The sequence below is a fragment of the Flavobacterium sp. ST-158 genome (genome assembly GCF_058309975.1).
In genome coordinates this window covers 1-57,671 of record NZ_JBZEEN010000014.1, presented here as the reverse complement: position 1 = coordinate 57,671, position 57,671 = coordinate 1, and the positions used below count along the sequence as shown (strand labels likewise).

Annotated in this window: 60 protein-coding genes (1 of these 60 running past the window's edge); 41 read left to right on the top strand and 19 right to left on the bottom strand. The window is 34.0% G+C overall.

Translation table 11 applies throughout. The annotated features are described in order from the left end of the window. Both AC4FRF_RS16465 and AC4FRF_RS16460 read left to right on the top strand, forming a co-directional pair. On the top strand, positions 1 to 301 hold the 3' portion of the coding sequence (locus AC4FRF_RS16465) for a retropepsin-like aspartic protease (RefSeq protein WP_491161210.1). 137 nt of this gene lie to the left of the window's left edge; the window shows 301 of its 438 coding nt (coding positions 138-438); the start codon falls outside the window, past its left edge; it ends in the stop codon at positions 299 to 301. Between the two features lie 15 nt (positions 302 to 316). Then, entirely contained in the window at positions 317 to 1,087 is a 771-nt protein-coding gene (locus AC4FRF_RS16460; RefSeq protein WP_491161209.1) for a LamG domain-containing protein, read from the top strand. Between the two features lie 44 nt (positions 1,088 to 1,131). Here AC4FRF_RS16460 and AC4FRF_RS16455 read toward each other — a convergent pair whose 3' ends face one another. From AC4FRF_RS16455 to ureA, 8 genes are read right to left on the bottom strand one after another with little or no spacing between them, the layout of a single operon-like run. Beyond that, on the bottom strand, positions 1,132 to 1,827 hold the full coding sequence (locus AC4FRF_RS16455) for a hypothetical protein (RefSeq protein ID WP_491161207.1): 696 nt from the start codon (positions 1,825 to 1,827) through the stop codon (positions 1,132 to 1,134). Next, positions 1,817 to 2,596 (bottom strand): urease accessory protein UreD, encoded by a 780-nt coding sequence (locus tag AC4FRF_RS16450; RefSeq protein WP_491161205.1) that lies wholly within the window; start codon positions 2,594 to 2,596, stop codon positions 1,817 to 1,819. Before AC4FRF_RS16450 ends, AC4FRF_RS16455 begins: the two co-directional genes overlap by 11 nt. Beyond that, entirely contained in the window at positions 2,593 to 3,228 is a 636-nt protein-coding gene (gene ureG, locus AC4FRF_RS16445; RefSeq protein ID WP_491161203.1) for an urease accessory protein UreG, read from the bottom strand. Before ureG ends, AC4FRF_RS16450 begins: the two co-directional genes overlap by 4 nt. A gap of 9 nt (positions 3,229 to 3,237) precedes the next feature. Continuing rightward, a complete protein-coding gene (locus tag AC4FRF_RS16440) occupies positions 3,238 to 3,924 on the bottom strand; it encodes an urease accessory protein UreF (RefSeq protein WP_491161201.1) in 687 nt (228 codons plus the stop codon). Further along, positions 3,924 to 4,415: an urease accessory protein UreE gene (locus tag AC4FRF_RS16435; RefSeq protein ID WP_491161199.1), complete on the bottom strand. Its 492-nt coding sequence runs from the start codon at positions 4,413 to 4,415 to the stop codon at positions 3,924 to 3,926. Before AC4FRF_RS16435 ends, AC4FRF_RS16440 begins: the two co-directional genes overlap by 1 nt. Continuing rightward, a complete protein-coding gene (gene ureC / locus AC4FRF_RS16430) occupies positions 4,416 to 6,137 on the bottom strand; it encodes an urease subunit alpha (protein ID WP_491161197.1) in 1,722 nt (573 codons plus the stop codon). 6 nt (positions 6,138 to 6,143) lie between these two features. Beyond that, entirely contained in the window at positions 6,144 to 6,503 is a 360-nt protein-coding gene (gene ureB, locus AC4FRF_RS16425) for an urease subunit beta (protein ID WP_491161195.1), read from the bottom strand. Then, the gene (ureA, locus tag AC4FRF_RS16420) at positions 6,500 to 6,802 is read right to left on the bottom strand and encodes an urease subunit gamma (protein WP_491161193.1); all 303 of its coding nucleotides are present in this window, start codon (positions 6,800 to 6,802) and stop codon (positions 6,500 to 6,502) included. The genes ureB and ureA overlap by 4 nt, the downstream gene beginning before the upstream one ends. A 260-nt stretch (positions 6,803 to 7,062) precedes the next feature. Between ureA and urtA the strand changes: the two genes are divergently transcribed. From urtA to AC4FRF_RS16390, 6 genes are all read left to right on the top strand, one after another. Next, complete coding sequence (urtA, locus tag AC4FRF_RS16415; protein WP_491161191.1) at positions 7,063 to 8,277, top strand: urea ABC transporter substrate-binding protein; 1,215 nt, start codon at positions 7,063 to 7,065, stop codon at positions 8,275 to 8,277. A 39-nt stretch (positions 8,278 to 8,316) separates the two neighbouring features. Then, positions 8,317 to 9,090, top strand: a complete 774-nt coding sequence (locus tag AC4FRF_RS16410; RefSeq protein WP_491161189.1) for a hypothetical protein — start codon at positions 8,317 to 8,319, stop codon at positions 9,088 to 9,090. A 78-nt stretch (positions 9,091 to 9,168) separates the two neighbouring features. Continuing rightward, on the top strand, positions 9,169 to 10,062 hold the full coding sequence (urtB, locus tag AC4FRF_RS16405; RefSeq protein ID WP_491161187.1) for an urea ABC transporter permease subunit UrtB: 894 nt from the start codon (positions 9,169 to 9,171) through the stop codon (positions 10,060 to 10,062). Positions 10,063 to 10,080: 18 nt separating this feature from the next. Further along, positions 10,081 to 11,112 carry an urea ABC transporter permease subunit UrtC gene (gene urtC, locus AC4FRF_RS16400; RefSeq protein WP_491161184.1) on the top strand — a complete coding sequence of 344 codons (1,032 nt, stop codon included), beginning with the start codon at positions 10,081 to 10,083 and terminating at the stop codon, positions 11,110 to 11,112. Beyond that, the gene (locus AC4FRF_RS16395) at positions 11,105 to 11,875 is read left to right on the top strand and encodes an ATP-binding cassette domain-containing protein (RefSeq protein ID WP_491161182.1); all 771 of its coding nucleotides are present in this window, start codon (positions 11,105 to 11,107) and stop codon (positions 11,873 to 11,875) included. Before urtC ends, AC4FRF_RS16395 begins: the two co-directional genes overlap by 8 nt. Positions 11,876 to 11,924: 49 nt before the next feature. Beyond that, positions 11,925 to 12,623 carry an ATP-binding cassette domain-containing protein gene (locus AC4FRF_RS16390; protein WP_491161179.1) on the top strand — a complete coding sequence of 233 codons (699 nt, stop codon included), beginning with the start codon at positions 11,925 to 11,927 and terminating at the stop codon, positions 12,621 to 12,623. Positions 12,624 to 12,696: 73 nt separating this feature from the next. On the opposite strand, the gene AC4FRF_RS16385 is transcribed toward AC4FRF_RS16390, so the two are convergent. The 3 genes from AC4FRF_RS16385 to AC4FRF_RS16375 form a co-directional block, all read right to left on the bottom strand. Further along, positions 12,697 to 13,476, bottom strand: coding sequence for a ThuA domain-containing protein (locus AC4FRF_RS16385; protein WP_491161177.1), 780 nt, complete (start codon positions 13,474 to 13,476; stop codon positions 12,697 to 12,699). Positions 13,477 to 13,598: 122 nt separating this feature from the next. Further along, positions 13,599 to 14,822: a 2-oxoglutarate dehydrogenase complex dihydrolipoyllysine-residue succinyltransferase gene (gene odhB / locus AC4FRF_RS16380; RefSeq protein ID WP_491161175.1), complete on the bottom strand. Its 1,224-nt coding sequence runs from the start codon at positions 14,820 to 14,822 to the stop codon at positions 13,599 to 13,601. 190 nt (positions 14,823 to 15,012) lie between these two features. Continuing rightward, positions 15,013 to 17,808 carry a 2-oxoglutarate dehydrogenase E1 component gene (locus tag AC4FRF_RS16375; protein ID WP_491161173.1) on the bottom strand — a complete coding sequence of 932 codons (2,796 nt, stop codon included), beginning with the start codon at positions 17,806 to 17,808 and terminating at the stop codon, positions 15,013 to 15,015. Between the two features lie 116 nt (positions 17,809 to 17,924). Here AC4FRF_RS16375 and AC4FRF_RS16370 point away from each other — a divergent pair, with 116 nt between their 5' ends. After that, positions 17,925 to 18,470: a hypothetical protein gene (locus AC4FRF_RS16370; protein WP_491161171.1), complete on the top strand. Its 546-nt coding sequence runs from the start codon at positions 17,925 to 17,927 to the stop codon at positions 18,468 to 18,470. Positions 18,471 to 18,537: 67 nt separating this feature from the next. Continuing rightward, a complete protein-coding gene (locus tag AC4FRF_RS16365; protein WP_491161168.1) occupies positions 18,538 to 19,164 on the top strand; it encodes a hypothetical protein in 627 nt (208 codons plus the stop codon). A 13-nt stretch (positions 19,165 to 19,177) separates the two neighbouring features. Here AC4FRF_RS16365 and AC4FRF_RS16360 read toward each other — a convergent pair whose 3' ends face one another. Continuing rightward, positions 19,178 to 19,531: a hypothetical protein gene (locus AC4FRF_RS16360; protein ID WP_491161166.1), complete on the bottom strand. Its 354-nt coding sequence runs from the start codon at positions 19,529 to 19,531 to the stop codon at positions 19,178 to 19,180. A 100-nt stretch (positions 19,532 to 19,631) separates the two neighbouring features. Further along, entirely contained in the window at positions 19,632 to 20,606 is a 975-nt protein-coding gene (locus AC4FRF_RS16355; RefSeq protein WP_491161164.1) for a polyprenyl synthetase family protein, read from the bottom strand. A 175-nt stretch (positions 20,607 to 20,781) separates the two neighbouring features. Between AC4FRF_RS16355 and AC4FRF_RS16350 the strand changes: the two genes are divergently transcribed. The 9 genes from AC4FRF_RS16350 (at position 20,782) to AC4FRF_RS16310 (ending at position 32,490) form a co-directional block, all read left to right on the top strand. Further along, the gene (locus AC4FRF_RS16350; protein ID WP_491161162.1) at positions 20,782 to 21,303 is read left to right on the top strand and encodes a YceI family protein; all 522 of its coding nucleotides are present in this window, start codon (positions 20,782 to 20,784) and stop codon (positions 21,301 to 21,303) included. A 32-nt stretch (positions 21,304 to 21,335) separates the two neighbouring features. Continuing rightward, entirely contained in the window at positions 21,336 to 21,935 is a 600-nt protein-coding gene (locus AC4FRF_RS16345; protein WP_491161160.1) for a TetR/AcrR family transcriptional regulator, read from the top strand. Beyond that, a complete protein-coding gene (locus AC4FRF_RS16340; protein ID WP_491161157.1) occupies positions 21,935 to 23,275 on the top strand; it encodes a TolC family protein in 1,341 nt (446 codons plus the stop codon). The genes AC4FRF_RS16345 and AC4FRF_RS16340 overlap by 1 nt, the downstream gene beginning before the upstream one ends. Before the next feature lies 1 nt (position 23,276). Further along, positions 23,277 to 24,344, top strand: a complete 1,068-nt coding sequence (locus tag AC4FRF_RS16335) for an efflux RND transporter periplasmic adaptor subunit (RefSeq protein ID WP_491161155.1) — start codon at positions 23,277 to 23,279, stop codon at positions 24,342 to 24,344. Between the two features lie 98 nt (positions 24,345 to 24,442). Beyond that, on the top strand, positions 24,443 to 27,619 hold the full coding sequence (locus AC4FRF_RS16330; protein ID WP_491161153.1) for an efflux RND transporter permease subunit: 3,177 nt from the start codon (positions 24,443 to 24,445) through the stop codon (positions 27,617 to 27,619). Positions 27,620 to 27,783: 164 nt separating this feature from the next. Next, entirely contained in the window at positions 27,784 to 30,222 is a 2,439-nt protein-coding gene (locus AC4FRF_RS16325; RefSeq protein ID WP_491161151.1) for a TonB-dependent siderophore receptor, read from the top strand. Positions 30,223 to 30,280: 58 nt separating this feature from the next. Further along, positions 30,281 to 30,610 carry a hypothetical protein gene (locus AC4FRF_RS16320; RefSeq protein ID WP_491161149.1) on the top strand — a complete coding sequence of 110 codons (330 nt, stop codon included), beginning with the start codon at positions 30,281 to 30,283 and terminating at the stop codon, positions 30,608 to 30,610. A gap of 12 nt (positions 30,611 to 30,622) precedes the next feature. Further along, positions 30,623 to 30,925, top strand: coding sequence for a hypothetical protein (locus AC4FRF_RS16315; RefSeq protein ID WP_491161147.1), 303 nt, complete (start codon positions 30,623 to 30,625; stop codon positions 30,923 to 30,925). 2 nt (positions 30,926 to 30,927) lie between these two features. Beyond that, on the top strand, positions 30,928 to 32,490 hold the full coding sequence (locus AC4FRF_RS16310) for a PepSY-associated TM helix domain-containing protein (RefSeq protein ID WP_491161145.1): 1,563 nt from the start codon (positions 30,928 to 30,930) through the stop codon (positions 32,488 to 32,490). 61 nt (positions 32,491 to 32,551) lie between these two features. On the opposite strand, the gene AC4FRF_RS16305 is transcribed toward AC4FRF_RS16310, so the two are convergent. After that, entirely contained in the window at positions 32,552 to 32,899 is a 348-nt protein-coding gene (locus tag AC4FRF_RS16305) for a toxin-antitoxin system YwqK family antitoxin (RefSeq protein WP_491161143.1), read from the bottom strand. A 236-nt stretch (positions 32,900 to 33,135) separates the two neighbouring features. Between AC4FRF_RS16305 and aspS the strand changes: the two genes are divergently transcribed. The 16 genes from aspS to AC4FRF_RS16225 all read left to right on the top strand — a co-directional run bounded on the left by aspS (position 33,136) and on the right by AC4FRF_RS16225 (position 48,614). Further along, entirely contained in the window at positions 33,136 to 34,884 is a 1,749-nt protein-coding gene (gene aspS / locus AC4FRF_RS16300; protein ID WP_491161141.1) for an aspartate--tRNA ligase, read from the top strand. 128 nt (positions 34,885 to 35,012) lie between these two features. Continuing rightward, the gene (locus tag AC4FRF_RS16295; RefSeq protein WP_007137066.1) at positions 35,013 to 35,207 is read left to right on the top strand and encodes a cold-shock protein; all 195 of its coding nucleotides are present in this window, start codon (positions 35,013 to 35,015) and stop codon (positions 35,205 to 35,207) included. A gap of 236 nt (positions 35,208 to 35,443) precedes the next feature. After that, positions 35,444 to 35,809 carry an NADH-quinone oxidoreductase subunit A gene (locus tag AC4FRF_RS16290; RefSeq protein WP_491161134.1) on the top strand — a complete coding sequence of 122 codons (366 nt, stop codon included), beginning with the start codon at positions 35,444 to 35,446 and terminating at the stop codon, positions 35,807 to 35,809. A gap of 98 nt (positions 35,810 to 35,907) precedes the next feature. After that, positions 35,908 to 36,456, top strand: a complete 549-nt coding sequence (locus AC4FRF_RS16285; protein WP_491161132.1) for an NADH-quinone oxidoreductase subunit B — start codon at positions 35,908 to 35,910, stop codon at positions 36,454 to 36,456. A 1-nt stretch (position 36,457) separates the two neighbouring features. Next, positions 36,458 to 36,979, top strand: coding sequence for an NADH-quinone oxidoreductase subunit C (locus AC4FRF_RS16280; RefSeq protein WP_491161130.1), 522 nt, complete (start codon positions 36,458 to 36,460; stop codon positions 36,977 to 36,979). 32 nt (positions 36,980 to 37,011) lie between these two features. Further along, entirely contained in the window at positions 37,012 to 38,250 is a 1,239-nt protein-coding gene (locus AC4FRF_RS16275) for an NADH-quinone oxidoreductase subunit D (RefSeq protein WP_491161128.1), read from the top strand. A 3-nt stretch (positions 38,251 to 38,253) separates the two neighbouring features. Further along, positions 38,254 to 38,784, top strand: coding sequence for a complex I 24 kDa subunit family protein (locus AC4FRF_RS16270; RefSeq protein ID WP_491161126.1), 531 nt, complete (start codon positions 38,254 to 38,256; stop codon positions 38,782 to 38,784). A gap of 1 nt (position 38,785) precedes the next feature. Further along, on the top strand, positions 38,786 to 40,153 hold the full coding sequence (nuoF, locus tag AC4FRF_RS16265) for an NADH-quinone oxidoreductase subunit NuoF (RefSeq protein WP_491161124.1): 1,368 nt from the start codon (positions 38,786 to 38,788) through the stop codon (positions 40,151 to 40,153). A gap of 66 nt (positions 40,154 to 40,219) precedes the next feature. Beyond that, on the top strand, positions 40,220 to 41,269 hold the full coding sequence (locus AC4FRF_RS16260; RefSeq protein WP_491161122.1) for an NADH-quinone oxidoreductase subunit G: 1,050 nt from the start codon (positions 40,220 to 40,222) through the stop codon (positions 41,267 to 41,269). 3 nt (positions 41,270 to 41,272) lie between these two features. Further along, a complete protein-coding gene (nuoH, locus tag AC4FRF_RS16255; RefSeq protein ID WP_491161120.1) occupies positions 41,273 to 42,325 on the top strand; it encodes an NADH-quinone oxidoreductase subunit NuoH in 1,053 nt (350 codons plus the stop codon). Positions 42,326 to 42,441: 116 nt separating this feature from the next. Then, complete coding sequence (locus tag AC4FRF_RS16250; RefSeq protein ID WP_491161118.1) at positions 42,442 to 42,987, top strand: NuoI/complex I 23 kDa subunit family protein; 546 nt, start codon at positions 42,442 to 42,444, stop codon at positions 42,985 to 42,987. Beyond that, a complete protein-coding gene (locus AC4FRF_RS16245) occupies positions 42,988 to 43,527 on the top strand; it encodes an NADH-quinone oxidoreductase subunit J family protein (RefSeq protein ID WP_491161116.1) in 540 nt (179 codons plus the stop codon). 1 nt (position 43,528) lies between these two features. After that, a complete protein-coding gene (nuoK, locus tag AC4FRF_RS16240; protein ID WP_026712543.1) occupies positions 43,529 to 43,849 on the top strand; it encodes an NADH-quinone oxidoreductase subunit NuoK in 321 nt (106 codons plus the stop codon). Between the two features lie 6 nt (positions 43,850 to 43,855). Beyond that, complete coding sequence (gene nuoL / locus AC4FRF_RS16235; RefSeq protein WP_491161114.1) at positions 43,856 to 45,739, top strand: NADH-quinone oxidoreductase subunit L; 1,884 nt, start codon at positions 43,856 to 43,858, stop codon at positions 45,737 to 45,739. Between the two features lie 9 nt (positions 45,740 to 45,748). After that, the gene (locus AC4FRF_RS16230; RefSeq protein WP_491161112.1) at positions 45,749 to 47,191 is read left to right on the top strand and encodes a complex I subunit 4 family protein; all 1,443 of its coding nucleotides are present in this window, start codon (positions 45,749 to 45,751) and stop codon (positions 47,189 to 47,191) included. A 52-nt stretch (positions 47,192 to 47,243) separates the two neighbouring features. Then, positions 47,244 to 48,614, top strand: coding sequence for an NADH-quinone oxidoreductase subunit N (locus AC4FRF_RS16225; RefSeq protein ID WP_491161110.1), 1,371 nt, complete (start codon positions 47,244 to 47,246; stop codon positions 48,612 to 48,614). Between the two features lie 172 nt (positions 48,615 to 48,786). Here AC4FRF_RS16225 and AC4FRF_RS16220 read toward each other — a convergent pair whose 3' ends face one another. After that, positions 48,787 to 49,851: a hypothetical protein gene (locus AC4FRF_RS16220; RefSeq protein ID WP_491161108.1), complete on the bottom strand. Its 1,065-nt coding sequence runs from the start codon at positions 49,849 to 49,851 to the stop codon at positions 48,787 to 48,789. A 159-nt stretch (positions 49,852 to 50,010) separates the two neighbouring features. Here AC4FRF_RS16220 and AC4FRF_RS16215 point away from each other — a divergent pair, with 159 nt between their 5' ends. From AC4FRF_RS16215 to AC4FRF_RS16205, 3 genes are all read left to right on the top strand, one after another. Next, positions 50,011 to 50,139, top strand: coding sequence for a hypothetical protein (locus AC4FRF_RS16215; RefSeq protein WP_491161106.1), 129 nt, complete (start codon positions 50,011 to 50,013; stop codon positions 50,137 to 50,139). Between the two features lie 154 nt (positions 50,140 to 50,293). Next, the gene (locus tag AC4FRF_RS16210; RefSeq protein ID WP_491161104.1) at positions 50,294 to 51,010 is read left to right on the top strand and encodes a DsbA family oxidoreductase; all 717 of its coding nucleotides are present in this window, start codon (positions 50,294 to 50,296) and stop codon (positions 51,008 to 51,010) included. Positions 51,011 to 51,018: 8 nt separating this feature from the next. Continuing rightward, the gene (locus AC4FRF_RS16205) at positions 51,019 to 52,008 is read left to right on the top strand and encodes a Gfo/Idh/MocA family protein (RefSeq protein WP_491161102.1); all 990 of its coding nucleotides are present in this window, start codon (positions 51,019 to 51,021) and stop codon (positions 52,006 to 52,008) included. Positions 52,009 to 52,165: 157 nt separating this feature from the next. Here the strand turns inward: AC4FRF_RS16205 and AC4FRF_RS16200 are convergent, their stop codons facing one another. Then, positions 52,166 to 52,537, bottom strand: a complete 372-nt coding sequence (locus tag AC4FRF_RS16200) for a T9SS type A sorting domain-containing protein (RefSeq protein WP_491161100.1) — start codon at positions 52,535 to 52,537, stop codon at positions 52,166 to 52,168. 186 nt (positions 52,538 to 52,723) lie between these two features. Here AC4FRF_RS16200 and AC4FRF_RS16195 point away from each other — a divergent pair, with 186 nt between their 5' ends. Continuing rightward, positions 52,724 to 53,593: an AraC family transcriptional regulator gene (locus AC4FRF_RS16195; RefSeq protein WP_491161098.1), complete on the top strand. Its 870-nt coding sequence runs from the start codon at positions 52,724 to 52,726 to the stop codon at positions 53,591 to 53,593. 59 nt (positions 53,594 to 53,652) lie between these two features. Here AC4FRF_RS16195 and AC4FRF_RS16190 read toward each other — a convergent pair whose 3' ends face one another. After that, entirely contained in the window at positions 53,653 to 54,054 is a 402-nt protein-coding gene (locus AC4FRF_RS16190; RefSeq protein ID WP_491161096.1) for a hypothetical protein, read from the bottom strand. A gap of 284 nt (positions 54,055 to 54,338) precedes the next feature. Here AC4FRF_RS16190 and AC4FRF_RS16185 point away from each other — a divergent pair, with 284 nt between their 5' ends. Further along, entirely contained in the window at positions 54,339 to 55,613 is a 1,275-nt protein-coding gene (locus tag AC4FRF_RS16185) for a Y-family DNA polymerase (protein ID WP_491161094.1), read from the top strand. Then, positions 55,604 to 56,044, top strand: coding sequence for a LexA family protein (locus AC4FRF_RS16180; RefSeq protein ID WP_491161092.1), 441 nt, complete (start codon positions 55,604 to 55,606; stop codon positions 56,042 to 56,044). Before AC4FRF_RS16185 ends, AC4FRF_RS16180 begins: the two co-directional genes overlap by 10 nt. A gap of 33 nt (positions 56,045 to 56,077) precedes the next feature. Here the strand turns inward: AC4FRF_RS16180 and AC4FRF_RS16175 are convergent, their stop codons facing one another. Next, positions 56,078 to 56,959, bottom strand: a complete 882-nt coding sequence (locus AC4FRF_RS16175; protein ID WP_491161090.1) for a pirin family protein — start codon at positions 56,957 to 56,959, stop codon at positions 56,078 to 56,080. 19 nt (positions 56,960 to 56,978) lie between these two features. After that, positions 56,979 to 57,296 (bottom strand): GNAT family N-acetyltransferase, encoded by a 318-nt coding sequence (locus AC4FRF_RS16170; RefSeq protein ID WP_491161088.1) that lies wholly within the window; start codon positions 57,294 to 57,296, stop codon positions 56,979 to 56,981. Between the last annotated feature and the right edge of the window lie 375 nt (positions 57,297 to 57,671).

Sequence of the window (57,671 nt, the reverse complement as noted above, 5' to 3'; positions counted from 1 at the left end):
TAACAGCTGTGTAGGTTTTGAACATATTGCTTTATTTAATTTAAATGCCGAAGACTCAATAACCAAAGCCTCGGGTGCAGGAGCAACAGGAATGCTTACTCAGACCGCTTCAGAAAACAAATTACAGTTAGGTTCCTGGAAAAATCACAGTTTTGATTTGGTTATTTTTGATTTATCTCATGTCAATGAAGCCTTGACAGCCTACAAATCAAAAACTGTTGACGGTATCATTGGTGCTGATGTATTATTGAAGGGAAAAGCAATCATCGATTATTATAATAATTATTTATATTTACGCTAAGCAAACCAAAACATTATGACCAAAAACTACTATAAAGCAGCCTGCGTAGCACTGGGATTTCTTTTATTTTCTTGTTCCAATGAAGATACTACTAACGAAATCCAATCAGGGACAACTACAGAAGAATCCGGCTCCAGCACAATTGATATGTCAAAACCACCTACATCAAAGACACCTACAAGCAGTATAACAACTTGGGACTTTAATGATTTAAACGAATGGGATGATGCCACTCAGGTAGGTGTTCCTAATTACTATCTTGACAATGGAAGTTTACGCATGTTTACCAATGCAAACACCTGGGACAGAACTAAGGTAAAATCGGCAGCCACTTATACTTCAGGAACTTATTCTTGGCGTGTTTATGTACCCACAATGGGAGTTGGCGATTGCGCTAGCATCGGTGCTTTTTTGTATACTGATGATACGCACGAACTTGATTTTGAAATAGGTTATGGGAAAGAAAGCGCTCGTCAAGAATTAAATGCAGCGGCTGACGATCTTATTGTTTATTTCACTTCGCAAGCGAATCCCTATCATTCATTTCAAACTAAAATTAAAAGAGATAATTGGTACACACTTACCATCAATTTAGCTTTAAACGCTAAGAAAAAATATGTAGCTACTTGGAAAATTAACGATGTAGTGATGACTTCTAAAACGCTAAATTATGGAACACAATCTAAATTTAAGATTTTTTGTAGTGTCGAAAACCTCAGTTTCATAGGCGATCATATTCCTACGATTCAAAATTACGCCTTATTTGATTGGGTCACATTTAAATAAAATAAACAAGCTTTCTTTTTGTTCTAAAGAGAAGGCTTTTTCATTTACCATCCGAGCCAAATCATTCCAATTCCGCACACTAAGATTATAGAACCGCTAATTAACTCAATAAATTTTTCAAATCCTTTATAGTTGATGGAATTAGCACCAAAAAAACCAATTAAAACCATGGATAGCATGGTTAAAACAGTTGCTAACGTGTAGACTATAATCAGCATTCCAACCTCAGTTAAGGAATAATCAATAGCGGGATAAATAATAAGTGGAATCATGGGTTCACTTGGACCAGATGCAAAAATGAAGAACATTACCCAAGGCGTTACTTTAAAACGTTGGTTTGGTGCTACCGTTTGTCCATGTTGGTGTTCAAAAACATAAATCTCTCCTTCTTCCGAAGTATCAAAATGTTTGTGAATTTTATTTTTATTCATATTATAAAGGGCGTACAATACATAGCCTAATCCAAAAAGAAACAACATCCAGGAAGCAAATCCACCACGAATAGATTCTATGTTAAAAGTTTTGGCTAAGGTCCAGCCTAAAACTATTCCCACAACCCCTAATAATACGGAACTTAGAACATGAGCCAGCCCACATAAGGAAGTCCAAAGTATTGTTTTCTTTAAGCTCCATTTTTTAGAACGCGATAAAACAATAAACGGTAAATAATGATCCGGCCCACTAAAAGTATGCAAGGCACTTATAGAAATTACCGTTAAGCAAAGTATATTAAAATCCATTTTGTTTGATTATTTTAGTCATTTCTCTCATCCAGGACAATAGTTTTTCGGCTCTGTCATGCAAAATTTTAACAACCAAGCCATTTGTTGGCGTTTCTGAAATTCCGAACACACAATTTTTATCCTCTAAATAAGTGTCTAATTGCTTCTTTAAGTTCTTTACATCGCAAGATTCGTTCAAAAAAACCAAACTCAACTGATGTGTAAAACCTTCATATTGTCCTAAATTCATCGGATTAGATTCCGATGGTTTTAAATATAAATTTTCAAAAAACACCAACTTATTGTCCTGATAAATTTTTGTCACCGATTGAAACTGCTTGAATTCAAAAACTTCTTCTTTTAGTTTTCTTCCACAAGTAAAAATTTCACCCCAAAGTACCGAAGCATTTTTTTCTAAATAAATCGTATTGCTACTCTTAAAACTAGAACCTTTATGAGGTACACAAGGATGTGGCAAATAGCATAAAAAAGAGTTGGTTTTCAAGGTCACATTTGTTTCTTGAAAAGCGCTCTTTTCCATGGTAAACAAGCGTTGAAAAGATTGAGTAGTAAACTCCATTTGACTATTTTCATGCAAAGTAAAATCAAAATACAATTCATCCTCGTCCAAAACTCCAGGTGAAGAACTCATCAAAATAAGTTCCAACAAGGGATTTTTTTTGTCTTCACGAATGTCAACTACTTTAAACGGGGTATTAAAAAAAGCCGATTTCAATTGGGTTAAGCCATTTTTTACTTCAGCTTCTATGCTTACTTTTGAAATCATCTAACTAAATTAGGTTCGTTTACAGCTTCTAACAAGGCGTATTTTTGAATCCAACCAATCACATCATACAAGCCTTCTTTTTTCATTAAATTGGTAAAAACAAAAGGTTTTCCTGTTCTCATTTTTCGGGCATCGCGTTCCATTACACCTAAATCTGCATTAACATAAGGAGCTAAATCAATCTTATTAATCATCAACAAATCGCTACGTGTGATTCCTGGACCACCTTTTCTTGGGATTTTATCTCCTTCGGCAACATCAATTACAAAGATGGTTAAGTCCGCTAAATCAGGACTAAAAGTCGCCGATAGATTATCGCCTCCACTTTCGATAAAAACCAATTCGATATCTGGAAATCGTTCTATCAATTCATCCACTGCTTCAAGGTTCATACTGGCGTCTTCGCGAATAGCAGTATGAGGACAACCTCCTGTTTCCACGCCTATAATTCTATCCGCTGGCAATAAACTGTTTTTTGTTAAAAAGTCGGCATCTTCCTGTGTATAAATATCATTGGTAATTACACCTAGTGAATATTTAGAGGCTAATTCGCGCGTTAAAGCTTCAATCAAAGCTGTTTTTCCTGAACCTACTGGTCCAGCAATTCCTATTTTTATATAATTTCTTTCCATTTTTTATTTTTAAGACATATACAATCTGGAGTATAAATTTTCATGTTCCATAGCCCGAATGTCAAATGCAGTAGCACTCATCCCTAATACTTCAAGATTGGGCTGTAGTGCTTTTTGAGTCAATTTTTCTAAAACAGGTAATAATTCAAACAGCATTATTTGTCCGGAATCCTGACTCAAAGGGATTAATTTGACAGCATTGGTGATGTAACCAATGGTTGTATTATAAAAGAATCCTTCTAAAGCTTCTTGTTTTTCTATTTTTAATTCGTGTGCATATATAGCATATAAAATACAATAATGTCCATAAATACTTTTGTTTTTTAGTGCCAATTTTAATTCTTGGGTTAATTCGGTTTCAATTAAAGGATTGAAAATTTTCGTTAACCGAATTCCAAGTTTCTGACTAGCGGTTCTAATTTCTTTGGGTAATTTTGACGCATGACACAAACCATCAAGTTCTATAATTTTGTCCCAATCTTGTTGCTCGCAAGCATCGTAAACCAAACTAATAAAAGAAGCTTCATTAGGCAAAATACTATGAGTCAATATTTCGGTCAAAAAAACTCGTACACTTTCTACCGATTTTACTATTTCTTTTTGAGTATAGGTTTCCAATCCATAAGAATGTGAAAATCCCCCAATAGGCAAAGTAGGATCAGAAAGATGCAATAAATGCAGCAATGAACTTTTCATTATTTTTGGGTTAGATTCATAATTTTCGAAAACAAAGTACCACTTTCTCCATGTGGCGCCACTGAAGTTCTTAAAGGAGTTAACAACTGTCTTGTTTGCTCATAGACTTCAAATCCCATAGCAGAAAGCTGCCTGAAAAGTGGTTTTTCCAAAGGTACTAATAGGGCTTCTTCTTCATAAAACAACGGCAAATGTTTGTTTCCTATTTCATAACAAATAGAGGCCGTTTCAAAATTATTTTTGGGAATAATAACCAAGCAATCACAAGGAAGAATATTCACTACGTAATTCTTATCTCCTTCCTGACTTAAGATTTCTCCTTGTTCTAAATTAGGATTTTCGTTTAAAAATTTCAATCGGAAATCTTTACCATCTCTTGCTGTTTTATGTTGGATACGCTTATTGGTTTCAAACCATTCAAAATCAATTAAGATTTCAGTTCTCGGTTTAAGACAAAGCGATTCGGCTTGAATTTTAGTGGTAATAATCATTTAAAATAAAAAATATCTTTGCGCCATTGGTACTTCTTTCAAAGGTTCGCAAGTTATGTGCTCTCCATCTACTCTTACTTGATAATTCTCTGGATTGACTTCTATATTTGGGGTTTTATCATTGTGAATTAAATCTTTCTTTCCAATGTTTCGGCAATTTTCTACCGGAAGGATAATTTTGTTTAATTCGTATTTTTCAATCGTTTTGTTTTCAATCGAAATTTTGGAAACAAAAGTAACACAGGTTTTATGCAAAGCTTTTCCATAAGCCCCAAACATAGGACGGTACATTACAGGTTGCGGGGTAGGAATAGAAGCATTAGGATCTCCCATTCGTCCTGCGATAATCATTCCACCTTTGATAATCAATTCGGGTTTTACGCCAAACATAGCTGGTTTCCACAACACTAAATCGGCTAGTTTTCCAGGTTCAATAGAACCTACATGTTTTGAAATTCCGTGAGAAATAGCAGGATTTATCGTGTATTTGGCAATATATCTTTTTACTCTAAAGTTGTCATTTTTATTGGCTTCATCTTCGGGTAAAAAGCCTCTTTGGATTTTCATTTTATGAGCGGTTTGCCAAGTTCTGATTACAACTTCACTCACCCTTCCCATGGCTTGTGAATCACTACTCATCATACTAAAGATACCTAAATCGTGTAAAATATCTTCGGCAGCAATAGTTTCTGGACGAATTCTAGAATCAGCAAAAGATACATCCTCAGGCACGGATTTGTCCAAGTGATGACAAACCATCAACATATCTAAATGTTCGTCAATAGTATTAATAGTAAAAGGACGCGTTGGATTAGTACTGGATGGCAAAACATTTGGATACATGGCTGCCTTAATAATATCAGGTGCATGACCTCCTCCTGCTCCTTCGGTATGGAAAGTATGAATTACTCTGCCATCAATTGCTTTCACAGTATCTTCCAGAAAACCACTTTCGTTAAGTGTATCCGTATGGATAGCAACCTGAATATCGTATTTATCAGCAATAGTTAAGGAAGCATCAATAGTAGCCGGAGTAGCTCCCCAGTCTTCGTGAATTTTTAATCCTAAAGCTCCTGCTTCAATTTGTTCTACAAGTGGATCCAATGTAGAACAGTTTCCTTTTCCAAAAAAGCCTAAGTTCATTGGAAAAGCTTCTGCACTTTCGAGCATTTTTTGAATATTCCAAGCTCCCGGAGTTACCGTTGTAGCATTGGTTCCATCAGCTGGACCTGTTCCGCCACCAATCATAGTGGTCACTCCACTATATAAAGCGTGGTCTATTTGTTGCGGACAAATAAAATGAATATGCGTATCAATTCCTCCAGCGGTAACAATTAATCCTGCTCCCGAATGCACTTCGGTTGAGGCACCAATAATCATATTTTCGGTAATGCCATCCATAGTGTCTGGATTTCCTGCTTTTCCAACGGCAACAATTTTTCCGTCTTTAATACCAATGTCACCTTTCACAATTCCCCAATGGTCAATAATCATGGCATTGGTAATTACAAAATCAAGCACTCCTTCATCTCTGGTGGCTCTAGCGGATTGTGCCATTCCATCGCGAATGGTTTTTCCTCCACCAAATTTAGCTTCTTCCCCATAAACCGAAAAATCTTTTTCAATCTCGATAAACAATTCTGTATCAGCCAATCGTATTTTGTCACCAACTGTTGGCCCAAACATATTGGCATATTTTATTCTATTTATTTCTATACTCATCGCATATTATGGTTTTAGAAATTCGTTTAATTTTTCCTGAATGCTTTCTTTGTCTAAAATATTGACATTTGAATCTATCAAATTATTGAATCCATAAATAGTTTTATCACCACTTATTTCAACTAACTCCACTTCTTTTTCTTCTCCTGGCTCAAAACGCACCGCAGTTCCTGATGCAATATTCAATCGCATTCCAAGAGTTTTCATTCGATCAAAATCCATTTTTTTATTGACTTCAAAAAAATGAAAATGAGAACCAATTTGAATCGGACGATCTCCAGTATTGGTTACTTCAATAGCAACGGTTCGCTTACCAACATTAATTTGAATAGGTTCCTCTTTTAAAATATATTCTCCTGGTATCATTTGATTGGATTATGAACGGTTACTAATTTAGTTCCATCTGGAAAGGTAGCCTCAATTTGGATATCGTGTATCATTTCAGGAACTCCTTCCATTACATCTTCTCTACTCAGAATTGTTGTTCCATAATGCATGAGTTCGGCAACCGTTTTTCCATCTCTAACTGCTTCTAAAAGTTCCGAACTAATTAGAGCAATTGCTTCTGGGTAATTTAACTTAAGACCTCTTTTTCTTCTTTTATGGGCGACTTCTCCAGCAGTATGCAAGAGTAATTTTTCTATTTCCTTAGGAGTTAGGTGCATGGTATCTTATTTGAACTTATTATTACAAAAATATCATTATTTTTTATTGAAATCCGAATCTATAACGGAACATTTTAAATAAAACACCCTAAAATGCCTATTTCTTAAAAAATCAATTTTAAAAAGAAAATACAAAAAAAATAGGGGTATTAAATCTAAAATATAATAATTCTTACATGATACCCCCTATTTTTTAGGGGGTCTTACAAAAATAATCATAATTTTGTCTCAGTAGAAACCAAAAATAAAAATAAAGCATTATGAAAAAAATCATCTTAGCACTTACAACTTTAGCATTATTTGCATCATGCAAAAAAACAACCTCTACTGAAGGTAAAGAAGACGGCGAAACAGTAAAAGTAGGAGTTTTACATTCTTTATCAGGCACAATGGCTATCTCCGAAACAGATTGCAAAAATGCTACTCTTTTAGCTATTGAAGAAATAAATGCCGCTGGTGGGGTTTTAGGTAAAAAAATCGAACCTATTGTAGAAGATGGCGCATCTGACTGGCCAACATTTACTGAAAAAGCAACTAAATTAATTGACCAAGATAATGTAAAAGCAGTTTTTGGATGTTGGACTTCCTCAAGTAGAAAAGCGGTTTTACCTGTTTTTGAATCTAAAAACAACTTATTATTCTACCCAGTACAATATGAAGGAATGGAAGCTTCCAAAAACGTAATTTATACTGGAGCAGCACCTAACCAACAAATCCTTCCAGCTGTTGACTACTTAATTAAAGAAGGAAAGAAAAAATTCTTCTTGGTCGGTTCTGATTACGTTTTCCCAAGAACAGCCAATAAAATCATCAAAGCCAAATTAAAATTAGAAGGTTACGAAGTGGTAGGTGAAGAATATGCTCCACTAGGCCATACTGATTTCACATCTATTGTTCAAAAAATAAAAAGTTCTGGTGCTGATGCCGTATTAAATACCATAAACGGAGACAGCAACATTGGTTTCTTTAAACAAATGAAATCTAACGGATTAGTTGCTCCAGCAGTAACTTGTATGTCATTCTCTATTGCAGAAGTAGAATTGAAAGGAATTGGAATTGACATTATGAAAGATCAATTGACTGCCTGGAATTACTTTATGAGCATGAAAGGTGAAGCTAACGAAAAATTCATCAAAGCATACCAAGCAAAATACGGTGCTGACAAAGTTACTGATGATCCAATTGAGGCAGCATATTTTGGAGTATATATTTGGGCCGAAGCAGTTAAAAAAGCAAATTCATTTGAACCAGCAGATGTACAAAAAGCAATTGGAGGTGTTAGTTTTGACGCTCCAGAAGGAAAAGTTTCAATTGACCCAGTAACAAATCACACTATTAAAAACTTTATGATTGGTAAAGCCAATGATAAAGGACAATTTGATATCATGTACCAATCTCCAGAAATGATTAAAGCCGATCCATTCCCGAGTATTGCTACCAACAAAAAAGTAATTGCTCCAGGAAACATCCAATAACCAAAACCATTTTATAACAATCCCAAATAATAGCCATTTATGAAAAAAATTTTATTGACACTCGTTGCTCTTTTATGCACATCCGTTTTTTTTGCCCAAGATAAAGGAGAATTTGACTTCACAGCTTCCCTACACAATCAATGGTATTGGAGAGGTTATGCAGTAGGACCAGACCCAATAATTGCTGCTCAGGCTAGTTTTAAATACAAAGGACTTGAAGTAGGTACCTGGAACGGATATGGCTTAGCAGGAATTTGGAAAGACGTTGATACCTATATTTCTTATAGTAAAGGCGGGTTTACAATTTCCTTATGGGATGTGTTTAATTACAGTGACTATACAGCCTCCCCAGGTTATGCTGCATACGGAAATCATACACAAGCCAATTATTTTCACTTAGGAAAAGGAACAAGACACTTTTTAGACTTATCTATTGGATATGCAGTTCCAAAAACAAATCTGAAATTATTCCTTGCTACTATAGTTGGAGGAAGAGATAGAAATAGCGATGGATCTCAAACCTATTCTACTTATTTTAAAACCTCTTACGACTTTAGCATGGACAACAACGTAACTGTTACTCCTTATATCTCTTATGGTTTTGCACTAAACAGTGATAATGGCGCCACTTTTTGGCAATGGACAGACAAAGCCGTTGCAGATGCTAAAGACGCAGGATTCAATGAAATTGGAATTAGCATTAGCAAACCAATTAAAATTACCGACAGCTATAGCATCAAAGCAAGCGCAGGTGCAGTTGCCAGCCCAATAAACCATACAATGACAGGTTTACTAGGCGTTACCTTATTTTAAAAATTAATTTTCAGCTTATAGATTACATGAGTGTTAATTAATTCATGTAATCTATTTGCATTTTATACAAAAAAAGTCATGGGAGAATTTCTACCATTTTTATTTAACGGATTAAGTATAAGTTCCATACTTCTACTTACAGCAATTGGATTGAGTATTGTTTTTGGAATGATGGGAGTCATCAATTTCGCACATGGCGAATTTATAATGATAGGCTGTTACAGCACTTACATTGTAAGCTTAGTAATGGGTGGCGAAGGTACATGGCTCACCTTAATAATAGCATTTTTCCTTTCGTTTATACTTTCATTTGGAATCGGATTTCTGGTCGAAAAATTCATTATAAAACGATTATATACCCGACCCTTAGACAGCATTCTCGCTACTTGGGGTGTTAGTTTAATTTTACAACAAGTTGCACGAAACATTTTTGGTTCCAATAATGTGAATGCTCCTATGCCTAAAATTCTCAATAACGGATGGAAAATTTCAGAAGACATTACTTTACCCTACAATAGAATTTTAATTATTTTGATTTCTATTTTGGTTTGTCTTTTTGTCTATTATTTCATGTATAAAACTCCAAAAGGAAGGATTCTACAATCGGTAATGCAAAACCGCCCTATGGCTGCCTGCATTGGTATCAATACAAAAAAAGCAGATTCATTTACTTTTTCATTTGGTTGTGGTCTGGCTGGAATTGCTGGAATTTGCATTTCAATGTTAGGGTCAATTGGCCCATCAACAGGTCAAAATTACATTATCGATACCTTTTTGGTAGTTATTTTAGGAGGAATTGGAGGTTTAAGAGGTTCTATTTTGGGAGCCTTATTAATTGGAATTAGCAGTCCATTTATAGAAAGTTTCACTACATCAAGTATGGCAAAAGTGATTATTTTATGTTTGGTTCTTGTTACCTTACAATACAAACCTCAAGGCTTATCCCCTATGAAGGACAGAACTATTGATTAATCTTTTGAATTATAAAAAATGAAACAAAAAATAATATATATAATATTAATTGCAATACTCATAATTGTTCCCATTTTTGTACTATCGGATTTCCGTCTTTCATTACTTAGTAAATTTTTAGTTTTTTCTATTGTAGCCATCTCTATCAATTTACTATGGGGATACACTGGAATTCTAAGTTTAGGGCATGGCGTTTATTTTGCCCTTGGTGGTTATTCCATGGCTATGTACTTAAAGCTTCAATCCCAACCACTTCCTGATTTCATGGAATGGTCCGGCATAGAAACATTACCTTGGTTTTGGAAACCATTCCAGCATTTACCCTTTGCATTAGCAATGGTAGTAATACTACCCGTAACATTAGCTTTATTAGTAGGTATTCCACTTTTTAAATCAGGAACTAAGGGCGTTTATTTCACAATTATTAGCCAGGCTATAACATTAATTATGTCTATCCTTTTTGTGGGACAACAAGGATTTACAGGTGGTTCAAATGGTATTACCGGTTTTGACGGACTATTTGGCTATTCTTTGAGCGATCCCGATTTAATTAAAATATTATATATCATTGCCGTTTTAATTTTAATTGCCATTTATTTTATTGTCAAATTCATGTTGAATACACATGGTGGAATCATTATTCGAGCAATTAGAGACAGGGAAACAAGACTTCGCTTTTTAGGCTATAAAACAGATTCTTTCAAAATACTTACTCTTGCTACCTCGGCAGCAATTGCAGGAGTTGCAGGTGCTTTATTTGTACCAATTGTCGGCATCATATCTCCATCAATAATGAGTATTTTAATGTCAACTGAATTTGTGATTTGGGTAGCTATTGGCGGTAGAGCCACGTTATTAGGCCCCATCATTGGAGCTTTGGTCATCAATTATGCTAAAACCAGTTTTTCAGAATCTATGCCAGAATACTGGTGGTATTTTTATGGTTTCTTATTTATAGCTGCCACTATAATTGTTCCTAAAGGAATTGTTGGAAGTTTATTAGAAAAAAAATGGTTCAACAACGCATTAAACAAAATTAAAAATGAGTAAATTATATCAGTTAGTACCAAATCCCATTATTAGTTTACGTGATGTTGAAGTAGATTTTGACGGGTACAAAGCATTAAATAAGATAACAATTGATTTTCCGCACAAAGGAGTTCAATTTATAATTGGGCCTAATGGAGCGGGAAAAACTACAATTTTAGATGCCATTTGCGGACGTGTAAAAACCTCAAAAGGAAGTATTACTTATAAATTCGACACTGAAATCCAAAATAAGAAACCCGAAAAAATTGTGCATTTAGGAATTAGTCGAAAGTTTCAAAACCCAACTATTTTCAATACACAAACGGTTTACGAAAACATGAAATTGGCTTTAATTTCAGGAAAACCAACAATTTGGTATCTTTTCAATTATAAAATTACTGGAGAGCAAGAAGCCATTATTGATGAAACTCTAGAAAAATTAAACTTATTAGCATTCAAATATGCCATAAGCGGTTCTTTATCTCACGGACAAAAACAATGGCTAGAAATTGCCATGTCTATCATCAACCAACCCGAATTATTACTGGTAGATGAACCAATTGCTGGAATGTCGCCAAACGAACGCGATAAAACTGGCGAATTATTGACTCAAATTGCCGAAGAAAGAACTGTTTTCGTGGTAGAACACGACATGAAATTCGTGAGTAATTTTTCGACTTCCGTTCTTGTTATGCACGAAGGAATGATTATAGATCGAGGTACTTTTGATCAAATTGTAAACAACCAACAGGTGATTGAAATTTATCTGGGAAGACAAAAATAGATTACATCTAGTATCTTTCCTTAATTTACACCATTATAATTAAATAGCAATGTTAGAAATAAAAAATTTGACCGCAGGATATTCAGATGAAACCGCTGCCATCCACGACATCAATATTAAAGTACCCAAAAATGAAGTTTGTTCTATTATTGGAAGTAATGGAGCTGGAAAAACAACGCTGTTAAAATCCATCATGGGCTTACTACCTTCTTCTAATGGTGAAATTATTTTTGACGAACAAGAAATCTCTAAATTAGATTCAGAAACCATATCCCAAATGGGAATTGGTTATGTTCCTCAAGGACGAATGATCTTCCCGTATTTATCAGTAGAAGAAAATCTATTGTTAGGTTGCGAAGTTCGAAAGATGAATTTAAAAAAAGCGCTTGAAGTAGGCTATGATTATTTTCCTGATTTAAAAGGAATAAGCAAACGAAAAGGTGGAATGCTAAGCGGTGGACAACAACAACAATTAGCCATTGCCAGAATGCTCGTTATAGACCCAAAATTGATTATACTAGACGAACCTGCCGAAGGAATCCAACCTAACGTAGTTCAAGAAATAGGTCGAATATTAACCAAAATTACCACAGAGCTTAATGTAACAGTTCTTTTAGTAGAACAATTTGTAGGCTTTGCACTCGAATTGTCTAACTCTTATTATTTCCTTCAAGGAGGTCAAATAACTAAAGGCGGTGTCATTACTAATGAAAATAAAACGTCAATTATAGAGAGTATCAAACTATAATTGAACGTTAAAACATAAAAGCAAAGCCTTCTTTCAGTTTAAAAAGAAGGCTTTTTTGTATGCTCTATTTATTTTATTTTTTCTTCAAATGAGACTCTTTTGAATTCTTACCCAAAGCCCACAGAAGTCCACCTTCAAGATGTTTTAAAAACACGGGATCAACATAATCTTTACTATCGTGACCTAAAGCGGTATAAAACACTCTGCCTCCCTCAAACTCATGACACCAGGCCAAAGGTAAATAATCCCCAAAAGTACGTCCTGGATAAGCTTCTTTCTCGTTGTCTTTTACGGTTCGCATATCGGCAGCTAAAAGAACATGGTTGTTAGGATTGAATTCGTTCATATAATAACACTCATCTTCTTTTGTCCATTTTTCTCCTAACATTGAAGTAGCTGGATGATTTTTATCAATCACTTTTATTTCAAATTCTTGAAAAGCCGGATGTCTTTTAAACTTCCCTCCCACCATTTGAGCATACCAAGACCAGTCTTTTTCAGAATCTGATGCACTGTGAATTCCCACATAAGCACCACCAGCATGAATATAATCTACTAATGCTTGTTTTTGCTCTTCTGTATCAAAGATGTCATTACAGGTATTAGAGAAAACCAGACAGCTGTATCTAGCCAGATTTTCGGTATTCATCACCTCCGGATTATCAGAAACATCAACAATTAAATTATTTGCTTCGCCAATTTTTTTCCAGGCTTCCACACTTGAGGCAATGTTTTTATGCACATAGCCTTTTCCGTTTTTGGTATACACCAAAATGCGTTTTTTAGCAGGTGGATTAGCAAATACAGAACCTAAGCCAAAAATAATAGTAAGCAGCAGTAATTTGATTTTCATAATTCCTCAATTTATTTCCCGAATATAAAAAGAAAATCCCAAACTCCAATCCCGAAGTATCGGGAGGAATTTGGGATTTTATAAATAAATTCTTTGCTTTCGCTCAGAATGACATTTTCGAATTACAATTCAAATGCTTTTTTAGGATTTCCACCGCAAAGCAATTCTACCGGGTTTTCTAAAGCTTCTTTTACAGCAACTAAAAAGCCAACAGACTCACGTCCATCAATAATTCTGTGGTCATAAGATAAAGCCACATACATCATTGGGTGAATTTCAACCTTACCGTTTACCGCAATTGGACGCTCAATAATGTTGTGCATTCCTAAAATTCCTGATTGCGGAGGGTTGATAATTGGAGTAGACAACATAGAACCAAATACACCACCGTTAGTGATTGTAAAAGTACCACCAGTCATATCGTCAACAGTAATTTGACCGTCACGTGCTTTGATAGCTAATCTTTTGATTTCAGCCTCAATTCCACGGAATGTCAAGTTTTCAGCATTACGAACTACAGGAACCATTAATCCTTTAGGACCGGAAACTGCGATAGAGATATCAGCAAAATCATAAGCTACCTTATAATCACCGTCCATCATTGAGTTTACATCAGGGAACAACTCTAAAGCTCTTGTAACCGCTTTTGTAAAGAATGACATATATCCTAAACCAACACCACCGTGTTTTGCTTTAAAAGCATCTTTGTATTCATTACGCAATTGATTAATTGGTGTCATGTTTACTTCGTTGAAAGTAGTCAACATAGCTGTTTCGTTTTTAGCAGCCACTAATCTTTCGGCTACTTTACGACGCAACATGGATAATTTTGTACGCTCAGCACCACGGTTTCCTCCTGTAGGAGTTCCCATTGACGGTACTGCATTTACGGCATCATCTTTAGTTATTCTTCCTCCTTTTCCAGTTCCGGTAACTGAAGCAGGCTCGATATTTTTTTCGTCTAATATTTTTTTAGCTGCCGGAGATGGAGTTCCGGTTGCATAAGTAGCTGCTGGTGCTGCCGGAGCCGCTGGTGCAGGTGCAGGTGCTGCTTTTGGTGCTTCGGCTACTGGAGCCGCTGCTGCCGGTGCTGATCCTTCTGGTTTAGCCGCTGCAGTATCAATATGGCAAACTACTGCTCCTACTGCTACTGCATCACCTTCTTCTGCTTTTAAGGTAATAATACCACTCGCTTCAGCTGGTAATTCTAATGTAGCTTTGTCTGAATCTACTTCAGCAATTGCTTGATCTTTTTCAACATAATCCCCATCTTTTACTAACCAAGTGGCGATTTCAACTTCTTTAATAGATTCCCCTGGTGATGGAACTTTCATTTCTAAAATCATGTCCTAATATTTTAAATTATGAATTTTATTTTTTAATTATGAATCGTTATTCTTTTGTGTTTGTTTCTAGCCCTGATGGTAGCGGCATCCTTTTTCTTTTTTTCTATAAAAAGAAAAAGATACAGCGGACAGCAGGAAATAGCTTCTGAAAAAAAATATTTTAATGAGATTGCTTCATTCTTCGCAATGACTATCTAAATAAATTTTTATCAAATACCATTCTGATAGCATCCGCATGACGGCGTTTTGCTCTCGTATAACTTCCTGCAGCTGGTGCCGAGTATGCTTTTAACGAAGCTAATCTCCATTTAACCAAATCAAAGTTAGCCAACATATACGTGTAAGCTCCCATGTTTTTAGGTTCTTCCTGTGCCCAAACATAATCATCCGCATTTGGATATTGAGCAATAATTGCTTTTAATTGCTCTACTGGCAATGGGAACAATTGCTCGATACGTACCACCGCTACATCATTACGTCCGTTATTTTCTCTTTCGGCAACAATATCATAATAGAATTTACCCGTACAGAAAACTAATGTTTTCACATCGGCTTTGTTTACAGTAGTATCGTCAATAGTTTCCTGGAACTGCCCATTAGCTAATTCTTCCACTGTAGAAACACATCTTGGGTCACGCAATAAACTTTTTGGAGAGAAAACAACTAATGGCTTACGGAATTTAGTTTTCATTTGTCTTCTCAACAAATGGAAGAAGTTAGCTGGCGTAGTACAGTCTGCTACATACATATTGTGACGGGCACATAATTGTAAATAACGCTCCATACGTGCAGAAGAGTGTTCAGCTCCCTGCCCTTCGTATCCGTGAGGCAATAACATTACTAGTCCGTTTTGATTGTTCCATTTGTCTTCTCCACAAGAAATGTATTGGTCAATCATGATTTGAGCTCCGTTAGAGAAATCCCCAAATTGTGCTTCCCAAATAGTCAATGAGTTTGGATTAGCCAAAGCATATCCATAATCAAATCCTAAAACTCCGTATTCAGACAAGAAAGAGTTGAAGATGCGGAAGTTTCCTTTTTTGTTTTCGATGTGGTCTAATAAAACTACTTCTTCTTCAGAATCTTCTACTTTTACTACTGCATGACGGTGAGAGAAAGTCCCACGCTCTACATCCTGACCTGAGATACGAATATCAAAACCTTCAGTCAACAAAGTACCATAAGCCAAGGTTTCGGCCGTACCCCAATCGATAGTATTATTATCGTATCCTGTTTTTCTATCCGTAACAATTTTTCTAATTTTGTTAATGAACTTTTTATCAGAAGGCAAACTAGATACAGTATCGATGATTGAATCTAAAGTAGATTTGTCAACAGCGGTAGTCACTTTTTGCAACATTACATCATCAGAAACCTGTTCAAATCCTTTCCATTCGTTTTGCATAAATGGAGTGATGATAGTTAGATCTTTTTTGCGAGACGCCTCTAAATTATGATCCAAATCGTCTTTGTATTCTTTTTCTAAAGTTTTAACCAAATTAGTATCGATTACTCCTTCAGACAATAATTTCTCAGCATAAATATCCCTTGGATTTCTGTGCTTAGCAATAATTTTATATAATAATGGCTGTGTAAAACGAGGCTCATCTCCTTCGTTATGACCGTATTTTCTATATCCTAATAAATCAATAAATACATCACGTCCAAACTGCATACGGAAATCCAATGCAAATTGCATAGCATGAACTACAGATTCTGCATCATCAGCATTTACATGTAATACTGGAGACAAAGTTACTTTAGCCACATCTGTACAATAAGTAGAAGAACGAGCATCTAAGTAGTTGGTCGTAAATCCAACCTGGTTATTGATTACAATGTGGATTGTTCCTCCTGTTTTATAACCATCTAATTGTGCCATTTGGATGATTTCATAAAGAATACCTTGTCCTGCAATAGCAGCATCACCGTGAACAGCGATAGGCAATACTTTAGAGAAATTATCTGCAAAATATTTATCCTGTTTTGCTCTAGTAATTCCTTCAATAACTGCTCCTACCGTTTCAAGATGCGAAGGGTTTGGAGCTAAATTGATGTTGATTTTTTTGCCCGATTTAGTGATTTTATCAGCCGTAAGACCTAAGTGGTATTTTACGTCACCGTCAAAATACTCTTGATCGTAGTCTTTTCCGTCAAATTCGCTAAAGATATCTTGAGTAGATTTGCCAAAAATATTAGCCAAAACGTTCAAACGACCACGGTGAGCCATTCCCATTACGAATTGCTCTACTCCTTTTTCGGCAGCTCTTTCGATTAAAGCATCTAAAGCCGGAATGATAGTTTCTCCTCCTTCAAGTGAGAAACGTTTTTGACCTACATATTTAGTATGCAAGAAGTTCTCGAAAGAAACCGCTTGGTTTAATTTATTCAAAATCCCTTTTTTCTCATCTGATGAAAAAGTAGGACGATTTTCATTCACGTTCAGTCTATCTTGAATCCATTCTACAATTTCTGGTCTACGAATATACATGTATTCGATACCAATATGTTGACAATAAACTGTATTTAAATGATTGATGATTTGAGTTAAAGTAGAAGGTTGTAAACCTAATATTTTAGCCGCATCAAAAGTTGTATTTAAATCAGCTGAAGAAAGACCAAAATTCTCAATATCTAAACTTGGAGAAAAAGTTCTACGCTCTCTAACTGGGTTTGTTTTCGTAAACAAATGCCCTCTGGAGCGGTATCCGTCAATCAATTTTACAACTTTAAATTCTTTGTGAAGTTGCTCAGACAACTTACTAGTATCTGCAGAAACTGAAGATACAGAAGAAACCGGAGTAGAAGTTACTTCTTTAGTGTATTGAATTGGATTTTCCTCATTGTAAGTTTCCATTCCAAAATCGAAACCTTGAAAAAAACTTCTCCAGCTAGGCTCTACGCTATCTGGATTTTCTAAATATTGATCGTATAATTGAGCGAAAAATTCGGTATGCGCTGCATTTAAAAATGAAAACCTATCCATAATATTAGTGAATATACTTTTTGTTAAAATAGTTTGGCAAAAGTACAATAATCAACTAAATTTACTTGAAAATTAAAACACTTTTAAGTGTTAAAATGTTAAATACCTAAATACTTATGACAAAAAAACCTGAGTTGGCAGTTGCAAAATGGATTTTGACCGCCTTAATAGTATTTATCTCGGCACATTTATCGGCTCAATATCAAAATTCAAACTTTAAATCAAACAGTGATTTCTGGCAAAAAGTACAATTTGGAGGCGGATTAGGACTAAGTTTTGGCAACAGATATACTGACATTTCAGTTGCTCCAAGTGCTATATACAATGTCAATGAATATTTTGCCGTAGGTCTTGGTGCTCAATATACTTATGTAAAACAAAAAGATGCCTACAATTCTAATTTATACGGAGGAAGCTTAATTACACTTTTCAATCCATTACCTGAAATCCAACTTTCAGCCGAATTAGAACAACTAAGAGTTAACGTAAAAGGAGTAGGCACTAATAATTTTAGTAATAATTTTTGGAATACAGGTCTTTTTTTAGGAGCTGGTTACCGAAATGGTAATGTAACTATTGGCGCTCGCTATAATGTTTTATACAAAGAAGACCAAGGCGCTTACAGCGATGCCTTTATGCCTTTTGTGCGGTTTTACTTTTGATCAAAGTTGCTGAGACACTGAGTTTCTAAGTTAAAACTTATTTTAAAGATAACGATCTAGCAAAATCATGAATAAATTTGCCATTTTCAAAAAATCTAAAAATTTTTATTGGAGTACAAACAAAATATATTATTGCACTTTGTTTTCACTTTTAGGAGCAGGCTTTGTTGCAAAAAAGATTTACGAACCAATTAGTCCTTTATTTTTATGGACCGGATTTATCGCAATAGGAATAGGTTTTTTTTTGAAAATTAAAGGTTTTACAGAAATAGAACCTCTAAGAGGAACTTTAGAAGGAGATTTAATTTTCGAAAAAGATTCAATAATCATAGAAAACAAACATTACCTATTAGATGAAATTAACAAAATCAAGATTTCAAATGATGATTACATTGGGAAATCAATTAATTATTTTAAAGAAAATGTTGGCCCGGCTCTATCCAACGGAACCAACAATTATCTAGTTATTTTTCTCAAATCAAAAGAACCTATAAAAGTCTTTTTCGAACTAATAAACTCTAATGATTTTCAAAAAATAAAACCCATACTAATCGAATATTATTTAAAGAAGAAAATTGATTTTGATGAAATGACTTATGTTCTTGGAGAAAAAAGCAGTTCTGATCTTCAGGAATTAAAAGAAGAAATAAACAAAATTAGAAACCAAAAAAAACTTAGTAACTTAGAAGCTTAGTCACTCAAAAACCTTACTTAAACTTATTCCTAAACCACACTTTTTGCCATTCTCTTTTTAAAATTAAAAAAGCAACTTGTTCCGCCAAAACAACCAAATCAGAACCATCCAATTTTTTAACTTCCTCTTCCGAAACATCAATTACATAAAGAAGATTCAAGTATTCAGCAAATTTATACTGAATCAATCGGTAGATTTTTTCATGCAATTGAATCTTTAATTCATCAGAAGAAATACTCATCGGAAAATCAACTCCTTCGTTAGCCAAATTAAAATCTTTGTTTAATTGCTCTACTAACTTAAGATACAAATTTTCTTTTTCTGCTTCTACAAACAACACCTCGGAATTCACTGGAGCTACAAACATAGTTTTCAATTTTAATACCAATATCAAAGTTCAATTACAATGGTAATCAATATTCAACAGCATTATTGAAATTGATTATTGCAATTGCTTTTGCTATTTTTTAGACTTTTCTACCCATCAAACCTTCACCAAAGACTTTTAAAATTTGCCTTTTTTCTTCAGCAATATCCATTTGATTTAACAACTCAAAGGCTTTAAAAGTATATGCTTCAATCGCTTTTTGAGTTGCTTTTGCCGCACCTGAATTTAAAAATATCTCTTTTACCTGAGCAATTTTAGCTTCGTTTTCAACCATTTGAATAGAAAACAACTCAAGCAATTCCTGTCTATCAATTTCATTTACAAACTCTATCGCTTTGAGATACAAATAGGTTTTTTTATTTTCAATAATATCTCCTCCAACTTGTTTTCCAAAGGTTTTAGGATCGCCAAAAGCATCTAAATAATCGTCTTGCAATTGAAAAGCCAAACCTAAATTTAACCCAAAATCATAAATTAAATTTGCATTCTCAACAGAAGTTTCAGCAATAATAGCTCCCATTTTCATAGCAGCAGCAACCAAAACCGCCGTTTTATACTCAATCATTTTTAAGTATTCCGGAATTGTTACATCCTGACGTACTTCAAAATCAACATCCCATTGCTGTCCTTCGCAAACTTCAAGCGCCGTCTTACTAAACAATTTAGCCAAATCTCTAAAAATAACAGCATCGTATTTTTCAAAATATTGATACGCTAAAATCAACATCGCATCGCCTGAAAGTATTCCAGTATTGATATCCCATTTTTCATGCACCGTGGTATTCCCTCTTCGCAAAGGCGCATCATCCATAATATCATCATGTACTAATGAAAAATTATGAAAAACCTCAACAGCTAAAGCCGCTGGTAATGCTTTTTCATAGGAAACATCAAAAACCTCCGCACTCATCAATGTCAATACTGGACGAATCCTTTTTCCGCCAAGACCTAATATATAATGTATAGGTTCGTATAAATTTCTTGGCTCTTTTATTTCTAATTGCGACTGAAGGTATTCGGCAATAAACTCTTGATATTGACTAATGGCGTGCATAAACTTAATTTTCGGGCTAATTTACAGCATTCGCATTGGAATACAAACTTCGTTTATCATTGAAATGTTAAATTATCATAAATACACTGGAAACTATTTTGGTGTTTAAAGTTTCCTTTCTATATTTGCACAGAATTTAACAATTAAATTCCGAAGCACTTAAAACAAAAAGCTTATGAAAACCAAATGGAAAGTTAATTCGAACCAATCGGACGTATTAATCCGAATGAGACATTCAATAATAGCTTATTTAGGAGGAAGTTTCAACAGTTTTCAGGGTCATGTCGATTTTAATGACAATGAAATTGAAGATGCTACAATAGCATTTTCTTTAGATGTTAAAAACAGAGAATCAAAACTAGAACAGATTAGCAATTACTTAAAACTGAATGATTTTTTTGATGTTAATCAATATCCAACAATCAGTTTTAAATCGACATCTTTTCAAAAAATCAACAAAAACATCAATTTCTTAAAAGGAGATTTAACCATTAAAGATGTTACCAAATCAGTTGAACTAGATGTAGAACTTATTGAAAGCGACTATCTAGACGGAGAAAAAAAACTAGCTTTTGAACTCACTGCCGACATTAACCGAAAGGATTTTGGTCTTGCCTATAATTCTTTTCAAACCAATAACGGTTTAACAACTGGACAAGACATTAAACTAGTTGCAAATGTGGAATTTAATATTTAAAAAAACAATCGTATCAGGATTCAAAAAATAAAATGAAAGACAAAATTATTGCTAAAGCGAGTGAGATGTTTTTAAAACTTGGTTTTAAAAGCATCACGATGGATGATATAGCTGGAGAAATGTGTATTTCTAAAAAAACCATTTACAAATATTTTTGCAACAAAGAGGTTTTAATACAAGAAAGCACTGAACTAGTACACAAACAAGTACACACATTAATCGATTCGATTGTAGCTAAAAACTACAATGCTATCCAAGAGAACTTTGAAATTCGAAAAACTTTTGGAGAATTATTTAACAATGGTGCTGATTCCTCTCCAATTTATCAATTAAAAAAACATTATCCTGAAATCTATCAAAGAGTATTAGAACAGGAAGTCAAAGAATGTGAGAATTGTTTTAGACAAAACATAGAAAAAGGAATTGCCGAAGGTTTGTATAGAAAAGACCTTGACATCGAAACCTATGTAAAATTTTATTACATCTTAATTTTCCATATTAATGAAAACACCAGTTCAGAAAAAGAAGCTAAAAGAATAGAACTAGAAGCGCTGGAATACCATACAAGAGCTATGGCAACAGCAGCAGGAATTATCGAATTAGAAAAAAATTTACTAAATATAACTACATAATGAAGCAATTACTAATACTAACATTTCTATCATTTGTAAGCCTTACAAATGCCCAAGAAAAAACAACGCTGACTCTTAAAGATGCGATCAAGTATGCTCTTGAAAACAAAGCCGATGCTAAAAAAGCACAGTTAAAAGTTGAAAACAGCGAGTACCAAATTCAGGAAGTTCGTTCCAGAGCTTTACCTCAAATTACAGCAAACGGAAACCTGAACTACAACCCTATTTTGCAGCTAAATGCTTTACCCGGAGACTTTTTTGGCGCTCCAGGAACAACAATTTTAGCACCATTAGGACAAAAATGGAATTCAACAGCAGGAGTTAGTTTAACACAAAACTTATTTGATCAGTCGGTTTTTACAGGTTTAAAAGCAGCAAGAACAACACGTGAATTTTACCAAATCAACAATCAATTGACCGAAGAACAAGTGATTGAAAACGTAGCCAACAATTACTATCAGGTATATGTCCTTCGCCAAAAATTAGCCCTAGTGGAAACTAATTTAAAAACAACAACTAAGGTTCGAGATATTGTTAAAGGACAATATGACAATGGTCTAGCTAAAAAAATTGATTTAGACAGAATGAGTGTAAATTTATCAAATATTAATACTCAAAAACAACAAGTTACAAATGCATTGCAATTACAGGAAAATGCTTTGAAATTTTACATAGGTATGTCGATGGACACTCAAATTGAAATTCCTCAAAAAGAATTTGAAGTAACTCCTGCAGCTATTTCCGAAGCTCCTAGCACAAACAATCGTTCCGAATATTTATTGCTGAAAAAACAGGAAGAATTATTGGTTTTACAAAAAAAATCAGTGATTGCGGGTTATTACCCTACCCTTTCACTTTCTGCCAGCTACAATTACATCGGACAAGGACCTGAAATGCCTTGGTTTAAAAAACCTAGCGATGGTGTTTATTGGTCTGATTTCTCATCCATTGGATTAAATTTAAAAGTTCCTCTTTTTACAGGTTTTGGAACAAGAGCCAAAGTAAGACAGGCCGATGTCCAATTAAGAACAATTCAGGAAGACATTAAAGACACCCAACTAGCATTAGATCTGGATTATAAAAATGCGAAAACCCAAATAGAAAACAGCATTATCACTATTCAGAACCAAAAAGAGAATATGCTATTAGCTGATGAAATTTTGAAAAACATCAATAACAATTATTTACAAGGCTTAGCATCATTAACCGATTTACTTGATGCTGAAAATGCTTCTATCGAAGCTCAGAACAATTATACTGCCGCAGTTTTAGATTACAAACTGGCAGAAATCAAACTTATAAAATCAAAAGGCGAACTAAAAACTCTTATAAATAACTAATATGAAAAGAATACTAACTACAGTTGTCATCATTATAGCTGCTCTGGCTCTAATAGGATTTATTTTAACAAAGAACAAACAAGCAAACGAAGAAAAAATTGCAATTGTTGCTGAAAAAAACGCAGCTGTTTCTGTAAAAGTTGCAACCGTAAAAAATGAACAAATAGCATTAGATTTTGTTGCTAACGGTCTTTTTGAACCTATTCAGGAATTAACACTTACCTCTGAAAAGACTGGTAAAGTAGTGCAAATTCTGGTAAAAGAAGGTGATTATGTAACAAAAGGACAAACATTAGCAGTATTAAGAGGCGATGCCATTAATGCTGATGCTCAGGCTGCAGAAGCTGTTTATCAAAATGCTAAAGCAGATTACAGCCGTTTTGACAACGCATTTAAAACAGGTGGTGTAACTAAGCAACAATTGGATCAGGCAAAAGTAGCTTTGAGTAATGCCGAAGCCAATTACAAACAGGCAAAAATCAATGTAGGCGACACCAGAATCAAAGCGCCAATAAACGGATTTATCAATAAAAAATATATTGAGCCAGGAACAATCATCATGGCTATGCCAGCTACTTCATTATTTGACATTGTTAATGTAAGTAAATTGAAATTGAATGTTACTGTTACTGAAGGACAGGTAGCACAATTAAAAGTAGGCAATACAGTTGCTGTAAAATCAAGTGTATACCCAGATAAAGAATTTTCAGGAAAAATCACATTCATAGCTTCTAAAGCTGATACCAGTCTAAACTTTCCGGTTGAAATTGAAATCAACAACAATAGCTCAAATGATTTAAAAGCGGGTATGTATGGAACGGCTCAATTTAAATCGGGTCAACAACAACAAAGCATGACTGTGATTCCAAGAACTGCATTCGTAGGTAGTGTAAGCAGCAACCAGGTTTTTGTAGCTGAAAACGGAATTGCTAAACTGAAAAAAGTTACTGCCGGAAGAATTTTAGGTGATATGGTTGAAATTTTAGATGGATTAGCTGATGGAGAAACTGTAATTACAACAGGACAAATCAACTTACAAGACGGTAATTCAATAGAAATTATTAAATAAAAAGTCATTTAGTACGGAGTACTTAGTCCTTAGAATTAACCTAACTAAGCAGCAACCAAGGACTAATAACTAAAAACTTAATGAAATAAAAGAAATATATGAAATTAGCAGAAATATCCATCAAACGTCCCTCCTTGGTAATCGTATTGTTTACCATACTTACTCTAGGAGGACTATTCAGTTACAGCCAACTGGGCTACGAACTGATACCGAAATTCGAGATGAATGTAATTACTGTTTCTACAGTATATCCTGGAGCCTCTCCTAGTGAAATAGAAAACACGGTTACTAAAAAAATTGAAGATGCAGTAGCATCCTTAGAAAACATCAAAAAAATTGACTCTAAGTCGTATGAAAGTCTTTCGGTGGTTTCCATCACCTTGACTTCTACCGCTAATGTTGATATTTCGATGAACGATGCACAACGAAAAATCAATGCCGTTTTAAGTGACTTACCTGACGACGCTAAAACGCCTTCGTTAAACAAATTCTCTTTAAGTGACATGCCTATTATTTCTATTGCGGCCAATGCCAAAATGGATGAGGCCTCTTTTTATGATTTAATTGACAAAAAAATTGCACCTGTTTTATCCCGTGTTCAGGGTGTTGCTCAAGTTAACATCATTGGTGGTCAGGAAAGAGAAATTCAGGTCAATCTGGATGCCACTAAAATGCAGGGCTATGGTTTATCAATCCCTCAGGTACAGCAAATCATTTTAGCTTCCAACTTGGATTTCCCAACAGGAAATATTCAAACCCGCGAACAAAAAATTCTTATTCGTCTGGCAGGAAAATATAAAAGTGTAAACGAACTAAGAAATTTAGTTGTCTCTTCTAAAGATGGTGTTCAAATTCGTTTACAGGATATTGCTGATGTACAGGACTCTCAAAAAATTGCTGAAAAAATTGCCCGTGTAGATCAAAAAAGTGCCATTCTTTTGCAAATCATTAAGCAATCTGATGCTAATGCGGTGGCTGTAAGTGAGCAGGTAGCACAAACCGTAGCTAAATTAACAAAAGACTATGAGGTCAATGAATTGAAACTAGAAACTGCTAAGGATACAACCATATTCACTCTTGAAGCAGCCGATTCAGTAATTCACGATTTATTAATTGCTGTAATTCTGGTAGCATTAGTAATGCTGTTCTTCCTTCACAGTGTTAGAAACTCATTAATTGTAATGGTTTCTATCCCGGCTTCCCTAATCGCTACTTTTATTGGTATTTATCTGATGGGATATACCTTAAACTTAATGAGTTTATTAGGTTTGTCTCTTGTTGTAGGTATTCTGGTGGATGACGCCATTGTGGTATTGGAAAATATATACAGGCATATGGAAATGGGTAAAGGCCGTATTCGCGCTGCCTTTGACGGAACTGCCGAAATTGGCGGAACGGTAACCTCAATTACCTTAGTAATTGTGGTGGTATTTTTACCTATTGCGATGAGTACGGGATTAGTTTCTAATATCATTACGCAATTCTGTACTACGGTAGTAATTTCGACCTTATTATCTCTTTTGGCTTCGTTTACAATTATTCCTTGGTTATCATCCCGTTTTGGAAAATTAGAGCATATTGAAGGTAAAAATCTTTTTGGAAGAATTATTCTTGGTTTCGAAAGCATGCTAAGCCGTTTCACTCATTGGGTGACTGAAATCTTAGAATGGTGTTTGGATCATTATATCAAAACAATTCTTGTTGTAGTGGTGTTGTTTTTCGCTTCTACCGTTGGATTAATGGGAGGTGGTTTCATTGGAGGGGAATTCTTTGCCTCTTCGGATAGTGGTGAATTCTTGGTACAAATTGAAATGCCAAAAGATGCCTCTTTGGAACAAACCAATTTCATGACTCAAAAAGCAGAAGCTTATTTGAAAAATCAAAAGTATGTTCACAGTCAAATAACTACTGTTGGACAAACTTCTGAAGGTATGGGAGCGACACAAGCTACCGCTTACAAAGCAGAGATTGACGTGAAAATGATTGAACAATCAGAGCGTACCGATGATGCTTCAGTATATGCTGCCAAAATGAAACGCCAATTGGAAAAAGTATTGGTAGGTGCTAAAGTTAAAACCGTTCCTGTAGGAATTATGGGAACTGCAGAGGATGCTAAATTAGGTTTGATTGTAACAGGTCCAAATGTAGAAAGTGCTATGAAATTTGCCAAATTAGCCGAAGCTGAATTACGCAAAATCCCTGGAACTACAGAAATTAAATTAACTGTGGAAGATGGAAACCCAGAAATCAACGTTCAGGTTGACCGTGATAAAATGGCAGCATTAGGATTGAACCTGCAAACTGTGGGGATGACCATGCAAACAGCCTACAGCGGAAATACCGATGGCAAGTTCAGAGCAGGTGAATACGAATACGACATCAATATTAAATACAATGCTTTTGACCGCAAAAACATTGACGACGTAAGTAATTTGATTTTCATCAATGATTTGGGACAACAAATTAAACTATCTCAATTCGCAACAATTACGGAAGGTTCAGGGCCAAGTAAATTGGAACGTAGAGACAAAACTGCTTCGGTTACGGTACAAGGACAAAATATTGGTGTACCGTCAGGAACTATCGTGCAACAATGGGAGGAAAAATTACAAAAACTTGACAAGCCTACCGGAGTTAGTTATATCTGGGGTGGAGATCAGGAAAACCAAAGTGAAGGTTTTGGTACTCTTGGAGTAGCCTTATTAGCAGCTATCATTTTGGTTTATCTGGTAATGGTAGGTTTGTATGACAGTTTTGTTCACCCATTTGTGGTATTATTTGCTATTCCGTTATCGTTCATTGGAGCGATGCTGGCCTTAGCTTTAACGAATAATTCTCTGAACATTTTTACCATTTTAGGAATCATCATGTTGATTGGATTAGTTTGTAAAAATGCAATTATGCTTGTAGATTATACGAATCAGCGAAGAGCAGCTGGCGAAAGTATCCGAACAGCATTAATCCAAGCTAATCATGCCCGTTTACGTCCTATTTTGATGACCACTATTGCGATGGTATTTGGTATGCTTCCTATTGCCCTAGCTTCAGGAGCCGGAGCCGAATGGAAAAACGGTTTGGCATGGGTAATTATTGGTGGATTAATCTCGTCATTATTCTTGACCTTGATTATCGTACCAGTGATTTATGAAATCATGGAAAAAATTATCCATAAATTCTCTAAAGGAGAAAAAATCGATTATGAAGCTGAAATGGTTGCCGATTACGTGCACCAAGAGTTAAGTGAAGATGGTTTTAACCCAAAACACAATATGTAATTTTCAATTTTAGAATTTTAAAAAGCCTGTACAATCAAACGTACAGGCTTTTTTTGTTAAAACATCTCTTTTATAATTTATTTTATTTAGAATAAATAAAAATAATTTGTTTCTTAAATTTACAGCCTTTACTTTTGTACTATTAATAATTAATCTAAATAAAAATGAAGGCGAAATTTATTCTACCCCTTTTGTACTCCTTCTTAATCTTGCTAGTTTCAAATACAATACATGCGCAAGAAAAAGGAAGCATCAAAGGACAAATCACTTTAAACGATAATCAAACACCAGAAAATATTTCTGTAATCTTAAAAGGAACACGATTAGGAACAGTAACAGATGCTAAAGGAAATTATAAAATAAAAAATGTTAAGGCAGGATATTATACTTTAAAAATATCAGCCATAGGTTATTTTACAAAGGAATTAAAAATCAATCTAACAGATGGACAAGAACTAACACAAAATGCAACAATCAATACCGATTCAGAAGAACTAACTGAAGTAGTAATTAATAGTGGTAAAAAAAACCATTTTGCCAGAAAAGAGAACATACAAGTTTCCAGATTACCTCTTAAAAATCTTGAAAACCCACAAGTATACACCACGGTAACAAGTGAATTATTAAAAGAACAAGTAGTCACGACATTTGATGATGCTTTAAAAAATGTTCCTGGAATCACGCCTTTATGGGCTTCAACAGGTCGTGGTGGCGATGGAGCTGCATATTACTCCCTTAGAGGTTTTGCAGTTCAATCTACAATTGTAAATGGATTACCTGGTTTAACTAATGGAAGCTTAGACCCCGCAAACATAGACCGAATTGAAGTTATTAAAGGACCGTCGGGAACATTATTTGGAAGTAGCTTAATATCTTATGGAGGCCTAATTAATACTACTACTAAAAGACCCTATAAAACTTTTGGTGGTGAAGTCAATTATACTGTTGGAAGTTATGGATTAAACAGAGTGACTGTAGACCTGAATACCCCTTTAAATGAGCAAAAAAACATCAATTTTAGAGTAAACTCGGCTTATAACAAACAAAATAGTTTTCAAGATGCCGGATTTAAAGAGTCGTTTTTTATAGCTCCTTCTATATCTTATGAGGTAAATGATCGTCTGTCTTTTCTAATCAACACTGAATTTATGAATAATGAAACAACAAACCCTACTATGTTGTTTCTGGATAGAGGAACCGCCTTAAGAGTTCATAACATTGACGAATTAAATTATGACAACAATCGTTCGTACACCAGCAATGAACTAACCATCAAAACACCTTCATACAACATCCAAGCACAGATGAATTACAAACTGTCTGACCAATGGACTTCGCAAACAGTATTTTCAAATAGTTCAGCAAAATCAAAAGGGTATTATTCTTATTTATATGAAGGGACACAATTTTTCCCTTCTATAACCGAAGGAATTGTTTTAGCCCGTTATTTTACAGAACTAGATAGTCAAGATATCACTACGGATATTCAACAAAACTTTATTGGAGATTTTAAAATTGGAAACCTAAGAAACCGCATTGTTGCAGGTTTAGATTATTTTAAAAGAACTACTTCTGACCATGGGACAGGATATTTTGGCAACGGTTATATCTATATTGGTAATGATTTGGATTCTTTTAATACAACTGTGGGCACTACAACAAATGGAGATAGTGGTGACTTAACAAAAGCTGGAGCGGAAGCAATCATTGGCGATAGCCCAAGGAACAATAACAACACCAAACAAGAAGTTTATAGCGCTTATGTATCTAACGTAATCAACATCTTACCAGAATTATCAGCAATGGCTAGTGTACGCGTGGACCGTTTTATGAATGCCGATAATGGTGCTTATAATCAAACTGCTTTTTCACCAAAATTTGGAATAGTTTACCAACCTGTTATTGATAAGGTTTCCATTTTTGCCAATTATATGGATGGGTTTTCAAATGTAGCACCTTCAGAAGATGTTACTGGAACCACAAGAACTCCAAGGGTTTTTAATCCTGAACATGCTAATCAAATTGAAGCAGGAACCAAATTGAATCTATTTTCAGATAAATTATACGCTACTTTAAGTTATTACGACATTAAGGTTACGGACAAGGTTTACAGCATAAAACCTAATGCCACTGATGTACAATATTTCCAAAATGGAGGTCAAAGAAACAAAGGTTTCGAAGCTGAATTTGTTGCCAACCCAATAAATGGTTTAAATATTGTTTTAGGATACAGTTACAACGATGCTAGCTTAACGCAAGGCGACCCAGATTTTGTAGGTTTCCGTCCTGAAAGTGCAGGAGCTTATAATTTAGCTAATCTATGGGCTAGTTATAAATTTACTAAAGGAATCTTTAGAGGATTTGGATTAGGTTTTGGAGGAAATTATGTTGGCGATAACAAAATCATGAATAGAGCTACCTCTGGAACATTTACCATTCCAGAATACACTGAAATAAATGGTTCCTTATTTTACAATGCTGAAAAATTTAATATTAATCTAAAAGTAAACAATATTACAAATGCCGAAATTTATGATGGATGGTCAACCATTCATCCTAAAGAGCCAAGAACAATAGCCGCAAGCTTTACCTATAGATTATAATACAAACTAAAAACAGCTTTCTTAAGAACAAGAAAGCTGTTTCTTACATCCAATATTTATGATTTCATTTGTCAGCCTAAGTATTTTTATAGGTTTTTATGTTTTGTACAACACTTCTAAAAAAGCAACATTATCCAATGATTTATTAATAGAAAGCTGGATTCAACAAAATACAAAACTTTCTAAATACATTGGATTAGGAATTTTTCTCTTTGCCTATAGCTGTTTGAGCACAACCAAATCCTTAGGAGCTACTAGCCTACTATTTATAATTCAACTTATGACTATAGGAGGACTCGTTGTGATTTTAGCACCATTAAAAGTCATTAATTACAAATTGATTTTAGGAATATTTTTCCTCGCTGTTTTTTTCGAATACTATTTATAAACGCATCAATCTATGCCTGCAAATCCAAAATATTTAACACAATCCAAAACACAACGTTTTGCCAAAATAACAGCTGCAATTTTAGGCGGGTATTTAGTATCTATAAATTTTCATTTGGCTTTAGCGAGCTGGTTTCACAAAGCCAATGTAATAATTACAATGGCTTTTAGTGGCTTTATCCTTTGGGTAGCTTTAATGGTAGTTGCCTTCTTAGCTAAGAACGGTTGGAAAATCTGGTTGATTTATTTAGCTTTGAGTCTGCTCTTTTTAGGAATAATGCTCTTAGGACAAACCTATAATACCACAGCACAATAATCATGAGCAATAGAAATTACAATATCTTTTTTCACACGCATACCATAAGTGGTATTGTCATTAGCGTAGGCTTGTTTATTATCTTTTTTGCTGGTTCATTTTCATTTTTTAGAGATGACATCGCCAGTTGGGAACGAGGAGAATCTGCTAGTTCTTCTAAAGAAATACAACTAAATTACAACCAAGCCTTGCATGTACTTGACAGTATTTACGATTTAAACGGAAGAAAAATAACTATTTCACAACCTCATAATGAGAATAGTGTAGCTGTTTTTTTAGAAGCTTCTAAAGACAGCTTAGCCTCTACAAAAGCAAAAGAACAACAATTTCTTTACCTGAATAATGCCACTTACACAACCACAACTTATGTTGAATCCTATAATTTGGGGGAATTCATTTATCGTCTTCACTTTTTAGCACAAATTCCTTACCCTGTTGGCTATTATCTTTCTGGGTTCATTGCTTTATTCTTTTTGTTCGCTATTGTAACAGGGGTATTATTACATTGGAAAAAAATAGTTTCTAATTTTTATGTTTTTAGACCAAAAGAAAAGCTAAAAACTTGGTGGACTGATGCCCACACTTCATTAGGAATACTCGGTTTACCTTTTCAATTTGTATATGCTGTTACGGGCGCTTTTTTTATGATTAAATTGCTCCTTGTTGCACCAAGTGTTCAATTGCTTTACCGAGGTGATCAAGCCAAAATGTATCAAGAATTAGAATACACAAGTCCCGACTTTCCATTTAAAAATGAAAAATCAAACGCATCCTTTAATATCAACAATATGGTTGATGCAACTAAGAAAAACTGGAAAAATTTTGACATTACAAAAATTGAGATTCAGAATTATGGTGATAAAAACATGCATCTAATTGTTGAAGGCAAATTAGATTATGGCAAAAAATTTACAGGAATAGGAAAAGTTGTGTACCAAGTTGCTTCTAATAAAGTAATTGCTAAGAAAGATCCCTATACCCAAAACAAGTATTTGGATTATGTAAAAAACATTTTATATCGCATCCATTTTGGTGATTATGGTGGTTATGGATTAAAAATCATCAGTTTTGTGTTAGGAATATTATCCTGTTTTGTAATCATTTCGGGAGTTATGATCTGGCTTGTTGCAAGAGACAAGAAAAACATTCCTGAGAAAAAAAGACGTTTTAATGAAAGAGTAGTTCGTTTTTACTTAGCCATTTGCTTAAGCATGTTTCCCGTTACAGCTTTCACCTTTATAATTGCCAAAGTTTTTTATCCATTAGGACAGGATAATCTATATGCTGTTTATTTTATAAGTTGGCTTTTACTCAGTATTTTTTTCATTGTAAAAAAAGACAATGGTTTTACCAATCGTTTTTGTCTTTTTTCAGGAAGTATTTTAGGGTTTTTAATTCCAATTTCTAACGGAATCACTACTGGAAATTGGTTTTGGAACAGTTACAGTAATAATCTATTTCAATTGTTTTTTATAGATGTATTTTGGATTCTCCTTTCGTGTATTACATTATATGCTAGTTTTAAATTAAAAAGAAGACAAAATGCAGCATTACAAATTAAATAAATCAAAAAAGGCTTTCCTAAATTACTTAGGAAAGCCTTTTTCTTAATTAACAATTGTAAATTTAATCAATATTAACTACTGCTTCTTTTTTCCAATTTTTCACAGAGGCAATTTTATTATTAGAATAATCCACTTCACTTAAAGAAGATTGATTCCAGTGGAACCATTTCCCTACTTTCTCTCCTTTTTTGTACTCTGCAATAGCTAATTTATTTCCGTCTTGATCATAGGAAACCCATTTTCCATCCAATTTTCCGTTTTTATAGAATCCTTCTTGCTGTACTTGACCATTTTCATAAAAATAAGTCACTTTTACTTTGCTTCCTACGGCTTCTAATTGTGGTTTTGGTGTTTGAGCAAAAATCATCCCTGTGATTAAAACTGCTGAGATAACTATATATTTTTTCATTATGTAAAATTTTAAGTGGTTTCTTTTATCAAAATTACATATTAATTTACATTTAAAAAACAATTTGGTAACAATTTAGTAACATTGGGTAAAAACTTAACATTGGAAATTAAAAACACTATTTTCAACAGGAAGCAAAAAATCAATTTTTCTCAATTCATTGTTCATAATTAGTTCTAAATTTGCAGCCGAGTCTTTTTTTAGACTTATAAACCAATTAATTAAATTTTTCGATAATGTACAGAAGTCATAACTGTGGCGAGTTAAACGCCTCACATATAAACACCGAAGTAACACTTGCGGGTTGGGTTCAAAAATCACGTGATAAAGGATTCATGAATTGGGTAGATTTAAGAGACCGTTATGGAATAACACAATTAATTTTTGACGAAAGTCGTACTAATAAAACAGTATTTGAATTAGCAAAAACCCTAGGAAGAGAATTTGTAATTCAAGTAAAAGGAACTGTTATTGAACGTGAAGCCAAAAACAAAAACATCCCAACGGGTGAAATCGAAATTTTAGTTTCTGAGTTAAACATTCTAAACAGCGCTTTAACACCTCCTTTCACTATAGAAGACGAAACAGATGGTGGCGAAGACATCCGAATGAAATACCGTTATCTTGATATTAGAAGAAATCCGGTAAAAAACAGTTTATTATTCCGTCACAAAGTAGCGATGGAAGTGCGTAAATATCTATCTGATTTGGATTTCTGCGAAGTCGAAACACCTTATTTAATCAAATCGACGCCTGAAGGAGCTCGTGATTTTGTGGTGCCTTCTCGCATGAATGAAGGACAATTCTACGCTTTACCTCAATCGCCACAAACCTTCAAGCAATTACTGATGGTAGGCGGAATGGACAAATATTTCCAGATTGTGAAATGTTTCCGTGACGAAGATTTGCGGGCCGACCGTCAACCTGAGTTTACACAAATCGATTGTGAAATGGCATTTGTAGAACAAGAAGACATTTTAAATATTTTTGAAGGTTTAACGCGTCATTTACTTAAAGAATTAAAAGGAGTTGAAGTGGACAAATTCCCTCGTATGACTTACGATCACGCGATGAAAACTTATGGAAACGATAAACCAGATATCCGTTTTGGAATGGAATTCGGTGAGTTAAACGAATTTGCACAACACAAAGAATTCCCAGTTTTCAATGCTGCGGAATTAGTTGTAGGAATTGCTGTTCCAGGAGCTGGAAATTACACTAGAAAAGAAATTGATGCTTTGATTGACTGGGTAAAACGTCCTCAAGTAGGTGCATCAGGAATGGTGTATGCAAAATGCAATGAAGATGGAAGCTTTAAATCATCTGTAGATAAATTCTATGACCAGGAAGATTTAGGAAATTGGGCAAAAGTTACTGGTGCAAAAGCTGGAGATATGATTTTTGTACTTTCAGGACCAGCTAACAAAACCAGAGCACAATTAAGTGCTCTAAGAATGGAATTAGCTACTCGTTTAGGATTGCGTAATCCAGATGTTTTTGCACCACTTTGGGTTGTTGATTTCCCATTATTAGAATTTGACGAAGAAAGTGGTCGTTACCACGCTATGCACCACCCATTTACTTCTCCAAAACCAGAAGACATAGCCTTATTAGAAACAAATCCTGGCGATGTTCGTGCTAATGCTTATGACATGGTTTTAAACGGAAACGAAATTGGAGGTGGTTCAATTCGTATTCACGATAAAGCTACGCAACAATTGATGTTTAAATATTTAGGTTTCTCTGAAGAAGAAGCTAAAGCTCAATTTGGATTCCTGATGGATGCATTCCAATTTGGAGCACCACCACATGGAGGATTAGCTTTTGGATTAGACCGATTAGTGGCTATTTTAGGAGGACAAGAAACCATTAGAGATTTTATTGCTTTCCCTAAAAACAACTCAGGAAGAGACGTAATGATTGACGCTCCATCAGCTATTGACAGCATGCAATTACAGGAATTACACATTCAATTAGATTTATAGTAAATACCTTTCGAAACGCACTGAATAGACTGAATATCAATTATTTTATGAAAAATTTTGATATTAATCATTTTCGTATGTAATTAAACATTACATTTGCCTTATTATAAATTATTATTACTATTACAATGCGTACAGGTACAGTTAAATTTTTCAATGAATCAAAAGGTTACGGATTCATTACAGACGAAGAAACAGGAAAAGACATTTTTGTTCACGCTTCAGGAATCAACGCGGAAGAATTACGCGAAGGTGACAGAGTTAGCTACGAAGAAGAAGAAGGAAGAAAAGGAAAAGTTGCTGCTAAAGTTGCAGTAATCTAAACAAAATATTTTTTTTGTTACGAATGCTTAAAACGTCCCAATAATATTGGGACGTTTTTTTTATAATTAAAAGTTAAATTTTTAGTTTTTTTTAAGAAACACAGAAAACCTTATTTATAATCATTAAAAACTACTAAAAAACCCCTTCAAAACCAATACGATTTTACATTCACTACTTGTGATTTATAACATTGAAGCATATCTTTGTGACTTATTTTAGCACAAATTTCATTATCATGCAATCAGGACAATTCAATTACCTTCCGATTCTTATGCAAGCCTTACTTGCAATCGGTTTTGTTGTAGCTACTATCATCATTTCGGGAAAATTAGGTCCCAAAAGAAAATCGGCTTCAAAAGATAAAAACTTTGAATGTGGAATTGAATCAGTAGGAAATGCTCGTATTCCTTTCTCCGTAAAATATTTCCTTGTTGCCATTTTGTTTGTTTTGTTTGATGTTGAAGTAATTTTCCTTTATCCATGGGCTATTAATTTTAAAGAACTTGGAATGGAAGGAATGATAAAAATGATTGTATTCATGGCTTTGCTTTTAGTTGGTTTTTTCTACATCATCAAAAAGAAAGCTTTGCAATGGGAATAAACCCCTAACCCCTAAAGGGTAAAAGAAGGTTTTGAAATTAAAAATATTTTTAAATGTAAGTTATGAACTCATAACTCATAACTCATAACTTTTATAAAATGAGTGATTCAAATGTAAATATGGTTGCCCCTCCAGAAGGTGTTGTAGGAGAAGGCTTTTTTGCTACAAAACTAAATGACGTAGTAGGATTGGCTCGTGCCAATTCACTTTGGCCATTACCTTTTGCAACTTCTTGTTGTGGTATTGAATTTATGGCTACTATGGCCTCTCATTATGACTTAGCACGTTTTGGTTCTGAGCGTGTGAGTTTCTCTCCCCGACAAGCTGATATGTTGATGGTAATGGGTACTATTTCTAAAAAAATGGCTCCTATTTTACGTCAAGTTTACGAACAAATGTCAGAACCTAGATGGGTAATTGCAGTAGGTGCCTGTGCTTCTTCAGGTGGAATTTTTGACACATACTCTGTTCTTCAGGGAATAGACAAAGTAATTCCAGTAGATGTTTATGTGCCAGGTTGCCCTCCAAGACCAGAACAAATTGTAGATGGTGTAATGAAATTGCAAGAACTTGTAAAATCAGAATCAGTAAGAAGAAGAAGTTCGCCAGAGTATCAAGAATTATTAGCTTCTTATAATATCAAATAAAATGGCATTAGAAAACACAGCTATTCAAGAAAAACTAGTAGCAACTTTCGCAGGAGATGTTTTTAATTTCCAACAGGAAAGAGATATTTTTTCCTTTGAAATGAATGCTAACAACAATACTGCTATTATTTTATTCTTAAAAAATGATCCTGAATTGCGTTTTCATTTCTTAACTGATTTATGCGGAATTCATTATCCAGACAATCCTGTTGAAAAACAATTTGCAGTGGTTTACCACTTACACAATTGGTACGAAAACAAACGCATTAGAATAAAAGCTTTCCTAAACGGTGAAAATCCGGAAATAAAAACAGTTTCAAATATTTTCTTAACAGCAAACTGGATGGAAAGAGAAACTTACGATTTCTTTGGGTTTAACTTTATTGGTCATCCACAATTGAAACGTATTTTAAACATGGATGAAATGATTTCTTTCCCGATGCGTAAAGAATTCCCAATGGAAGATGGCGGAAGAACCGATAAAGACGACCGTTTCTTCGGTAGAACAATAGACAATTGCTAAAAAAACAATATATAATTTTTCACATTCTATAAATGTCAGAACTATTATTACCACCAGAGCATCGCTATGCTAAAATAATAAAGGAGCAACTAAACGAAGACGGAAACGAGCTTTCTATCCTGAATTTAGGTCCTACTCACCCAGCTACTCACGGAATTTTCCAAAATATTCTGTTGATGGATGGAGAACGAATTTTAGATGCCGAACCAACTATTGGTTACATCCACAGAGCTTTTGAAAAAATTGCTGAAAATCGTCCTTTCTATCAAATTACTCCTCTTACAGACCGTATGAACTATTGCTCCTCTCCTATCAACAATATGGGATGGTGGATGACTTTAGAAAAATTACTAAATATTGAAGTGCCTAAACGCGCTCAGTATTTAAGAGTTATTGTAATGGAATTGGCCAGAATTACCGATCACCTGATTTGTAATTCTATTTTGGGAGTCGATACGGGGGCTTATTCGGGTTTCTTATATGTTTTTCAATTTAGAGAAAAAGTTTACGAAATCTATGAAGAAATTTGTGGTGCTCGTTTAACTACTAATATGGGACGAATAGGTGGTTTTGAAAGAGACTGGTCGCCAAAAGCATTTGAATTATTAAATACATTTTTAGAAGAGTTTCCAGTTGCTTGGAAAGAATTTGAAAACCTTTTTGAAAGAAACAGAATTTTCATTGACAGAACCGTAAATGTAGGTGCAATTTCGGCCGAAAAAGCCATGGCTTACGGATTTACAGGTCCTAACTTACGTGCTGCCGGAGTTGATTATGATGTACGTGTTGCACAACCTTATAGTTCTTACGAAGATTTTGATTTCCAAGTTCCTGTAGGAAAATCAGGAGATACATACGATCGTTTTTGTGTTCGTAATGCCGAAGTTTGGGAAAGTTTGAGTATCATCCGTCAAGCATTGGATAAAATGCCAGAAGGAAATGAATACCACGCCGAAGTTCCTGACTATTATTTGCCTCCTAAAGAAGATGTATACAACAATATGGAATCTTTAATCTATCATTTCAAAATTGTAATGGGTGAAGTTCCTGTTCCAGTTGCTGAAATTTACCATCCGGTAGAAGGAGGAAATGGAGAATTAGGTTTCTACTTAGTAACTGATGGTAGTCGTACTCCATACAGATTGCATTTTAGAAGACCTTGTTTTATATACTACCAAGCTTATCCAGAAATGATTAAAGGGGCATTATTATCGGATGCCATTGTTATTTTATCCAGTTTAAATGTAATTGCTGGAGAATTAGACGCATAAATTATGGAACGTACACATTACAAACAAGAAATAAATATGACTGAAGCATTGATGACTCGCATCAATGAATTGCTAAGTCATTATCCTGAAGACAAGAAAAAATCGGCTTTATTGCCTGTTTTGCATGAAGTACAAGATGCACACGACAACTGGCTGAGCATTGAGTTAATGGATAAGGTTGCTGAAATTCTTGAAATATTACCTATTGAAGTTTACGAAGTAGCTACTTTCTATACCATGTACAACCTAAAACCTATTGGAAAATACATGTTTGAATTTTGCCAAACATCCTGCTGCTGCCTAAGAGGAACCGAAGATTTAATGGATTATACCTGCGAAAAACTAGGGGTTGGCATTGGCGAAACTACTGCTGACGGACTTTTTGAAGTAAGAGGTGTAGAATGTTTAGGGGCTTGTGGTTATGCTCCAATGATGCAATTGGGGGATTTCTATAAAGAGCACTTAACCAAAGAAAAAATCGATCAGATTATTGCTGATTGCCGAGATAATAAAATAATATTACACGATAAATAAGATGTCAAAAAAAATATTATTAGACAAAATCAACATTCCGGGAATTAAAACCTACGAAGTTTACCGCCAAAATGGAGGTTATGCTTCTGTAGAAAAAGCTATGAAATCAATGACTCCTGATGAAGTGGTTGAGGAAGTAAAAAAATCAGGACTTAGAGGTCGTGGTGGAGCAGGTTTCCCAGCTGGAATGAAATGGAGTTTTATTGATAAAAAATCAGGAAAACCAAGACATTTGGTTTGTAATGCTGACGAATCAGAGCCGGGAACTTTCAAAGATCGTTATTTGATGGAATTTATTCCTCACTTATTGATTGAAGGAATGATTACTTCTAGTTTTGCTTTAGGCGCAAACCGTTCTTATATCTACATTCGCGGAGAGTATATGTGGGTTTTTAAAATATTAGAAAGAGCCATTGCCGAAGCAAAAGCTGCAGGTTGGTTAGGAAAAAATATTTTAGGAACAGGTTACGATTTAGAATTACACGTTCACTGCGGAGCTGGAGCTTATATTTGCGGAGAAGAAACCGCTTTAATTGAATCTTTAGAAGGTAAAAGAGGGAATCCACGTATTAAGCCACCTTTCCCTGCTGTTTCAGGTCTTTGGGCTAATCCAACAGTGGTGAACAACGTAGAAACGATTGCAGCAGTGCCATGGATTGTAAACAATTCTGGTGATGATTATGCAAAAATAGGTATTGGAAGATCTACAGGAACTAAATTAATATCAGCTTCTGGACATGTTAAAAATCCTGGAGTTTACGAGATAGAATTAGGTTTAAGTGTTGATGAATTCATGAATTCTGACGAATATTTAGGTGGAATGAGTTCTAGTCGTCCTCTAAAAGCCTTAGTTCCGGGAGGTTCATCAGTACCGATTTTACCAGCCGATTTGATTTTCAAAACAGCCAACGGTGAAGATCGCTTAATGACTTACGAATCCTTGAGTGATGGTGGGTTTGCAACAGGATCTATGTTAGGTTCAGGAGGATTTATCGTCTATGATGACACCGCTTGTATAGTACGTAATACTTGGAATTTCTCTCGTTTTTACCACCATGAATCCTGCGGTCAATGTACACCATGCCGTGAAGGAACAGGCTGGTTAGAAAAAGTATTATGGCGTATTGAAAACGGTCAGGGACGTGAAGAAGATATTGATTTGTTATGGAGTATTCAAAGTAAAATTGAAGGAAACACGATTTGTCCTTTAGGTGACGCGGCTTCATGGCCAGTGGCAGCTGCTATCCGTCATTTTAGAGATGAATTTGAATACCATGTACGTTTTCCAGAAAGAATAAAAAACAGAAATCACTTTGTTGCTGAGCCTTTTTCTAGCGTAAAGCATTTGGTTTCTAAAGAAATGATTTAAGATTGAAGATTAACAATTTTTGATTTCAGAAATAAAAACTCCCAAGGAGTTAAATATTTGTAGATAATGAAAGTAACAATAGACGGTCAAGAAATTGAAGTTGAAGCAGGAACAACCATCTTGCAAGCGGCTCGTATGATAGGAGGAGAATCTGTTCCGCCTGCTATGTGCTATTATTCTAAACTAAAAGGAAGCGGTGGAAAATGCCGTTGTTGTTTAGTCGAAGTTGCCAAAGGTAGTGATGCCGATCCGAGACCAATGCCAAAATTAATGGCATCTTGTGTAACAGGATGTATGGATGGTATGGAAGTGAATAGTAAAAATTCGGACCGAGTGCGTGAAGCGCGTCAATCAGTAACCGAATTTTTATTAATCAATCACCCATTGGATTGCCCAATTTGTGATCAGGCTGGAGAATGCGATTTACAGGATCTAAGCTTTGAACATGGAAAATCCAAAACCCGTTTTATTGAAGAAAAAAGAACATTTGAACCAGAAGATATTGGCCCAAATATTCAATTGCACATGAATCGTTGCATTTTATGCCAACGTTGTGTGCAAGTAGCCGATCAATTAACAGACAACAGAGTTCATGGGGTTTTAGACCGTGGCGATCATGCTAATATTTCAACTTGTATTTCTAAAGCTATTGACAATGAATTTTCAGGAAATATGATTGATGTATGTCCTGTAGGTGCATTGACGGATAAAACGTTCCGATTCAAATCAAGAGTTTGGTTTAACAAACCGTACAACGCTCATAGAGAATGTACAACTCCGGGTTGTTGTGGAAAAACTACGGTTTGGATGTTTGGAGACGAAATTCAAAGAGTTACGGGGCGTAAAGATCAATACCATGAAGTAGAAGATTTTATTTGTAACGAATGTCGTTTTGACCACAAAGACCCAGCTGATTGGGTAATTGAAGGACCAAGAAAATTCGACAAAGATTCGGTTATCAATCAAAACAATTATACCCGTAAACTGGAAACAGTTCATATAGCAACTGAAGAAGGTATTTTAAAAGGAAGAGCAGAAGACCGTAAAAAAATCAGTATGCCAGCAATTCCTTTAGACAAAAAAGAGCAGGAAGAATTTAAAAATGGTAATCTATAAAAAATGGATAGTACAATTATTATAGAAAAAAGTGTTATCATTCTAGTTGTCTTTGCCATCACAATGGTAATGGCAATGTATTCTACACTTGCAGAGCGTAAAATTGCTGCTTGGCTACAAGACCGTATTGGTCCTAACAGAGCAGGAAAAGGAGGATTATTACAACCTCTTGCTGATGGTTTAAAATTATTTTCGAAAGAAGAATTTGAACCAGACACACCTAATAGATTTTTATTTTTTGTAGGCCCGGCAGTGGCTATGAGTACAGCATTAATGACTAGTGCAGTAATTCCTTGGGGAGATCATTTTCATCTTTTTGGAAGAGATATTATTCTACAAGCAGCTGATATTGATGTAGCATTATTATATGTTTTTGGAGTAATTTCAGTAGGAGTTTACGGTATCATGATCGGTGGATGGGCTTCTAACAATAAGTTCTCATTAATGGGAGCGGTTCGTGCTGCTTCGCAAATGGTCTCTTATGAAGTTGCGATGGGATTGTCCATGATTGCTTTGTTAATGATGACAGGTTCATTGAGCTTAAGAGAAATTTCATTGCAACAACATGGTATGCATTGGAATGTATTTTACCAACCGTTATCTTTCTTAATCTTCTTAATTTGTGCTTTTGCAGAAACAAACAGAACCCCTTTTGACTTAGCAGAATGCGAGAGTGAATTAATTGGAGGTTATCATACAGAATATTCTTCTATGAAAATGGGATTCTATTTATTTGCTGAATATGCTAATATGTTTATCTCATCAACCATCCTTGCTGTATTATTCTTTGGCGGTTATAACTATCCTGGGATGAGCTGGGCAGTAGAAAACTGGGGAGTAAATTTAGCTAACGTAATAGGAATCGGAGTATTATTTGCCAAAATATGTTTCTTTATTTTCTTTTACATGTGGGTAAGATGGACCATTCCAAGATTTAGATACGATCAATTGATGAATTTAGGATGGCGAATATTAATTCCGTTATCCATAGCCAATATCATGATTACAGGAATTGTAATTTTGAGACATGAAATTATAGCATTTCTAGGATTTTAAATTATAGCAAAGAGTAGCATTAGCCCCGATAGCAGTGAAAATCCTTTTAAGTTTTTCTTTAAAACTTAAAAGATTGAAACGGATAGCGGGATTAGCTTCAAATAAAAATAAAAAAGATGTCAATAGAAACCATATCCTTATCGGGAAGAAAAAAACAAGTCTCTAATAAAGAGATGAGTTTTTTAGAGCGTTTATATCTTGTTGCGATAGTAAAAGGATTAATTATTACTTTGAAACACTTGTTTTCTAGAAAAGTTACCATTCAGTATCCAGAACAGGTACGTACCATGAGTCCGGTGTATCGTGGTCAACACATGTTGAAACGTGATGAACAAGGTAGAGAAAATTGTACGGCTTGTGGATTATGTGCTTTGTCTTGTCCTGCTGAAGCAATCACCATGAAAGCTGCTGAACGCAAAGCCAATGAAAAACATTTGTATCGCGAGGAAAAATATGCGGAGATATATGAAATTAATATGTTACGTTGTATTTTTTGTGGATTGTGCGAAGAGGCTTGTCCAAAAGACGCCATTTACTTGACCACTTCAAAAGTATTAGTTCCTTCCAGCTATGAAAGAGAAGATTTTATTTTTGGAAAAGACAGATTAGTGATGCCTTTAGAAATGGCTATCAAGAATACTCAACTTAATAATGCTAACTAAATGATACATATTCCTGACTTTGCTAACGCATCTACTGTACAAATTGTATTTTGTTTCTTAGCGTTTATCACGGTAATTACTGCTTTCTTAGCAATATTTAGTAGAAACCCAATTCATAGTGCGCTTTATTTAGTGATTTGCTTTTTCTCAATTGCAGGTCATTATTTACTATTGAATTCACAGTTTTTAGCTATCGTTCACGTAATTGTCTACTCGGGTGCTATCATGATTTTATTCCTATTCACGATCATGTTAATGAATTTGAATAAGCAAAATGAAGTACACAAACCCCGAATTACGAGATTAGGAGCAATTGTTTCCTTTTTCTTAATCTGTGTAGTTTTGATTTTGGTCTTTATCAATTCAAAACCTATTGAGGGCGAATATATTGCTACAGGAGAAGATTATCAATCTATAAAAGTTTTAGGACATGTTTTATTAAACGAATACATGGTTCCTTTTGAATTTGCTTCTATCTTGCTTTTAACAGCCATGATTGGAGTTGTACTATTGTCTAAAAAAGAAAAAACGGAGAAATAAAATGACTAATATTTTAAATGAAATAGGCATTGAGAATTATATCTTCTTATCAGTAATACTTTTTTGTATTGGGGTATTTGGAGTTTTATACAGACGAAATGCTATCATCGTATTTATGTCGATTGAAATTATGCTAAACGCAGTAAACCTTTTATTCGTGGCTTTTTCTACCTATCATCAAGATGCACAAGGACAGGTTTTTGTGTTTTTCTCTATGGCTGTAGCTGCTGCCGAAGTAGCGGTAGGTTTGGCAATTTTAGTATCGATTTTTAGAAATTTAGGTTCGATTGACATTAATAATTTAAAAAACTTAAAAGGATAAACGATAATGAATACGAATTTAGCTTTACTCTTATTATTAGCTCCTTTTTTAGGATTTTTATTTAATATCTTCTTTGGAAAAAAGATTGGCAAAACAGCTTCGGGGATTATAGGTACACTTACTGTAGTTTTATCGTTTGCGCTTACACTTTGTTTCTTTTCAAAAATAAATATCGATCAACAACCGATAAACATTAAACTATTTGATTGGATTGAAATTAGTAATTTCAGAGTGGATTTTGGTTTCTTATTAGACCAATTATCCGTTTTATGGTTGCTTTTTGTAACCGGAATTGGTTCTTTAATTCACCTCTACTCTATCAGCTATATGCATGATGATGAGAATATGCATAAGTTTTTTGCTTACTTGAATTTGTTTATCTTTTTTATGATAACTTTGGTAGTAGGAAGTAATCTATTAGTGTTGTTCATAGGATGGGAAGGCGTTGGACTTTGCTCTTACTTACTTATCGGATTTTGGCACAAAAACCAAGAATATAATGATGCAGCTAAAAAAGCGTTCATCATGAACCGAATTGGGGATTTAGGATTATTGATTGGTATTTTTATTATCGGATCTTTATTCTCCACTTTAGATTACACCACATTAAAAACAGCGATTGCTACTTCTAGCAATTTAGATTTGTCTATGATTTCTTTAGCTGCTTTTGCTTTATTTATTGGAGCTTGTGGAAAATCGGCTCAAATTCCATTATACACTTGGTTACCTGATGCGATGGCGGGACCAACACCTGTATCGGCATTGATTCACGCAGCTACAATGGTTACTGCTGGTATTTTCATGATTACAAGATTGAACTTTGTATTTGATTTGGCACCAGAAGTTCAAAACATTATTGCTATAGTTGGTGCTGTAACTTCATTAGTTGCTGCAACGATTGCTTTGGTTCAAACGGATATCAAAAAAGTATTGGCTTACTCTACAGTATCTCAATTGGGATTAATGTTCTTAGCCTTGGGATTTGGAGCTTATGAAGTTGCCGTTTTCCACGTAATCACACACGCTTTCTTCAAAGCTTGTTTGTTCTTAGGTTCAGGATCAGTAATTCATGCTTTGCACGGAGAACAAGACATGCGCAAAATGGGTGGTTTAAAAAAAGTAATGGGAATCACTTTTATTACTTTCTTACTTTCTTCATTAGCTATTTCTGGAATTCCACCTTTTTCAGGGTTTTTCTCTAAAGATGAAATCTTAATGACTGCTTTTGAGCACAACAAAGTATTATGGTTTATTGCTTCGCTAGCTTCATTAATGACTGCATTTTATATGTTCCGTTTGCTATACTTGACTTTCTTTAAAGAATTTAGAGGTACCGAAAAACAAAAAAGCCATTTACACGAAAGTCCGGCATTAATTACTTTTCCACTAATTGTATTAGCCGTTTTAGCTACTATCGGAGGGTTGATTAGTTTGCCAACAAACAGCTGGTTAAGCGGATATTTAGCGCCATTATTTGCTAAAGAAGCGCACGAAACACACCATTTTGGTTCATTGGAATATACTTTGATGGCAATAGCCGTAATTGGTGGTTTAGTGGGAATAGGAATTGCTTTTGTAAAATACATCAAACAAAATCAAGTTCCTGCTGAAGATGCTGAAATTACAGGATTTTCAAAAGTGCTTTACAACAAATATTATGTAGATGAAATTTACGATGCAATTTTTGTAAAACCAATTAATGTACTATCCAGTTTCTTTAGAGATTATATCGAAACCGCTTTATCTGCTTTTGTATTTGGATTAGGAAAAGTAACCAACGAAATAAGTTACCAAGGAAAGAAATTACAAACAGGAAGTATTGGATTTTACCTATTTGTATTTGTTTTAGGGCTTAGCGCCATTGTAACCTATTTATTTTTAGCTCAATAATTTTATATCATGAACGTATCACTACTATTAATTATACTTCTTGTTGGCGCATTTGCTACTTACTTTTCTGGCGATAAACTGGCATCTAAAGTCGCATTATTATTCAGCTTAGTCGCTTTTGGTGTTTCAATTGCTTTATTGAATGGCTACAATGCAGGAGAAAATATTAGTTTCTTCAAATTTTGGATTAACAAACCGGCTATTTCATATTCGCTAACCGCTGATGGTTTGTCGTTGATTATGTTATTATTGACTTCGGCATTGACTCCTTTGATTATCTATTCTTCTTTTGGAACCGAATTTAAAAATGCTAAATCACTTTATGCTTTGATTTTGTTCATGTCCTTTGCTATGACAGGAACTTTCTTAGCATCTGATGGTCTTTTATATTACATTTTCTGGGAATTATCTTTGATTCCTATTTATTTCATTGCTTTAATTTGGGGTAATGGAGATACTGAAGAACGCAAAAAAGCAGTAGTTAAATTTTTTATCTATACTCTTGCAGGATCTTTATTCATGTTACTTGCTTTTGTGTATTTGTACCAAAAAGCAGGAAGCTTCTTAATTCAAGATTTATACAATGTAGAATTAAGCAGAATGGAGCAATTCTGGATTTTCTGGGCTTTCTTCTTAGCGTATGCCATTAAAATTCCAATTATTCCTTTCCATACTTGGCAAGCAAAAGTATACCAAAAAGCACCCACAGTAGGAACTATGCTTTTATCAGGGATTATGTTAAAAATGGGATTGTATAGTGTTATTCGTTGGCAAATTCCAATTACACCTATTGCATCTAAAACCTATTTACCAATATTAATTGGATTTGGAATTGCAGGTGTTATTTACGGTTCAATTGTAGCTTTAAGACAAAAAGATTTGAAAAAATTATTGGCTTATTCTTCATTGGCACACGTAGGCTTAATTGCTGCTGGATGTTATACCTTAAACATTGATGGATTACGCGGAGCTGTTTTACAAATGTTGGCTCACGGTTTTGTAGTAGTTGGGTTATTCTTTGCTGCCGAAATCATCTTTAGAAGATACAAAACTAGAGTCATTAGTGAAATGGGCGGTATTCGATCACAAGCACCAAAATTTGCTTCTTTATTCATGATTTTAGTTTTAGCTTCTGTAGCATTACCTACAACCTTTAACTTTGTTGGAGAGTTTACCGTTTTATACAGTCTTGCAAAAATTAATCTTTGGTTTGCATTAGCAGGTGGAACAACTATTATTCTAGGAGCTTATTATATGTTGAAAATGTACCAACACGTAATGCTTGGAGAAACAAATACCAAAGCATTTGCAGACGTGAGTTTTCATGAAACTTTAGTATTGGTCATCATCATTGCAGTATTATTCATTTTTGGTTTGTATCCAAAACCAATCAATGAATTAATCACTCCTGCATTAGATCAAATACTAAGAAACTTGTACAAAATTCAATAATAAACGGACTATTTTTAATATCAGGTTGCAAGCCTGAATCACAATATAAAATATGAATACATTAATAGCTATAATAGGATTAGGTGTTTTAAGCCTTATATTTGAAATTTTTGATGCTAGAAAAGCCATCATTCCAATAGTCGTTATTGGATTACTAGCTATACTAGGTTTGGATATTTCCGAATACAATAGTCCTCTAGGTTTTTATTACAACAATATGATTGTTGTGGGTAAATTTTCTACAGCATTTTCAGCTTTATTTATCATACTTACTATTTTCTTGGTGAGTTTAGGACATAAATTTTATGAAAATCACCAAACTAAAATTTCCGATTTTATTGCTATAAAAATATTTTTATTAGCTGGTGCTGTAGCTATGGTTTCATTTGGAAATTTAGCTATGTTCTTCTTAGGAATTGAAGTATTGTCTATTGCGCTTTACGTATTAGCCTCTAGTAATAGATTAAGCATTAAAAGTAATGAAGCAGGTTTGAAATATTTCTTAATGGGCTCTTTTGCTTCAGGAATTATTCTTTTTGGAATTTGTTTAATTTATGGTGCAATGGGAAGTTTTGACATCATTGAAATTAGCGAATTATCACATTCTGCCGAATTACCTATTTGGTTTCCAATAGGGATTGTATTAATATTTATTGGAATGCTTTTCAAAATTGCTGCTGTTCCTTTTCATTTTTGGGCACCAGATGTTTACGAAGGTTCTCCAGCCTTAACAACAGCTTTGATGAGTACTTTAGCTAAAGTAGTAGCCATTGCAACCTTATACAAACTAGTAACAACAATGAATGCTGATATTTCTCCTGCATTCCAATTGGTAATTATTATTGTTTCAATGGCGTCTATGACCGTTGGTAATATTATGGCTTTACGCCAAATTAACGTAAAACGTATGCTGGCTTTCTCTGGAATTTCTCATGCCGGTTTTATGTTGATGACACTATTGAGCACAACAAAATCTTCAGGAACTTTATTATACTATACTTCTGCTTATGCATTAGCTGGTATTGCTGCATTTACTGTAATATTATATGTATGTAAAACCAGAGAAAACGAAGATCTTACTAATTTCCACGGATTAGCAAAAAATAATCCATTAATGGCAGCCATACTAACAGCGTCTTTATTATCAATGGCTGGTATTCCTATTTTTGGAGGTTTCTTTGCCAAATTATTTTTATTTACACAAACTATCCAAGCAGGATTTATAGCTTTAGTAATTGTAGCTGTAATCAACTCTATCATCAGTGTCGGTTATTATTTCAAATTAATATTAGCCATGTACACTAAAGAACCTAATGAAGCTAAAGTTCCAACTTCAAAAATTTATTATGTAGTAGCAATAATAGCAATTGCTTTAAATATTGCCTTAGGATTTTTCCCTTCTGTTGTTTTAGACTTGTTGTAATCAATCTTTGAAAATATACTTTAAGCCATCAAGATTCGTTTTGATGGCTTTTATATTAGCTTATTTGTATATTTGATTTGGGTTCTACTAGAAATTATGCAGTGGTGAAAATGAATTGGAACTGCGCTATTGTTGGACTTATTCTAAATTTCGTTGCAGTTATAAACATATACTACAAACTATCCAAAATAGACTTTTCTAAATAATCTAAATAGCTTTTAGAAGAATACCCCAATAAATGCATATAGAAAAAAGCATATTTTTTTAGTTTTTCGAAATATTCTTTTGAATATACCATCTTCATTGTTTCTTCATTAACCTGTATGTAATCTCGAATCTTTTTAGGTTTTTTGTTATCTGGGTAAAAATTACCATAATGGTATAATTCAATTGTTCCAAACAAACTCAATGGATAACATGGATGATAGAAAAAAGGATTTGCTACTATTCCCAGACTCATTATATCATTATCATACTTAATGACATATTCCTTCCTCTCTTTGGGATTAAAACTTTTGTTAATAATAATAGCATTAAAATAGTACGGTAACTGAAGTTTATTTCTGGTTTTCCTATTAATTTCTTTTTTTAGTTCTGTATTGTCATATTCAAAACCAAATTGGATATCATCATTTAAAGATTTCAAAAATCGAACTTTTCTATTTGATTTGGATTTTTCATATTTAAAATCAGGGAAATTAATTTCGACAAGTTTAAAAACATATTGACTCCAGGCTTCAACATTATATGTACCCCCGCTATTAGTAACTAATTCCAATTTACTGGCTGGAAATTCAAAGTCTTCAATACAGGAAAAATCACTTATTTCATAATACTTGCTATTATTTTTTTTATCCTTCCAAAATTCATCCAGACATTCATATAAAAGATCCTCAGTGTCAACACGTAATTGTAATTCCTCTTTGCTGTGCAGTTCGGGTTCATCATTAGTGATAACTTTAAACTCTATTTCATTATTTCTAAAAACTTCCCAGCTGTCAAACCGTAATTTTAATTTTGGCACACCAGAACTCTCTAAAGTTCTATTAATATTATAAATAGCTCTTTCGTGGCTTATCTTAAATGGATAGAATTCATCAGAAATAATGTTCAAAATAATTTTACGATAATCATCTTTTACTTCGTTAACTATATCTATACTGCTTTCTTTCAAAAAAAGAATATTGTTGATTAAACTTGTTTGAAGTTTTAATCTGAAATTTTCATTAAAATTCATATGTTATTCGTTATAAACTAACCATAAAAATATTATTTATTTTATTAGAAAAATAGATTTTCTATTTAAATAAATAGTTTCGGAATTCAAAATCATTTAAAATATGTATCACATCGTTCTAAAATAAGTGTCGGTTATTATTTCAAATTAATATTAACCATGTACACTAAAGAACCAAATGAAGCTAAAGTTCCAACTCCAACAATATATTACGCAGTTGCTGTTATTGCCATTGTTTTGAACATTGCGTTAGGATTATTTCCATCATTTGTTTTGGATTTATTATAGTCAAAAATTCAACAAAATACACAAACCATCAAGATTCGTTTTGATGGTTTTTTCATTTAAAACACCTTATACTTTCCTAATAAAAACATAAAAAAGAAGTAGTTGCCAAAGCATTTCTATACATTTGTATATACAAACGTAATACGTATTTAAAATGGAAAATAAATTAAACATACAAATCTGGTCTGATATCATGTGCCCTTTTTGCTACATAGGTAAAAGAAGATTGGAAAATGCTATCCAAAAATTTGGCCATCAAGATAAAATTGAAATAGAATGGAAGAGTTTTCAACTAGACCCAAACTTTATTGCTGATAAAGATGATAATCTGGTCGATCATCTTGCTGAAAAATATAGAAAAGACAAAGATTGGGCTATTGAAGCTTTAGAAAATATGACTCAAAATGCGGCTAATTCTGGATTGGAATATCATTTTGAAAAAGCAATAATGGCCAATTCGTATAATGCCCATCGTTTACTCCATTTGGCCAAAGAATACCAATTAGCCAATGAATTAAAAGAATTGCTATTTAAAGCCTATTTAACGGACGGAAAAGACATTAACGCTAATGATACCCTAAAGGAATTAGCTTTACAAGTTGGCTTAGATATTGAAGCTGTAAACGCCGTTTTAAGTTCTAATTCATATGGAGAACAAGTACAGCAAGACATGTTAATGGCCCAAAAAATAGGAATACAAGGCGTGCCATTTTTTGTTTTTGATAATAAATATGCTATTTCAGGAGCTCAACATGAAGAAACATTTGTAAAAACCTTAGAAAAAGTGTGGGAAGAAGGTCAATTTGAATCAAAAATTACTATCTTGAACTCAGAAGACACTAACAGCTGTGGCATAGATGGCTGTAATTAAAGAATAAAATGAGCGAAACGAAAGAAGTAAAAGTAATCCGTTGGGGAATCATCGGATGTGGAAATGTAACCGAGAAAAAAAGTGGTCCTGCATACCAAAAAACAGCAGGATTTGAAATTGTTGCCGTAATGCGTAGAGATGCTGAAAAAGCAGCTGATTATGCTAAAAGACATGGTATTAAAAAACACTATTCAGATGCCGATGCTCTTATCAATGACCCTGAAGTAGATGCTGTATACATTGCAACTCCACCCGATTCTCATAAATTATATGGACTAAAAGTAGCCGAAGCAGGAAAAATTTGTTGTATAGAAAAACCTCTGGCACCTAGCTATGAAGATAGTAAAGCAATTTACGAAGCTTTTGAAGCAAAAAGAATCCCGCTCTTTACGGCTTATTACAGACGCTCCTTACCAAGATTCAAACAAATAAAAAAATGGCTCGAGGCTAATAGTATTGGACAAATCAGGCATATAAACTGGCATCTAAGCAAGCCTGCTTCACCTCAGGATTTATCAGGCTTATACAATTGGCGTACCGATTACAATATTGCTAAAGGAGGTTATTTTGACGATTTAGCAAGCCATGGATTAGACTTATTTAATTACCTACTGGGAGATATTAAAGAAGTAACAGGTATGAGTTTAAATCAACAAAATTTATATTCGGCAAAGGATGCATTAGTTGCTTGCTGGTTGCATGAAGGTGGTATTACAGGTACAGGAAGTTGGAATTTTGGCTGTTCCAATAGAGAGGATAAAGTAATTATTTATGGAAGTCAAGGTACCATTGAATTTTCAATATTTGATGAAAACCCAGTAATCCTTTCCAATGAAAACGGAATAGTTCCACTTACTATAGAACATCCAGAAAACGTACAGTTAAATCATGTTGAGAATATAAGAGAAGATTTATTAAGAAGCAGATCACATCCTTCAAATGGGAAAACTGCTACTCACACCAGTTGGGTTATGGACCGAATAATGGGTGAGATTTAAAACAAAAAAAAGCTTCATTACTTGAAGCTTTCTTTTTTCACTACACAAACTAATTAATTACTAACAAATAGCAAATTTCTAACCATTGATTCTATTATCATAATTCGTGCCAAAATTTAATTTTAAAATCTTTTTATTAAAATAAATTAAACAAATCTTATAAAGCAGTCTTAACAACTTCAGAAATAGGATCAGACATTATTGTAGCTGAGTCATTTAGAACTAAAACTTCATATTTTGTAATTTTAGATTTAGATTCTTCTACCACATAATAAACTCCTTCCTTAAAGTTATTCAAATCATAACTCCTCACCAATTTTCCATTTACCATCAAATCTTCGGTGTGTATTAACTTATCATTGGCATCATAAATACTTATCTTAATTTGATCTTTGTCATTTAATCCAAATGAAATCATTTTCTCTTGTCGAAAATTATTATGTAATGATAAATTAACCGCCACCGCATACACATTCATAGCCAATAAAACTATTCCTACTACTAAACTAATTTTTAAAATCTTTTTCATAATACATGTTTTTAGATTTATAATCATTTAACTATGTAAAGTTATCTCAAGCTTGGAAGTAAAATAAACAGTAAATGTTCCAATTAATATGCTATTTTACCTTTTACTACAACGTTTTCGTATAATACAGATAATATTACACATTAATTTGTTAACTTAGTATAGCCAACCAAATTGAATAAAAAAATGAAATCAACCTTACCAACGCTTAAAATCATCGAACCTTCCTTTGGAAGTTCGTTTACATTAACCAAATACGACATTAATTATAATTCTCATTTCTGGCATTATCATCCAGAAATTGAATTAATTTATGTAAATGGCGGAGCTGGAAAACGCCAGGTAGGAAGCCATATTTCTTATTACACCAACGGCGATTTGACTTTAATAGGAAGTAATTTGCCCCATTGTGGTTTTACAGATGAACTAACGGGAAATAAAAATGAAATTGTCATCCAGATGAAACCCGATTTTCTAGGAGAACATTTTTTTGAAATTCCCGAAATGCGAAACATTAAAGACTTACTCAAACAAGCTAAATCTGGAATTACTTTTGGCGGAAAAACAAAGAGAAAAATTGGAAAAAAAATAGGCAAAATGGAAGATCAATCTCCTTTTGAACGCTTATTAAGTATTATAGAAATACTAAACGAACTTGAATTAGCTACTGAAGATGCAACAGTATTAAATGCCGAAGGTTTTAGCATGGAAATGCACGTTCAAGATAATGAAAGAATTAATTTAATCTTTAATTATGTAAAAGACAATTTTAAAGAAGCCATACGCCTAGAAGATATAGCAGAAAAAGTAAGTATGACTGTTCCATCTTTTTGTCGTTATTTTAAAAAAATAACCCATAAAACCTTTACCAAATTTGTAAATGATTATCGATTGGTGCATGCTTGTAAATTATTAGCCGAAAAACCCATTAGTATTGCAGCTATTGCTTATGAAAGTGGTTTTAACAACTTTAGTCATTTTAATAAAACATTCAAAGAATTTACCGGAAAAAATGCCTCCGATTATCGACACGAACTAAGATCATTTTTGGAATAACTATTTAATAAAAAAGAAAGCCCCTAAAAAGGGGCCTTCCAACTACTAACCAATCTTAATTATTTAACAGCAACCGTTTTATAAACTACTGAATAAGGATCTGACATGATTGTTGCAGTTTCATTCACTACAAGAATTTCATATTTCACCACTTTTGTTTTTGATTCGGCAACCAAGTAATAAACCCCATCAGCTAAAGGATTCAAATCGTAAGTTTTAACGATTTTCTCATCTGATTTTAGCGGATTCAAATTCAAGGTATAAACATGCTCCGTATGCAACAATTTATCATTTGCATCATAAATAGAAACATTAGCTTTATTTACATCATTTAGAGCAAAAGTTACCATCTTTTTTGGACTAGCTTTTTCAACTTTAGAAAATTTTACGCCAGTTGCGTGTGTATTCATTGCTAATAAAACAACTACTAATACAATACTAAGTTTTAAAATCTTTTTCATAACTAGAAATTTTAGATTTATATTTCTTTTAACTGGTTCAAAGGTAGTATGCTTGCATAGAATTAAACTACAGTAGTTTTTCATATATATATGCTATATTACCATTTACGAAAACGTTTTAGCTAAAAAATGATAATTCCACATATTTAAAGGTTAATATAGCATAGTTTTTAAGAATATCACAATACAAGACCTTTTTAGAAAATAAAAAAACAATTTGTCCCTTTTTAAAAAATAATAATGAAATCTAATTTCAAAACAGCACTATTGTGTAATTTTGTATCATGTATGCTTTAGTTGATTGTAATAATTTCTATGCTTCCTGTGAACGTGTTTTCCAACCGGATCTCAACGGAAAGGCTATTGCGATTTTATCTAACAATGATGGCTGTGTCATTTCCAGAAGTTATGAAGCAAAAGCTGCTGGAATTCCTATGGGTGCGCCTGCATTCCAAATTAAAGATTTGGTAAAAGAAAAAAACGTTCAACTATTTTCATCCAATTATCCACTGTATGGTGATTTAAGTCGTCGTGTAATGGCAATCCTTAATCAGTTTACACCAAATATTGAAATTTACAGTATTGACGAAGCCTTCCTGAATTTTGACGGACTCAACATTGAAGATTACCATAATTATGGACTTCAAATGAAAAGGCGTGTTCAAAAATGGCTTGGACTACCCATATGCATTGGATTTGCAGAAACCAAAGGCTTATCCAAAGTTGCTAATAAAATTGCTAAAAAATTCCAAGACAGAACCCAAGGTATTTATGTTATTGACTCCGAAGAAAAGCGCATCAAAGCCTTGAAATGGACTAAAATTGAAGATGTTTGGGGCATTGGTTATCGCATGACTAAAAAAGCAAAACTGCGCAACATCAACACCGCTTTCGACTTTATTCAGCCACAACACGAAGTCTGGATAAAAAATACCATGGGCGTAACTGGTCTTCGATTAAAAGCCGAACTGGAAGGAAAATCTGTTTTAGACTTAGAACCTATTGTGGAGCAAAAGAAAAGCATAGCCATTACCCGAAGCTTCCCAAAACAGATTGCTGATTTTGATTTATTAAGAGAACGCATCACTACTTTTACCTCTGTCTGTGCCGAAAAATTACGCAAACAAAAATCCTGTTGTCACACCATAATAGTAATGCTCGTAGTGGATAAACACTCTGTAATTAGCTCACAATACTATTTCAACAAAGCAATCACATTACCTTATGCAACTAATTCAACATTAACTATTGCTAATGTTGCTGTCGATTTATTCAAACAATTACATCTGGGAAATGAAGGTTTAAAATTCAAAAAAGCAGGAGTGATTGTTAGTGAACTTATTGATGAAAACCAGAAACAATTTCAATTATTTGAAGAAGAAAATCCAAAACATTTGGCACTAATGAAAACTATGGATCGTCTCAATCTTAAAATTGGCGATACCAAAGTAAAATTGGCCAGCCAAAATTTAAAACTCACCTGGGACATGAACCAGAAACATTTATCAAATAAATACACTACTAATTTCAAAGAGATTCTCGAAATACGATGTCAATAAAAAAAGATCAAAAACTCAGTTTTTACAAACCGGATTTTGAAAGCGAACTGCGAATTCCTTTCATTCCTGATGGTGTTTCGGCAGGATTCCCCTCACCGGCGGCTGATTTCATGGAAAACAATATTGATTTGAATAAAGAGTTAAGCGAAAATCCGCTCGCCACTTTTTACATTAAAGTAAAAGGCAATTCGATGATTGATGCTGGTATTAATGACAAAGATGTACTGATTGTAGACCGAAGCATTGAACCACAGGACAACAAAATTGCCATTTGCTATATTGACGGAGAATTTACCGTAAAACGCATTAAACTGCAAAAAGACTGCCTCTACCTGATGCCCGAAAACAGCAACTATACTCCGATAAAAGTTACTGAAGAAAACCAACTCATCATTTGGGGAATTGTGACTTATGTGATAAAAAAAATGTGAAATCAAACGAATTCGATTTCACATTTTTTATAATTAAAATTTAGGAGGTACAGGCAAAGGGACAAACCCAGTTTCTCCTGGAATCTTAGGAAAAACCTGTTTGGTCCATCTTTCTTTCGCTTCTTCAATCATAGCCTTATCAGTAGCTACAAAATTCCAATAAATAAAACGCTCTTCAGGAAAAGCTTCCCCTCCAAAAATATAAACGCTACTATTTTCTCCCATTTCAAATTCACAAAGTGTACTTTCTTTAGCAACCAAAATTTGTTTTGGCTCAAAAATAGTATCTTCACTTTTAACACTTCCTTCAAGAATATACAGAGCACTTTCTCCAAATAAATCCTTACCAATATTGACTTTTTGAGGTTTTATATTCTTAATTTCAATAAAATATAACGGACTGTAAGTAGGCACACCTGATTTTCTCCCGAAAGCTTCTCCAGCAATCAATTTAAACGAAAGACCATTTTCTGTCCAATACGGAATTTCATCTGCTTCAATATGTACAAAAGAAGGTTCCATCTTCTCTAACTCTTTTGGCAATGCCACCCAAATTTGAAAACCATGAAGCATTTTCTCAGAACTACGCAAATATTCAGGAGTCCTTTCAGAATGTACAATACCTTTTCCGGCAGTCATCCAGTTTACGGCTCCGGGTTTTATTTCAATCTCACTTCCAAGACTGTCACGATGCATGATACTACCTGCAAAAAGATAAGTCAGTGTGGAAAGTCCAATATGCGGATGCGGTCCTACATCCAGATTCTGATAATTCGACAAATGCGTTGGTCCCATATGATCTAGAAAAACAAATGGCCCAACAGCTCTTTTTTGACGAAACGGCAGCAAACGTCCTACGAGAAAATTACCGATATCAGCTGCGCGTTCTTCAATTATTTGTTCAATATTTGACATAAAAAGTAAAATTGATTAATTATAAAAATTTGATTCCGTGAAAACTATCATCAACGATGCGTTTCCATTCCGGATGTCTCTTGATATAAGCAAACACTAACGGACAAAGCGGTATAAGTTTGTAATTGTTGTCTTCAATATATGCCAATGTTTTTTCAATTACAGCTGTAGCCGCGCCTTTCCCTTCCAATTCAGGCTCTACTTCTGTATGAATTAAAGAGATAACATTGGAGTGTTCTTTGTAAACGATGAAAGCTTTATGTCCCTCCACAGTGATTTCAAACTGCTGCTCTTCTTGATTTTTAACAAGAGGAATATTTTCAAATTCTGGTTTCATATTCAGATAATTAAATTAATAAAAAAACAATAATCTTGACAAGAAAAGCTAATTATCAATTGCTTTCGTCTGCTCTACTTTGCTTAACAAATTTACGATTTTATAAAAGTAGATCTCTTAATCTATGTTAAGAAGATAAAACAATTCGGACTTTAATCTTATCCAAATAAAAAAATGTGAAATCAAACGAATTCGATTTCACATTTTTTTATTTAAAACTATTATTTTCTTTTACCAGAACTTCACGTATAAAGCAGCGATAATTAATAAAGTAATGATGATTAATACTGTAGTTTGTGGTTTAACCTTAAACATTTCAGTATCCAATTCGAATGCTTTTGGATTCACTTTTGGTCCTGCAAAACTCACTCCAAT

What these genes read in the sequence shown, in the direction of transcription:
- AC4FRF_RS16375 (WP_491161173.1), bottom strand. Translation starts at nt 17,808, where the DNA reads ATGGATAGGTTTTCATTTTTAAATGCAGCGCATACCGAATTTTTCGCT.
- AC4FRF_RS16335 (WP_491161155.1), top strand. Translation starts at nt 23,277, where the DNA reads ATGAAAAGAATACTAACTACAGTTGTCATCATTATAGCTGCTCTGGCT.
- AC4FRF_RS16170 (WP_491161088.1), bottom strand. Translation starts at nt 57,296, where the DNA reads ATGAAACCAGAATTTGAAAATATTCCTCTTGTTAAAAATCAAGAAGAG.
- nuoF (WP_491161124.1), top strand. Translation starts at nt 38,786, where the DNA reads ATGTCAAAAAAAATATTATTAGACAAAATCAACATTCCGGGAATTAAA.
- AC4FRF_RS16285 (WP_491161132.1), top strand. Translation starts at nt 35,908, where the DNA reads ATGAGTGATTCAAATGTAAATATGGTTGCCCCTCCAGAAGGTGTTGTA.
- urtB (WP_491161187.1), top strand. Translation starts at nt 9,169, where the DNA reads ATGGGAGAATTTCTACCATTTTTATTTAACGGATTAAGTATAAGTTCC.
- AC4FRF_RS16215 (WP_491161106.1), top strand. Translation starts at nt 50,011, where the DNA reads ATGTACACTAAAGAACCAAATGAAGCTAAAGTTCCAACTCCAACAATA.
- AC4FRF_RS16195 (WP_491161098.1), top strand. Translation starts at nt 52,724, where the DNA reads ATGAAATCAACCTTACCAACGCTTAAAATCATCGAACCTTCCTTTGGA.
- AC4FRF_RS16320 (WP_491161149.1), top strand. Translation starts at nt 30,281, where the DNA reads ATGATTTCATTTGTCAGCCTAAGTATTTTTATAGGTTTTTATGTTTTG.
- AC4FRF_RS16315 (WP_491161147.1), top strand. Translation starts at nt 30,623, where the DNA reads ATGCCTGCAAATCCAAAATATTTAACACAATCCAAAACACAACGTTTT.
- AC4FRF_RS16390 (WP_491161179.1), top strand. Translation starts at nt 11,925, where the DNA reads ATGTTAGAAATAAAAAATTTGACCGCAGGATATTCAGATGAAACCGCT.
- aspS (WP_491161141.1), top strand. Translation starts at nt 33,136, where the DNA reads ATGTACAGAAGTCATAACTGTGGCGAGTTAAACGCCTCACATATAAAC.
- nuoH (WP_491161120.1), top strand. Translation starts at nt 41,273, where the DNA reads ATGGATAGTACAATTATTATAGAAAAAAGTGTTATCATTCTAGTTGTC.
- AC4FRF_RS16260 (WP_491161122.1), top strand. Translation starts at nt 40,220, where the DNA reads ATGAAAGTAACAATAGACGGTCAAGAAATTGAAGTTGAAGCAGGAACA.
- AC4FRF_RS16370 (WP_491161171.1), top strand. Translation starts at nt 17,925, where the DNA reads ATGACAAAAAAACCTGAGTTGGCAGTTGCAAAATGGATTTTGACCGCC.
- AC4FRF_RS16365 (WP_491161168.1), top strand. Translation starts at nt 18,538, where the DNA reads ATGAATAAATTTGCCATTTTCAAAAAATCTAAAAATTTTTATTGGAGT.
- AC4FRF_RS16345 (WP_491161160.1), top strand. Translation starts at nt 21,336, where the DNA reads ATGAAAGACAAAATTATTGCTAAAGCGAGTGAGATGTTTTTAAAACTT.
- AC4FRF_RS16230 (WP_491161112.1), top strand. Translation starts at nt 45,749, where the DNA reads ATGAACGTATCACTACTATTAATTATACTTCTTGTTGGCGCATTTGCT.
- AC4FRF_RS16295 (WP_007137066.1), top strand. Translation starts at nt 35,013, where the DNA reads ATGCGTACAGGTACAGTTAAATTTTTCAATGAATCAAAAGGTTACGGA.
- AC4FRF_RS16350 (WP_491161162.1), top strand. Translation starts at nt 20,782, where the DNA reads ATGAAAACCAAATGGAAAGTTAATTCGAACCAATCGGACGTATTAATC.
- ureG (WP_491161203.1), bottom strand. Translation starts at nt 3,228, where the DNA reads ATGGAAAGAAATTATATAAAAATAGGAATTGCTGGACCAGTAGGTTCA.
- AC4FRF_RS16310 (WP_491161145.1), top strand. Translation starts at nt 30,928, where the DNA reads ATGAGCAATAGAAATTACAATATCTTTTTTCACACGCATACCATAAGT.
- AC4FRF_RS16270 (WP_491161126.1), top strand. Translation starts at nt 38,254, where the DNA reads ATGGAACGTACACATTACAAACAAGAAATAAATATGACTGAAGCATTG.
- AC4FRF_RS16220 (WP_491161108.1), bottom strand. Translation starts at nt 49,851, where the DNA reads ATGAATTTTAATGAAAATTTCAGATTAAAACTTCAAACAAGTTTAATC.
- ureB (WP_491161195.1), bottom strand. Translation starts at nt 6,503, where the DNA reads ATGATACCAGGAGAATATATTTTAAAAGAGGAACCTATTCAAATTAAT.
- urtA (WP_491161191.1), top strand. Translation starts at nt 7,063, where the DNA reads ATGAAAAAAATCATCTTAGCACTTACAACTTTAGCATTATTTGCATCA.
- AC4FRF_RS16290 (WP_491161134.1), top strand. Translation starts at nt 35,444, where the DNA reads ATGCAATCAGGACAATTCAATTACCTTCCGATTCTTATGCAAGCCTTA.
- AC4FRF_RS16435 (WP_491161199.1), bottom strand. Translation starts at nt 4,415, where the DNA reads ATGATTATTACCACTAAAATTCAAGCCGAATCGCTTTGTCTTAAACCG.
- AC4FRF_RS16205 (WP_491161102.1), top strand. Translation starts at nt 51,019, where the DNA reads ATGAGCGAAACGAAAGAAGTAAAAGTAATCCGTTGGGGAATCATCGGA.
- AC4FRF_RS16245 (WP_491161116.1), top strand. Translation starts at nt 42,988, where the DNA reads ATGATACATATTCCTGACTTTGCTAACGCATCTACTGTACAAATTGTA.
- AC4FRF_RS16190 (WP_491161096.1), bottom strand. Translation starts at nt 54,054, where the DNA reads ATGAAAAAGATTTTAAAACTTAGTATTGTATTAGTAGTTGTTTTATTA.
- AC4FRF_RS16395 (WP_491161182.1), top strand. Translation starts at nt 11,105, where the DNA reads ATGAGTAAATTATATCAGTTAGTACCAAATCCCATTATTAGTTTACGT.
- AC4FRF_RS16275 (WP_491161128.1), top strand. Translation starts at nt 37,012, where the DNA reads ATGTCAGAACTATTATTACCACCAGAGCATCGCTATGCTAAAATAATA.
- ureC (WP_491161197.1), bottom strand. Translation starts at nt 6,137, where the DNA reads ATGAGTATAGAAATAAATAGAATAAAATATGCCAATATGTTTGGGCCA.
- AC4FRF_RS16450 (WP_491161205.1), bottom strand. Translation starts at nt 2,596, where the DNA reads ATGATTTCAAAAGTAAGCATAGAAGCTGAAGTAAAAAATGGCTTAACC.
- AC4FRF_RS16410 (WP_491161189.1), top strand. Translation starts at nt 8,317, where the DNA reads ATGAAAAAAATTTTATTGACACTCGTTGCTCTTTTATGCACATCCGTT.
- nuoK (WP_026712543.1), top strand. Translation starts at nt 43,529, where the DNA reads ATGACTAATATTTTAAATGAAATAGGCATTGAGAATTATATCTTCTTA.
- ureA (WP_491161193.1), bottom strand. Translation starts at nt 6,802, where the DNA reads ATGCACCTAACTCCTAAGGAAATAGAAAAATTACTCTTGCATACTGCT.
- AC4FRF_RS16280 (WP_491161130.1), top strand. Translation starts at nt 36,458, where the DNA reads ATGGCATTAGAAAACACAGCTATTCAAGAAAAACTAGTAGCAACTTTC.
- urtC (WP_491161184.1), top strand. Translation starts at nt 10,081, where the DNA reads ATGAAACAAAAAATAATATATATAATATTAATTGCAATACTCATAATT.
- AC4FRF_RS16360 (WP_491161166.1), bottom strand. Translation starts at nt 19,531, where the DNA reads ATGTTTGTAGCTCCAGTGAATTCCGAGGTGTTGTTTGTAGAAGCAGAA.
- AC4FRF_RS16200 (WP_491161100.1), bottom strand. Translation starts at nt 52,537, where the DNA reads ATGAAAAAGATTTTAAAAATTAGTTTAGTAGTAGGAATAGTTTTATTG.
- AC4FRF_RS16455 (WP_491161207.1), bottom strand. Translation starts at nt 1,827, where the DNA reads ATGGATTTTAATATACTTTGCTTAACGGTAATTTCTATAAGTGCCTTG.
- AC4FRF_RS16330 (WP_491161153.1), top strand. Translation starts at nt 24,443, where the DNA reads ATGAAATTAGCAGAAATATCCATCAAACGTCCCTCCTTGGTAATCGTA.
- odhB (WP_491161175.1), bottom strand. Translation starts at nt 14,822, where the DNA reads ATGATTTTAGAAATGAAAGTTCCATCACCAGGGGAATCTATTAAAGAA.
- AC4FRF_RS16325 (WP_491161151.1), top strand. Translation starts at nt 27,784, where the DNA reads ATGAAGGCGAAATTTATTCTACCCCTTTTGTACTCCTTCTTAATCTTG.
- AC4FRF_RS16180 (WP_491161092.1), top strand. Translation starts at nt 55,604, where the DNA reads ATGTCAATAAAAAAAGATCAAAAACTCAGTTTTTACAAACCGGATTTT.
- AC4FRF_RS16440 (WP_491161201.1), bottom strand. Translation starts at nt 3,924, where the DNA reads ATGAAAAGTTCATTGCTGCATTTATTGCATCTTTCTGATCCTACTTTG.
- AC4FRF_RS16185 (WP_491161094.1), top strand. Translation starts at nt 54,339, where the DNA reads ATGTATGCTTTAGTTGATTGTAATAATTTCTATGCTTCCTGTGAACGT.
- AC4FRF_RS16210 (WP_491161104.1), top strand. Translation starts at nt 50,294, where the DNA reads ATGGAAAATAAATTAAACATACAAATCTGGTCTGATATCATGTGCCCT.
- AC4FRF_RS16355 (WP_491161164.1), bottom strand. Translation starts at nt 20,606, where the DNA reads ATGCACGCCATTAGTCAATATCAAGAGTTTATTGCCGAATACCTTCAG.
- AC4FRF_RS16460 (WP_491161209.1), top strand. Translation starts at nt 317, where the DNA reads ATGACCAAAAACTACTATAAAGCAGCCTGCGTAGCACTGGGATTTCTT.
- AC4FRF_RS16175 (WP_491161090.1), bottom strand. Translation starts at nt 56,959, where the DNA reads ATGTCAAATATTGAACAAATAATTGAAGAACGCGCAGCTGATATCGGT.
- AC4FRF_RS16385 (WP_491161177.1), bottom strand. Translation starts at nt 13,476, where the DNA reads ATGAAAATCAAATTACTGCTGCTTACTATTATTTTTGGCTTAGGTTCT.
- AC4FRF_RS16340 (WP_491161157.1), top strand. Translation starts at nt 21,935, where the DNA reads ATGAAGCAATTACTAATACTAACATTTCTATCATTTGTAAGCCTTACA.
- AC4FRF_RS16225 (WP_491161110.1), top strand. Translation starts at nt 47,244, where the DNA reads ATGAATACATTAATAGCTATAATAGGATTAGGTGTTTTAAGCCTTATA.
- AC4FRF_RS16250 (WP_491161118.1), top strand. Translation starts at nt 42,442, where the DNA reads ATGTCAATAGAAACCATATCCTTATCGGGAAGAAAAAAACAAGTCTCT.
- nuoL (WP_491161114.1), top strand. Translation starts at nt 43,856, where the DNA reads ATGAATACGAATTTAGCTTTACTCTTATTATTAGCTCCTTTTTTAGGA.
- AC4FRF_RS16305 (WP_491161143.1), bottom strand. Translation starts at nt 32,899, where the DNA reads ATGAAAAAATATATAGTTATCTCAGCAGTTTTAATCACAGGGATGATT.